We start from the raw sequence: 57,671 nt of genomic DNA, 5'->3' as shown, positions 1-57,671 counted from the left end.
TAGCACTACCAGAGTTATGACATTTTTCATAATAGTCGGGTTTTGAAAGGGGCTGCCCACCCGTAAGCAGGCAGCACCACTAATTCATCGAAAGGAAATTAAAGTTAACGCGCAATCATGATGCGATGGGTAGTCGCCCCCTCGCTGGTCAACACCTGAAGCAGGTACAAGCCTTCCGGTAAATGCTGCAGATTGACCTCAGACTGTCCGCCCTGGATTTGTTGTACGGTACGGCCATCAGTGGCCATCAGGCGGGCGCTTTCCAGTTGCGCACCCTCCACCAGGATGCTGATTTGATCCCTGGCTGGATTAGGGAAAGCCCGAACCTTAAACGCCTGAGCAGCTTCCGGCGCATTCACCAGGCCATCTTTGACTAATCCGGAAGTAGGCAGCCCTTCCAGCTGGAAGTCCATCTCTGCAGCATTGATCAGCCGTATATTCTCAATGCCAAAGTCGAGTGGATAGTCATTGCCTCGCATGAAAATGACGTCCTGAATGGTAATGTGCAGTTGGCCAATGGCACCGCTGCCTTCTGCGTTGAGGCCATCGGTACGGGTCAGGGCTACATCAATGCGGCCGTCGTCGTAGCGGTCTTTGGAAAGCCCGATCAGGTCTTCGTTGGTATTGCCAATCCAGGATTCCAGGAAGGAAGTGGAGGCGCTGCCCGGCGTTACAGCGGAAGTGTCGTATACGATGGTGAACGCCAGCCCATAGACTTCGGGTACGGTCGTGCCAGGCTCTCCAAGCATGATGTTGAAGGTAGCCGGGACGCCGAGGACCACCGTGTCGGGTTCGATATAGATGACTCCTGTCAGGGTGCGGTTTTCATCTTCCGGCAGGAAGTTTACCTCCTCGCCCCAGTTGTTCACCAGCGCCAGGGTATCTGCCGCATCAATGAAGCCGTCGCCATTGGTGTCCAGGTGCTTGTAGTTGACGTTGGAGGTTGGCGTGGCGTTCTGCCAGCCCGGTGCCACCTGCGCTTCCCATACAATCGTCGCATCGGTCCGCTCCGGGCCGACCGTGCCAAAGCCAAGCCCGATATTCAAGAGGTCGAAGTGGGTCACCAGCCCATCCACATCGGTGTCGCCGGGCCAGACTTCGGGCTGCAGCACATCCACGGTGCCGTTTTGGAGGACAACGGGAAGGATGTTTTCAAGGTCTGTCACTTCAATATTGACCGGGGTGGGGGAGAAGGTCACCGGAGTGGGCCCCTGCAGGGTGTCTGCCCGCAGGCAAAGCGTGAATAGCGGTGCGCCATCCGGAAGGGTCACGGTGTTAAGTCCGAGATCGAACCAGGACATGGCAATAATGCCTTCGTCTGTAAGATTAAGGTTGAAGTCTGTTGCCGGATTCAGCCCGGGTAGGTTACCGGCTAATATCAGAGTGTCAAAGCTGAGCCGGTCTTCGTCCCAGTTGATGGACAGCTGTACAGTACCGATATCCGTGAAGTTTTCAACGGTCACGTCGAGGCAAACCACCTCACCAGTGTCCACCATAGCGCTACCGATCTGCAGCATCACATCATCCGGTCCTCCGGAGCCCTGTATGAAAGCCCCGCCGTTGACCGGTGTGAATTCAATGCCTTCCACATTCTCTAATAGGAAGGGATGAGTGGACGCATTGAAGCTAATTCCGGTGGAACTGCCCGGATCCCCAATTGCATCGAAACACAATTCAAAGAGCACATCTCCGTCTTCAACAAAAATAGCATCAGGTGCGGTAGCATTCCAAATCAGGCTCAGTTGCCCAATATCCGAATCGCTGTCATCAATGGTGAAGGTGGTCGCATCGCCAAGAACGCCACCTGCAATCCCGGTATAGCTGAGTATACCTGGCAGCCAAGCCACTCCTGCTTCAAAACCAGTGACTTCAGCTGCACCTGAGACGGTTACGGGTACGCAGAAGTTGGTATTGGTATTCACTACCGCTTCCCCAATCGTTACGGTAGCGGAATTTCCTGTACCGCCGCAATTCGGTGTTATCGGAGCGGGGCTGTAGGTTGTACCTGCTGCATCTGTGATCGTGAGGCTGTAGGCAACATGCTCCGGCACATTCTCCAGGGTGGAAAAGAGCGTGTCCTGCTCTACGAATCCGGTACTCCATTCAAACGTGTAGGGCGGTACCCCGCCACTCCATACCGCACAGGATATGGAGGCTAAAAAAGTACCATCCGGGAATCCGGTACAACTGATGGAATGGCCGGTTAGGAATTCCCCCGTAACAGTACAACTGCCATTCTCAAAAGTAGCAGCTACCTCAGTCCCGCTTTCCAGGTAACTGGTCAGGATGCTGTCGTTAAAGGCAATGTCGGTTTGGCTGCCTTCAGGGCCTACCGCATCGAAGCAGATTTCAAAGAGCGTAGCATCCTCCTGTATCGGCAGACCTTCCGGGATGTCGATATCCCACTGCACGGTCAGTTGCCCATTGCCGGTTTGAGAAAGGTCAAGCCCATCGTCGAGTAAGGCGGTCAGCGCTCCTTCATTGACGCCTGTGAAGGACAGGACATCAGTGGACCAAGCCAGTGCAAAATCCAGCTGGGTAATAGGCGGGACCCCACTTGCTTTGACCGGAATACAGATGGAACCGCCCTCGGTTACCGTTTCATTGGCAACGTAAATAGTGGGGTCACCTCCCGTGCCCGGACACTCGGGCGTAGCCGGCCCCGGGATACTCGTACAGCCGTTCGCATCTGTAATCGTTACAGAATAAGACTGATCAGGGCTCACCCCGGCAAGCGTACTTATGATTTCATCGGTGGTCTCTGTATAGCCGGTGCTCCACTCGAATGTATAAGGGGTTTGCCCGTCTGACCACACAGCGCAGGAGATATCCACGATTGTGCTGCCATCCGGCATTACGGTGCACTCGTAGGCATAGCTGGTTTGCAGCGGTTCATCTTCCAGGCTAATGCCTACAGTAAAGTTGCAGCCCGTTTGAGTGTCCGTAACTGTAAGTGAGTAAGCACCAGCGGCCAGGCCGGAAATGCTGTATGCATCGGTTTGCCCGGTACTCCAGGTAAAGCTATAGTCGCCGGAGCCTCCGGTAACCTGTACTTGTATGCTGCCATCGCTATTGCTACAAGTAGGATGATTGAGTAGAATATTGCTGACCGCAATGCCTTCCTCAGGGGTTACATTAAACAAGCCGGAAATTTGGTCGCCGTTCGCATCGGAAACCTGAAGTTCATACAGGCCCGCAGGCGCATCGTTGAGATTGGCGGCATTGCCAAATTCTGCATTGCCCTGCAGCCACATATAATCGTAGGGAGGCGTCCCGCCAGCAACAACTACGGAGAGGCTGCTGCCTGTGGTACAATCGCCCAAATCCTGGCAGGCGCTGGCAAACCTTACCGGCTCTGCAAAACCATCTTCGATAGAGACTCCGCCCCCGAGCAGGCTGAAACTGGGCAGGATTTCTGAGTTGCCCAGGATGATTTCTGTGTTCGTGATATCACTGGCCGAAACGAATTGAAATCCACCATAGCCATCGTCCCCGATGACTTCGAAGCAAAAATCGAATATTGCGGTGCCGTCCATCAAATCCAGACCGGTAAAGTCTGTATTGAACCAAGCAAAAGTAGCTCGGCCTTCCCCAATATTTCCACCTTCTACGTTGAAATCCTGGATGATAAGCCCAGGCAGGTTGAAATTAGAAATTTCTATAAAGTCAAGTCGGGTGGTGTCCCATTGGAAAGCCGTTTGCAGGCCAAGGATGTTGTCGAAATTATTCACCCGCACCGATAAGCAAATCGTATCACCGGGCGATGCGGTCTGACTGTCTATGAAAAGGTTGAAACAGTTCTGCTGGGCATGCAGGGCAAAGGTGCTGAGCACAAGCGCGACTATGCCTAAGATCATTTTTTTCATGGAGATAATTGTTTTGTCTTTTTTCCGCAGGAGTATCCCGCGGGCGTTCCTGGAATTATTACGATACAAATGTAGCGGTACCCTGTCCCGGAAAAAAGTACATTATTCTTCAATTATAGATTTTTAAAGCTGATCTTTGATGCTGAAGTGCTTGTTTTTAATAGCTTAGCGTTAGGAAAATATAGATTTTTAGATGCAGCAATCTAAGTTAATCGACCTGCTACGGAGTTTTGATGCCAGAGAAACGGCCCGTTTTCGGGAGCTGGCAGCTTCCCCGTTTTTTAATAAGAACCAAAAGATACGGGCTTTGCTGGACTTTTGCCTGGGCTTTGGGCCGGATTACGATGCGGAAGGGCTGGACAAGCGGGCGGCGTACCGGCATATTTACAAGGAGGAAGGGTACGAGGAGCTACGCATTAACAACTTACTGTCGGACACCCTACAGCTAGGCTATCAGCTACTGGCCCAACTGGAACTGGAAGCCCGGCGCCCTTTTCAAAAGCGGCTGGAGCTGGGGGCGTTGCTCGACCGCCGGGCCGAAAAGCATCTGCGGCACAGCACGCAGCGGCTGCAACAGCTTACCGAGCGCCTGCCCCACCGGTCCCATCAGTATCAGCATGAGCGCTACGAGATGGCGCAGTTGCTGGACCGCTTTGCGCTGCAGCGTAACCCCCGCCGCTTTACGCCCCACCTGCAGCACCAAAGCGATGCCCTTGACCGCTACTACTGGTGCAACAAACTCCGCCTGGCTTGCGATATGGCCAGCCGCAACCGGGCGATTAATGCAACCTACACCTGCCATTTTCTGGACGAGCTATTGAGTTTATTCCGGCAACAACCGCCGTTACTGGCAGAATCACCGGCCCTGCAGACCTACTATCAGGCGCTTATGATGCTGAGTTCGGAAGAGGAAGCCCACTATCGGTCGCTGCGGCAACTGCTCAGTCAGCATCATAGCGTTTTTACGCTGGAAGAGCTGCAGGATTTATACGACTACGCCCAGAACTACTGCGTCAAGCGCATCAACTCCGGAGAAGCCGCTTTCTACCGGGATATTTTGGACCTTTACAAGGAAATGCTGGACCGCAGAGTGCTCCTGCGGCAGGGCTACCTCACGCAGTGGAGCTACATCAACATCGTCACTGCCGGTATCCGCCTCAAGGAATTCAAGTGGACCGAAGATTTCATCTACACTTACCGGTCTCAGCTGGCGCCGGAGGTACAGGAAAACGTCTTCACCTACAACCTGGCCGCCCTGCAGTTTGAACGCGCGCAGTACCAGGAAGCCCTGCAAACCCTTCAGGGTGTCGAGTTTTCTGACGCTTTCTACCACATGGCCGCCAAGATGATACAGCTCAAAAGCTATTACGAACTACAGGAGGAGGAAGCGCTCTACGCCCTGTTGGAAGCGTCCCGCAAATACATCAAGCGCAACCGGCAGCTCTCCACCTATCAGAAACAGTCCAACGGTAACTTCCTCAAGATGATCGCCCGCCTGCAAAAACTGCGCAGCCGTCAGGCACAGTACGGCAGCGCCCCGCCGGACAACCTTAATGCCCTGCTGCAGCGCATCGACGCCCAGCCCGAGCTGGCGAACCGGAGCTGGCTGCGGCGGAAGGTGAGCTTGCTGGCTTAGCGCTTGAGCCAAGACCTTGCCCAAGAGTTCTGCCCCAGCTTTTCTTGAGCAACCCCGCCAAATCCCGGTAGAAACCGGGACCCGACAGGAGCCCTTGCCCAGAGGTAGCCTACCTACAAAATGTTAACCAGCCGCTCCCCCCGGGCCGTGCTCAACAGCCCCACACCTTCTGCGCAGCCACAGCAAACCCATTGTAATCCGCGTCCCTGAATCACCAAGCTTTGTGCTTCCTACAATGTTTTTTTGATAAAAAAGCTCAAAAATTTGGAAATATTGCGGGGGGGTAAATTTGATCATCGCTAAAATATAAAAGCACATAATAAAACGGGAATTAGATTTTTCGCAGTATTAGTGTTGCTTGCAGCACGCTCTGTTGTTCGGGCGCTCCGTTCATTTCGATTAATTGCACCAGTTTTTTTATTCATGTTTTTGCACGACTAATCGGCTACAAGTCCGGCATTAAAAGATGGTTATGTATCCTGTGTACAGATTAGTACCTGGTCGTTCTATGCCTAATGGTGATGGCCGCTGTTGTTGTATTGAATACCGTCACCGGTGCGCCGGAAGTGCAAAAAAGTCAGTTTTGAATGAAAACGTTAAGCGTAGCTTTTTCAAACCAAAATATCATGTAGTATGAAAAAATCACTGTTGAATTTGCTCTACCTTCGTTTCGCATGCCAAAAGATTTTGTGCGGATTTTGCATGGTAGGTCTCGTGTTGCTGGCTACTTCCCAAAAAGGTTACACCCAGTGCAGTGTATACCCTAATCTTTTAACCGCCAATTTGAACAGCGCTAATTCGACGCTATCCATATCCGGGATAAGTTGTGAACCTTGCCGGGTTGGAGTTGGCGAGAACCGCAACAGATGCATCTGCCGGGAGGATTGTAAGCGCATGATTCCCCCGGAAACTGTTATTGATGAAATACAAAATGATTGTATCGAAGATTGTGCAGATGAGTTCCCTAATGATCCTAATTCATATCACCATTGTTTAGGTTATTGTGATGAATTGCCTTTTCAGGATTATTATGATTGTTTATCAGACTGTGGTAACTATAGTCAGTTGAGGCGCCCTGTGGCATATGATTATAGGATTAGGGTATGGTATACCACTGGATTTGTACCTTCGTTTACTGGGGATCCTGATGAAGTCTTTGATGTTGAAATAATCAATACGTCTCCTCCATCAGTCTTAAGCTTTAATTTATCTAACGCTCCCTTAAGCAGTTACAGCTATTGTTACAGAACCGATTTGGTAATTTACTACGATGATGGCACCTGCTGTTACTTTATCAATACAGAGTGCGTATCTATCGGTTAATTTACTAATTTAAAACCCACAAAACATGAAAAAGATAACACTTCTGGCAACACTCGCCATACTGATGCTTGCCGCTTGTGAAAAGGACACTGTGAGCACTGCTTGGAACAGTTCCAACGGTGAACTGGCAAACCTGACGATCGGCATCGTGAGAGATTACCTGCCGTTGGATTTGGTCAGGCAAAACAGCACTGTAGTCTTTAAGAATGCCGATGGAGAAGAAAAAAAGCTTCAGATTCACTTGCTGGAAGAAGAAAAGGAAAAGGCATACGGCAACCGTACTTACGAATCAGAGCACATCGCCATCTGGTATTTGGACGAAAGTGACCGGACCTACCAATTGAAAACCATTGCATCAGCAAACTATACGGAAGGAGGGGCACATCAATTTGTTTTGAGTGAAATATTGACAACAGTGAATGACGGCTTTTCCGGTGCTATATCCATATCAGCCGACAAGTCGCCATCAATATGTGATTTATTGCCATCAGCCGATATTCTGGGCAAGACTTTTACAGACGTTTACACTAATTGGGTGATCGATTCGGAGAATGTCACCTCTTTCTCCCGGCTATACTACACGATAGAGCTGGGTGTCGTAGGCTTCGAAGGCTGGGAGGGAGAAATGTGGGTGCTGGACCGTTTTGAGGAATAGAAACGGATGAAAACCCTCAAGGAAGTGGATATCGCCCGGATCAGTCAGGGCAAAGGGTGGCATGAACTGGGCGAAGCAGAGCTGAAAGCCCTGGAAGACATCGCGTACTACGCGAGCACCGGTGCAGGAGTCCGCGCCCAGAACATCCTGAATGCCTTTTACGGGGCGGGGTATTACCACGAGCCCATCCTCCCTACTGGCCTACAAGCCCTATCCACACCCGGTACCAACCGTCCCGAAACCAGAAAAGCGCTCAAAGTGCCGGCTCAGGTACAGGCATTCCCCAACCCGGCCCGGCAGTCGGTCACTTTCCGGTGTACTTTGCCGGAAGGCACAGAACAGGCAGAGCTTAGCATACAAGACGTAAACGGGCAGACTATAGCCGTGCTGCCCATCGTGGAGGGACAGGTGACGGCCTCCTGGGACAGCCGGCCTTACCCCGCCGGGCTGTACTTTTATACGCTCCATCTGCCCAACCGTCGTTTAGCGACCCAAAAATTGGTTATCTTACGGTAGGTTGAAGCAACTAAAGCATTAATACCCTGCCTGCCTGAGACAGGTAGGCAGGGCTATTTTCAATATAACAACGGCTTATCATGCAACTCAGATTTTTGCTATTTCTATTTCTGCTCAGCAGCGCTTCCTTGCTGCCTGCACAGGAGGAGTCTTTCAATAAGCGCTATTACTTTGGTTATGCTGCGGCTATTATCAATGGGGTCTACCCTACAGACAGCTGCATTTACATCACGGGGCTGGCCGCTGATACTATACCGCCCTTTTATCCTTCAGGCTTGTTTTTTGCTAAGCTGGACCTGAATGGGGAAGTCGAACATACGGCTTTTGCCCATCCGGAAGGGCAGATTATTACAAATTGGGGAGGAGGGTTAAAGCCATATGGAGAAGGCTTCCTTACTAGTGCAATGAAGCGGGATACTAGCGCGAGGGCTTCATTGCTTTTCCTGGATTCAATGGGGTATATTGACCATACGATTGAACTTCACAGTTTTTTCCCACCTCACGAACAGTCCTTCCTGACTACTTACGAGCCCATCGTCGGGCCAAATGGCATGATCTTGTTACCCACCCGCGACCGGAACGCTCAGGGTATTAACAATACAGAAACTGTACTGCAGTTATTTAGTGCAAGCGGTGAACTACTGTGGCGGAAAAACTTTGGTATTTTTGATTTTTGGGACGCGCCAGTGAGTGTGCAGTCTGTTGAAAACAAATTCATTATTGGTGGTGCACGGACAAACTCAAGTAGAGTCAGAAAAAATTATACTTACCAACACCACATCTACGCTATCGACACCCTCGGCAACGTCCAATGGAACTACCTCAGCCCGGTTGAGGAGCTGCTGAGCGAACAAATGGCGATCCATGCGGAGCCGGATGGCAGTGTCATTGCCGCCTGCTTCAAAGGCGAAGAGTTCTCCGTGAATGCGGTTTCGGGGGCGATTTGGTGGCACCCAGCTTATATCTATAAACTCAATGAGCAACATCAATTAGAATGGAGTGTCGAATTTCATGAGCCAATACAGACAATGTTTGGAAATGAGCTAAAAAAAATTGTCAAGGCTTCAGATCACAGCGGTTATGTAATTGCGGGCCACGCTCGTATGGCAGTAAGTTATAATCCTCCTGTGGCAGATAACGTAGGCTGGCTGCTTAAAGTATCTTTAGATGGAGATAGTCTTTGGAGCAGAAAACTACGCTTTTTTGACGAGGGGGTGGATGATGAAAGCCAAGAAATATTCGACCTAAAAGAAATGCCCGGCGGCGGCTACGTCATGGGCGGGCAGACCATATACGGCAATGAGCCTTCCGGGCCCATACAGCGCGGCTGGCTGCTGCGGGTGGATGAAGAAGGCTGCCTTGTGCCCGGCTGTCACCTGGTCAGTACGGAGGAGGAGGCTGCTGACCCGGCCTTGTCGCTCCACCTCTATCCCAACCCGGCGCAAGAGTACCTCTATGTGCTGCTCCGGGATGCAGGCATTGCCCGCCGCCGGGGCCCTGCCCTGCAATTGCTGGACCTGCAGGGGCGCATCTTGCAGTCGCACCCCGCCGGCCGCATTGATGAGGTGACCAGCATACTGCCGGTGCAGGGCCTGCCTGCCGGTGCCTACGTGCTGCGCTATATAGCGGACGGTCAGGTTTTGGCAGCTGAGCGGGTGGTGGTGCGGTAGAAAAAATCGTTTTGCAGTTTACCTTACCTACTACCGCAGGGTATATTTAGGAATCCTGCACCGCATGAGCTAAATTGACATTGTCGTTCATCATCAAACCCATTAACTACAAAACATGAAAAAGATAAAATGCGCCTACTCTCTATGGTCCCTGCTTCTTTTTATACTTATCGCCCCTAATCAGATGATGGGGCAGGCATTCGTCAGCCCCTCCAATAAATGGTACATAGACGACTGTTATGTTGCTCCTTTACAGATGACGACTATTTGCGATACAAAAAGCTATTGGTTTGAAGACACTGTGACCATCGATTCAACGGTTTACTATGAGCTGCGAACCAATGATCCCGAACCTGTCTTTGAAGTGGGGGCGTTCTACCGGGAGGAAGGCGGTGTTGTTTTCATGAAAATGGATGACAATTCAGAAGAATTTGCCATCTATGATTTCAATCTGGAAGTAGGCGACCTGTTCCTCATTGACGATTCCAATAACAGCATAGAACTGGAGGTCTTGTCCATAGATTCGGTGACCCTCAGTTCCGGGGAAAGGCGGAAAAGGCTGGAAATGGCAGATGCAATATCTCCCCACCGCACCACCTACTGGATTGAAGGCGTGGGGAGCGCCTTATCTCCCATGAACCCTGTATATACCTTTTTCGTAACTATTTAGGTCAATTTGCAAAATAACGAGAAAATAGCGAACTAGCACAGGTGAACAAGGACGAGATCATAGCGCAACAAGCTGAGCAAATAGCGAAGCTGGAATCACTGCTGGCAGCAGCGCTGGCTCGTATTGCAAAGCTGGAAGCTCAGTTGAAAGCCAACAGCCGGACTTCTTCGCGGCCTCCGAGCAGCGATGGGCTGAAGAAAGCCCCCGCGTTCCCGTGCAAGAAAGGCGGCAAGAAGGGAGGCCAGTCTGGGCATAAGGGGAAGACGCTTGAGATGGTCGCCCCGTCTGCAGCAGACCGCCTTGTTGTCCACCCGGTAGCTGAGCAAAAATGCAGCTGCGGCCAGAACCTGGAAAGCACTGTGCCAAGCATAAGCTTAGAGCGCCGCCAGGTTTTTGACCTCCCCCCGAAGCTTTTGCAAATAGAAGAGCACCGCCTGGAGGTCAAACATTGCCCTTGCTGTGGCGAGCAGCATACAGGCAGCTTCCCATCCGGCGTGCCAGCCCCCGTACAATACGGCGACAGGGTACATGCCTTAGTCAGCCTGCTGAATGTGGAGCAAAGCATGCCCGTAGGGCGCGTGGGGGAGCTCTTTGCCAGCCTGACGGGGTATGAGCTCAATGAGAATACAGTCTCCACTTCTGTACAGCGCATGTACGGGAAGCTGGCCGATGATGAGGCGGTTATCAAAGAGCAGGCATTGTGCAGCCCCGTAGCGCATGCCGACGAAAGCGGTGCCCGGGTGGCAGGCAAACTGCACTGGGCCCATAATTTTGTCTGTGGCCTGTTCACTTACCTGTTTGTGCACGAGAAAAGAGGCGCACAGGCGCTGTACAGCGGCCAAAGCATAGCCCAAAACTATACAGGCACGCTGGTGCACGACTGCTGGGCCAGCTATTTTAGGCTGCCAAACGCCCGCCATGCGCTTTGTGGGGCACACCTGCTGCGCGAGCTCAGAGGCCTAAGCGAAAACCATGGGCGCAAGTGGGCTGAAAAGATGCACAGTTTGTTAATGTACGCATACGAATTTAGCAGTGGCGGGAGCTCAGTGCTGCAGGCTAAAAAATATAAAACGGTCCTGTCCCGCTACCGGCAAATCTTGAAAGAAGCCAACCGTGAAGAGCCGCCGCCTGAGCCCCGCCCGAAAGGCCGGCCGAAGAAAACAAAAGGGAGGAACCTGCTCGAAAGGCTGGAACGATACGAAGAAGAAGTACTGAGGTTCACGCGGGAGCACGAAGTGCCGTTCACTAATAACCTGGCCGAACGTGATATCCGCCCGTTGAAAACGAAGCTAAAAGTCAGCGGCTGCTTCCGTACCCTACAGGGTGCGCGGCACTATGCAAGGATCAAAAGCTTTTGCAGCACGGCAAAAAAGCACGGCTTGTCTGCCTATGAAGAGCTGCTCAACGCCTGGCGGGGCGAGTCGTTCCTTCGAAGCTACGCTGCCGCGGGAAGCCCTACCTAAATAGTTACCCTTTTTCTTAGACACCTGGGTGGAATTGAACTGCTTTCATCAGGACGACATGGTGGAATGGCAGCTGGGGGATTGTATGTTGACGAATACCAAAACGGAAGAGGTGCCTGCGGAGGCGATTACCTGTTATCCCAACCCAGCTACCGATGCGCTTTTTCTTTTTACCACCCGTGATCACCTTATCGACCGGGTGGCCATTTTTAACCTGGGTGGGAGGCCTATTGCAGAAACTATATTGCAGGGTGGCCAACCCCTATCTGTGCGGGAGCTTTCGAAGGGGATATATGCAGTCACTGTTATCTTTGAAGACGGAGCAGTAGGGCGGACGAAGTTTGTGAAGCAATGATACTGCTGGCGTAGCGCTTAATCCAAGGCCTACCCGTGTACTCTGCCCCAGCTTTATATCGGGAAACCTGCCGGATCCCGGTAAAACCCGGGACCCGACAGGAGCCCTTGCCCAGAGGTAGTCTACCTGCAAAATATTAACCAGCCGCTTCTCCAAGCCGTACTCAGTAGCCCCGCACCTTCTGCACGGTCACAGAGAACCCATTGCGCCTTACGTCCCTGAATCACCAAGCTTTGTGCTTCCTACAATGTTTTTTTTGAAAAAGACGCACAAAAATTTGGAAATATCGCTGGGGGGGGGGGTAAATTTACACCTAATTAATAAGATCGACTCCTGAAAAGAATTGATTTTATACATAAACGAGGAGGCATCTAATATTTCTGCCTCCTGTACAAACAAGATATTTTCGCTCAGACAATAGCACAATTTTATTTAGACAGAAAATTTGGAAAAGATACGGCTTCTTTTGTCAGCATAGCATGCTATGTCTGATGAACGCTTGATCCTTCAAATGAAACAGGATTACCTAATCGCAGGTACAGGAATCTCTATTTGGCTAGTGGGGGAGCGGAGGATATTTTACCTTTCAGTTGGGCTGATTCTTAATTGATGATTCGGCGTGGCGAGGGAAAACAATGCATAAAATGTCAAAAAAACAACGTTAGCAGAGGTTGGTCTGTAGCAGTCCCAAATAAAAGCAAGGTTAAGAATTTGGAAAAGGTGAGTAAGTATTAGGAGGTTATTTGCTGCTTTATGTGGCTAAGCTTGGGCGGGTTGTATCTGTACACCACCTATATATTGCATGATTTTATAACATCTTTAAATACTGTTTTATGAAAACACCAATTTTACTTGGCATTGTTGCTACAGCACTATTTCTCTTCAGCTGTAAGAAAGATTCTATTTCCGAAGCGGATTTAAGCGGTCCTCAAACTACGTACATCAACTCAATTTCTAACTATTATGAAAATTGGGATTCTGACTTAGAATCAACAGATGGTATTCTGCAGTTCAAGTCATGGGATCACTTTAGTACAACCAATGAAGAAATCCTCTTGATGTCGTTTGAGGAAGTTAAAGATTTTGAGAATAGATTTGGGTTTTATTCTCAAAGAAGTATTCTCAAAGATATTATTTCAGCAGAAGAAGAATTAACAGAAGAGTTTTACGCGCCTTATTCACATTTGTCGGATGATGAAATTTATGCACTAAATCTTGAAGAACCAAAAAGCCAATTGTATAGAGAGGCAGTCGAAAATAATTTGATCACTGTTGAAGAAGATTCCCGGGAAGCGCACATTTACCACCTTAGTGTAGTAGATGGAACAGCAGCTCCTCTGATCAACGCCGAAGGGTTTGTAATGGTAGCAGATACACTATGGCAGTATACATCTAGTCAAATTAAGTTTTGTGCAAGTTGTACGATTAGTGAAAGGGCTATTTTAAATGAAGCATCGACAACAGACCATGACCTCGGCATTGTTACTTTTACCATCAAAACAATAAATCGTGATAATTGTAGTTGGGATGGAAACCTGAATAAGGGATGGAATTCTACCGGAAACAAAAGGAGAGCTAGGTTTGAAAGGCATGGTTACTCAAGTACATCTGATAATTGTGATAATTGTTTTATGATTGTAAAGTACTACCTGCATAATGAGGCTCAGCGCAAAAGATGGGGAAAGTGGAAATACAGAAACTCTTATAAGCCTTGGTTCCGGTGGGATGGTACTTGGAGTGGAAACGGTAATTTTTGGTACTGTACAAATGACCCTGGAGCACCTCCTTCTTTTCAAAATTTTACGTTCCCGCTAACAGGATTTAGTGTACCTATAGGCGTAACGAACACACCTATGTCGAACCGTCGGTATTCAGGGAATAATGATACTGCAGTGAAACTTCACCCCCATTCTGATGGTCAGTGGCCGCCTCCCCCAAATAGCTACCCGCCTTATAACGCCAGCAAATGTTGGGGGTCATGTTTGGATGTATACAATATATCCATTGATGGCAAGTTAGTTGAAAGCTATTCTAACCCTGTAACGACTTATCAGTTGACGGATGGTTGATCCTGAAAACCTGACTAAAAATTAAAAAAACCGGCGGAAGCAATTTCCTGCGCTTCTGCCGGTTTTCTTTTTACCCGATCGATTAAATTATTTCAAGCAAAAGTACTCTGCTACCTGAGTAACTGAAACACTGTGATAAAATGTCTATACAAAAGGGCGTTTTCCCCATTTTTTTAGCGGGCTCCATACTGATGAGCTGCACCAAACCACTTGATCTGCCCCTTGATGAAGAGAACGCGCAGGAGTTGATTCTGTCTTGTTTCTTCACTTCTGATAATTTTGAAGCATATTTGACCAAATTTCGATCTATTCTGCAACCCGAAGCTATTCCTGAAGAGGATGCTATAATTGAATTATGGCACCAGCATCAACTTATGGATACCTTGTCCTATCAGGGTAGTGGCCGTTATCGGTACACCGGTTCCAACCTGGTTTCCGGCGAGCTATACCAGCTTTTAGTAAAAACGGATTACCATGAAGTTCAGGCTTCTGCCATATTGCCTCCTGCAAAAGTAGAAATTGATCACGCAACGTACTTTTTTGTGGAAAGTGCAGATGGAAACGAATACATAGATATTAATCTGCATTTTTTCGATCCCGATAGCGAGAAGAATTACTACGAATTCGTGATTTTACATCCTTTCTATGATGAATTGAAAGACTCCACTTATCTAAGCTATTTGCATGACATAGCCATTCCTGATGCTGTCTTAAATAGAGAAGGGGATTTAGTATACGCCCCATCTTCCTTTGTATTTAGCGATGAGCTGATAAATGGAGGGCCTTATGAAATGCAATTGAGATTTGAACATAGTTCGGTTAGCGGTAATCGCTGGATTAAAGGCAAATACCGTAATAACCAGTCCGAATACTATCTCATTTTCCGTACGGTCAGCGAAGATTATTACCGCTTTCGAAAATCGTGGTTCAGACATCGGCACAATCAATCGACGGATAATCAGTTTGACAATGAACTGCAATTGTTATTTGGTGCGGAGCCTTTTACTTTATTTTCAAATGTATCTAATGGTTTTGGCATTTTCGCTGGCTACCACGAAGGCATTTTTCCAATACATGAACAATGAAAACAAGTATTTTCCGCTTATTCATTGCACTAATATTTATTTTTGCAGCCTGCTTGGCATTTGCCCAAACGATCCATATATCAGGAATCGTGACAGACTCAGGTAGCGGGGAATCCCTTATTGGCGCACTGGTAAGCAATCAAGATAAAACACTCGTTGAAGTGACCAATTCTAAAGGTTATTTCAACTTTTTCCTGCCTGCCAGGGACACACTCGTTTTGCAAGTCCAGTACGTTGGTTACGAAACAGCATCCCTGGGGTTAGAAGCTACAAAGGATACCGTTTTGAATATAGGCCTCCGTGCAGGAGTGTCCTTACAGACCGTTGAAGTAACGTCCCACTCAACACGGAATCAGCTTGAATTAGGTATGGCCACCCTTAGCCCTTCCGAAATAGAACGTATTCCTACCTTGTTTGGAGAAGCCGATGTACTAAGAGCACTACAGGTTCTGCCTGGAATTTCAGGAGGCAAGGAGGGGACCAGCCTTTTGTATGTAAGAGGGGGCACACCAGACCAAAATATTATTCTCCTTGATGACATTCCTATTTATTTCCCTGCACACCTGGGCGGGTTTTTATCTGTTTTTGAGCCCCGGTCTATCCAACAGCTGAAAGTGTATAAAGGAGGCTTTCCTGCTCGCTACGGAGGGCGTGTTTCCGGGGTGGTTGACATACAAATGAAAGATGGCAACCATAAGGAAGTTAAAAAAGAAATAGGCCTGGGCTTACTCTTTTCAAGGCTCTTTATAGAAGGGCCCCTCAGAAAGGAAAAGACGAGCTTTCACTTTTCTGCACGGCGCAGCTTTTTAGATTTACTTTACAGTAGTGCTCAACTCATCATTAATAGCCAGGATGAAAGGGTGAGTTACGGCATTTTAGATGCTAATCTCAAAATAAAGCATAAACTGGATAATAACAATCAGTTATACTTCTCTTACTACGGCGGTGGAGACAACATTCGGCTCAAATTCAGGGGAAGCAACCCACAGTATACCTCCAGAGAGACCACCAGGATCAGGTGGGGAAACCAACTGGCTGGTTTAAGGTGGCGCCATCTGCGCAAAAGATGGGTATGGAGTAACGCTGTGTCCTTCACGTCATTTGGTTATGGTACCCGATCGGAATTTGAACGTAAAGAAATAGTAACTGGAGACAAGACAAACGAAATCAATCAATTCCAATCGAAAATCGTTGATTTTATTTTTCATTCCAGTGCAGACTTTTCCTTAAGCAACCAAGTAAACGTAGTTTCCGGAATAAGGGCTACCAGGCACAACTTCCAACCCAGCATAGAGCGCTTCAAGGGGAGTATAGAAGGCAATAGTGTTGATACCTCTGTTTCGGTTAGCAATACGGTTAATCACGAGCTGAGTTTTTATACAGAAGCCAATATCCAGTTGCCCCGGAACTGGTCTGCCAATGTTGGGGTGCATGCCAATTGGTTTGTTTCCGACGTCCTCAGGGAAAGCTATCAGTTCCTTTCCGTCCAACCTCGATTGCTGCTAAATTACCAACCATCTCCCACTTGGAAACACAGCCTTTCGATAAGCCAAATGGTACAACCCCTGCACCTGCTTTCTAATAGTGGTGGTGGGTTGCCCGTAGACATTTGGGTGCCCGCATCCTCGGTTGCACCTGTAGAGCAATCATGGCTGTATGCTGCAGGAACAGGGTTTTACCATAAGGGTTGGGAAATACAGCTGGAAGCTTATTACAAAACACTCACCAACTTAATTGCCTTTCAGGAGGGAACTTCTTTCTTTAGAGGGGCTACAGACTGGGAATCCAAAATTGTTGCCGAAGGTAAGGGAGTAAGTTATGGATTGGAGTCTTTCATTAAAAAGCATTGGACTAAATGGGATTTAATGATTTCCTATACGCTATCAAGGCACCAGCGGACATTTCCACAACTCAACAATGGCCTTTCCTTTCCTTATCGTTACGATCGAAGGCATGATTTAGCACTCAGCATTTCCTTCAAGCCCAGAGACAACCAAAGGCTCTCTTTTCTATGGGTCTATCACTCAGGCGATGCCCTTTCGTTGGCCCAGGGGGGCTTTGATATTCTTACGCTGGGTTTTGGGAGTAGTCCCGGCAGCGGTTTTCATTTATCGGAAGATTATCACGAAGCCCATTACTACGGGAGCCGGAATAGCTTTAGAATGCCAGATTACCATCGCCTTGATTTAAGCTGGCAGGTAGAGAAAACAATGAAAAAAGGCATACGGAAATGGATAGTTGGGCTGTATAACTCTTATAACCGGATCAATCCGTACTATATTTATTTTGATGAAAATGAGAGAGGGGAAAGACAGCTTTACCAATTTGGGCTTTTTCCGGTATTGCCTGCAGTCTCGTGGGTGAGGAGCTGGTGATCACTGCATAGCTGCATACCTTGAATGGAACAGTAACCATGCCACTATATATCTGTGGGAAACCAACGGATCATGCTTTCTGTAGCCTAGTCGAGGCTGTTTTTTTTACGCTTGCCGCTTATGCCCCTCGCCCCTTCACCTGTCCAATCATCGTTTGGCGACCCAAAAATTGGTTATCTTACGGTAGGTTGAAGCATCCCCCGGCGCACTACTTTCGCCGGGGGGGCTTTTGCCTGGCAAATGCAATCTGCTAAGCAAGGTGCTCGCTTGGTGCGCTGCCCGAGCTCTTCCAAGCCTTGCTGGTGTAGAGCTTAATCCAGGGCCTTGCCAGGAGCTCTGCCCCAGCTTTACTTTGGGGAACCTATCGGATTCCAGTAAAGACTGGGACCCGACAGGGGGCTTTGGTATACTTTGTCTTCGGGGAAGAATTTTGTACAAATAAAAAGCTATCTGCTCGAAGTATACTCAGGCGGCGATTGTGGAATCGCGGCCTGAGCCTTGGGTAGTCCGGTCGCGGCTCCAAAGCCGCCACCGGACTCCAAAGAATGAAGCCTATCTTCCAGCCCAACTCATTTCCGGTAATCCTCATACCTCTCCGCTTCCAGTTTGGTATACTTCACCTTGACCCCTTCAGCGAGGTCCTGCTTGTAGGCCAAAATACGCCCCAGCACCGTCTCATCCTGCGCACCGATGATCTGAGCCGCGAGTATGCCCGCATTCTTAGCAGCATTGAGGGCTACCGTAGCTACTGGCACGCCATTGGGCATTTGCAGGATGGACAGGACTGAGTCCCAACCGTCAATAGAATTGGAGGATTTCACCGGTACGCCAATCACGGGTAGTGGCGACAGGGAGGCGACCATCCCGGGCAAGTGGGCTGCCCCACCAGCTCCGGCAATAATGACTTTGATGCCCCTGCCGTGGGCCTGTTTGGCAAACTCAAACATCCGCTCCGGCGTCCGGTGGGCCGAAACGATGGTAACTTCAAAGGGGATGTCCAGTTCCTTTAGCACATCGGCGGCCTGCCGCATAACGGGCAAGTCGGAGTCTGATCCCATAATAATGCTAATCATATCTTTGGTTTTGTTTTTTCCTGTCAAAATTATCGTCCCGGTGCCAGCCCCTCGGAGAAATCTCTTACATCCTGAAAGTTGGTGGGGATCGCAATCGCTCCGGTCGTGTCGATGAAGGCCATGCCGTTGCGGGTGGCGACCCGTGCCAGCCCCTCCGAAAAGCCCCAGGCCAGAAAGAACTCAGGGGGGGTAATGACCCGCCCGTCCTGATGCAGGTACCCCCAGCGCCGCCCCATCCGGTAGGGGATGAGCCCTTCGCTAAAGGACATCAGCTGGTCAAACTGTGCCGGCACGATCTCCTCGCCGTTACGATCTAGGAAGCCGTAACGCCCTTCCTGCTCAAAGGCCCAGAAGCTTTCACCTACGTACCAGAGCTGCTGGTAAGCGGTGGCTGTGATGAGCTGCCCGTTGGGGTCAATGAGTTGGTACAGGCTATCCCGGCTGACTACCGCCCGGTCATTCGCAAAGTCCCGGGCATCCAGCCATTCAAAAGGGACGGCTGTGCTGCCATCCGGGCGCAGGAAGCCATAATACCCCTCCTGCCGTGCCCGTATGCGCCGGTTTGACATGGGGTCCGTTTTCGCGTAAGCGGCGGGTATCATCCATTGCCCCAAGGTATCAATAAGTCCGTATTTGCCTCCAGACCTCACTGCGGCTGTGCCATTCTGAAAATCAGAAGCCCGATCAAAGGTCGGTTCAATGATAAGGGCGCCTTGACCATTAAGATAACCATATTGTGCTCCAACGCGCACCCTGGCCCGCCCTTCTTCAAAGTCATTCAGCTGATCGTAGGCCTGATCGATCACCCATTCGCCACTCCGGTTGATGAAGCCCATTTTGCTGTCGGGGTAGGTCAGCACCCGTGCCAGGCCTTCCCGAAAAGGGAAAGCAGCCTGAAACTGCGGTTCAATGGCCATTCGCCCTTCCAGATCAATATAGCCCCAGTATCCGCCGAGGCGTACCGCCGCCAGCCCTTCTGAAAAAGCCCGTACTTCGTCAAAGCGGGGCGGGATGCGGAAACGCCCGTTTCGCCCAATAAAGCCCCAGGGCTGTTCTGCTTTGTCAAAGTCCTCTGCCCGGCCGGGCAAGGTTGCTGTCGAATCCTGAGCGGGCTTTTCCGCAGGTGGCGGGTCCTCCTTGCAACCTGGCAAAAGCAAAAGGCTACTGAGCAAAATCATGGTAGAAGTACCGGTGAAGAAACGTGCGGCAGGCATAGCAGGCAGTTCGGCTGAATCAATTTATATTTCGAAGTCTACTCCCCGGCGGAGTAAGTCGTCGTACCGCTCCCGGAAGAGTTGCTCGTAGGCTTCCTTGTCAAAACTATACAACTTGGCAGGGCGGTGGGCCACGTTTTCCTGTTTGCCCACTTCGCGCAGCACGCCCATTTTGAGAATGCGGGTGCGGAAGTTGCGCTTGTTGAGCTCGTCCACGCCCAGTACCGTCTCATACAATTGCTGCAACTGAGAAAGGGTAAACTGCTCGGGCAGCAGCTCGAAGCCAATGGGCTGATAGCGTACCTTGGCCCGCAGGCGGTTGGTCGCCATCTGCAGGATTTTGTCATGGTCAAACGCCAGTGGCGGGAGCTCCTGCACCGGGAACCACTCTACCCGCCGGGCATCAGAAGCCGCCTCAACGGGGTGCTCGCTCAGGTTGACCAGCGCGTAGTAAGCCACGCTGACCACCCGGCCCCGGGGGTCGCGCTCCGGCGCACCAAAGGTGAAAAGCTGCTCAATGAACACATCCCGGACGCCGGTCTCTTCCTCCAGCTCGCGCAGGGCAGCCGCCTCCAGGCTCTCGTCCATATCCACAAAGCCGCCCGGCAGGGCCCAGCGCCCGGCAAACGGGTCGTTCTTGCGCTGTATCAGCAGCACTTTCAGCTGATGGCTCTCATCCAGTCCGAAAATCACACAGTCCACGGTCAGGGCCGGCCGTGGGTACTCATAAGTATAAGCCATGCCAACGGGTTGTTTACGCTTAACAAAGTGGTTTGCGACATCGGCCACTGACGAAGCATAGCTTGTCAGGACAGAAGCAGGCCACTTTCCGGCGTTAATGCCGACATCAAGTCGGTTTGCTATGGCAAACCACTTTATCGTCGGTATATTACGTTGGGTGAAATTAAGGAAATTAATTTGCCGCTATCAAACTTTACCTTATTTTTGCCCAGCTTTTCAAAAACTGTAAGTTATAATGGCAAGAAGAAAAAGAAATCAGAAGCAGTCAGACGAGACGTTGGTAGATATTGTGGAGGTGCGCGATCAGGCGCAGGGCTTCATGGACGCCAATCAGAATTATATCTTTGGTGGCCTGGTGGCGCTCGTTCTCATCGTGGGCGGCTTCCTCGCCTATAAGAATTTTTATCAGAAGCCGAAGCAGCAGGAAGCGGTGGAGCAGATGTTCCGGGCGCAGCAGCGCTTCGAGCAGGATTCCTTTGCACTGGCACTCACCAATCCTGGTGGTGGCTACATGGGCTTCCTCGATGTAATCGATAACTACGGCGGTACCGATGCCGGTAATATGGCTAAGTACTACGCTGGCGTTTCTTACCTGCACCTGGGCAAGTACGAGGCTGCACTCGACTACCTGAAGGACTACAGCCCGGCGGGTGAAGTGACACCGGTTATGAAGCACGGCGCCCTGGGCGATGCGTACTCCGAACTGGGTGACTTTGACGCAGCAATGAAGCAGTACAAAAAGGCAGTCAGTGCCGGCGACAACGAAGTGCTGACCCCTTATTACCTGAAGAAGATTGGAATGTTGCACGAGCGTAACGGCAACATGGCCGATGCCAAGGCTTCCTACGAGCGCATCAAGGAAGAATACCCCGGGTCTCCGGTAAGCCGCGATATCGAAAAGTATATCGTCCGCGCTTCTCAGGGATAATTTCCTGCTGCATTAAACTACTATCGGAAAGGTAAGGTTCTTCTTTGATGAGAGCCTTACCTTTTCTAATTTGTCCCCTAATTCACATCAATTATGGCAAGTGCATTAAAGAACCTTTCCACCTACGACGAAGCGCAATTGCCCTCCGCAGAGGAGTTTGCCTTTGGCATCGTAGTGGCCGACTGGAACCCCGAAATTACCCACGCGCTCTACGAGGGCTGCTATGACACCCTGATCAAGCACGGCGCGAAGGAAGCCAATATCCATACCGCTCAGGTGCCCGGCTCCTTTGAGCTGCCGGCTGGCGCCAAAATGATGATCGACAAGCACAAACTCGATGCTGTCATCTGCCTTGGCTGCGTCATTAAAGGCGAAACTTCCCACAATGAGTACATCAATCAGGCGGTGGCCAGCGGGCTCACCAACCTAAGCATGGTATACGGCAAGCCTTTCATTTTTGGGGTGCTGACGCCAAATACCGAGGAGCAGGCCCGGGACCGCGCGGGCGGCAAGCATGGCAATAAGGGCGTGGAAGCGGCCGTAACTGCTATCCGTATGGCGGCTTTGAAGGACTCTTTGAAAGCTGGGCAGTCCCGTATTGGTTTTTCTTAGTGCTCTTTTACTGATTACACCCAAAACACCATATAATGACTATCCATATCATAGAAACCGGGTATTTCAAGCTGGACGGCGGCGCCATGTTCGGCGTGGTGCCCAAGACCCTCTGGCAAAAGAAAAACAAGCCCGACGAAAATAACCTTTGCACCTGGTCTATGCGCTGCCTGCTCATTGAGCACGGGGAGCGCCGTATACTGGTAGACACCGGTATTGGCGATAAGCAGGACGAGAAATTTCGCTCCCACTTTGAGCCGCACGGAGAAGCTTCCCTTATGGGCAGCCTTCAGCAGGCAGGCTTCGAGCCCGAGTCCATCACCGATGTATTGCTCACCCACCTGCACTTTGACCATGTGGGCGGAGCGGTGAAGTACGATGCGGATAAGAACCTGGTGCCAACCTTCCCCAATGCCACCTACTGGTCGAATGAGGTGCACTACAACTGGGCGTACTACCCCAATCCGCGGGAAAAGGCTTCCTTCCTGAAAGAAAACTTTGTGCCCCTGAAAAAGGCGGGCGTCCTTAAATTCATCGACGTGCAGAAAGATGACCTGGAGTGGCTGCCCGGTATCGATATCCGCTTCGTCTACGGGCATACGGAAGCGATGATGGTGCCGATTTTCCATCAGGGCGATCATACCCTCGTCTACTGTGCGGATGTGATCCCATCCTCCTTCCATATCGGTATGCCCTACGTGATGAGCTACGACCTGCGCCCCCTCGATACCATGCGGGAAAAGGGGCGTATCCTGGAAGATGGCGTAGACCGGGGGCATTACCTGTTCTTCGAGCATGACCCCGCCACTGCCTGCGTGCAGGTAGAACGCAACGACCGGGGCCGCATCGCCAAAGGGGCGGATGTGGATGTGGAGGCTTTGTTCCAATAGACTTGTTCAGGCCCAGTTGAACAAGTCTAATAATTTTTGATTTTCTGACAACCGGGTGACAGCCGGAATACCGCTTTGGCTGTTCACTCCAAATAAACGCTACAAAAACATCAACCAATGATTCTGAACGGTACTTCAAAGATAGGTTACGCCCTCGCTTTAGCCCTTGTACTGGGGCTTTCGCCAATGACTTCAACCGCGCAGCACGATCCTGCCCTCCAACTGCAGGTCGATGTCGTTTACCTGGCTTCCGACTTGCTGCAGGGCAGGGAGACCGGCAAAAAGGGCGAGCGCATGGCCGCCGATTACATCGCCTATCGCTTCGAAGAAATAGGGCTGGAGCCCAAAGGGTACGGGGGCGAATGGTATCAGGATTTTGAGGTGCAGTACAAAGCGCACCCTCATGCTAAAGAGACCGAAGAACGTACCGCCCGCAACGTTATTGGCTACCTCGGCAACGGCGCAGATTACACCATCGTCATCGGCGCGCACTACGACCACCTGGGGCACGGCATCATGGGGTCCCGCCACACAGGCGACCCGGCCATCCACAATGGGGCAGACGATAACGCAAGTGGCGTGGCGGGGATTTTCCGCCTGGCAGAGGTGCTCTCTGAAGGCAAATCCACCAACAACAACTACCTTTTTATCGCTTTTTCGGGTGAGGAAATGGGCTTATTTGGCTCGAAATATTACGTCCAAAACCCCACCATCAACCTGAAGAAAGTCAACTACATGCTCAATCTCGACATGGTGGGCCGCCTGAATGAAGAAAAGACCCTGTCCGTCAACGGTGCCGGTACTTCACCCGAATGGGATGGATTGCTCGCAGATTTATCCGTCGGAGGTATTTCCACGGTCGTTTCAGAGTCTGGCATTGGGCCAAGCGATCATACTTCCTTCTACCTGGAGGATATTCCCGTGCTGCATTTCTTCACCGGTCAGCATGAAGACTACCACAAGCCGGAAGACGACTCCGAGCTGGTCAACTACAAAGGGCTGCTGCTCACCACGGATTACATCCTGGCACTGATCGAGGAGCTGGACGATGCAGGTAAAATTGCATTCACCAAAACCAAGGACGAGCAGGAAAGCCGCCGCCCGGCAGCATACAAAGTGACGCTTGGTGTCATGCCGGATTATGTCTTTCAGGGCACCGGCATGCGCATCGATGGTGTGATGGAGGGGCGCACAGCGGACAATGCGGGCATGAAGAAAGGAGACATCATTCTGAAAATCGGTGATACAGCAGTCAAAGACATCTACGGCTACATGGAAGGCCTGGGCCAATTTGAGAAAGGCGACAAGACTAATGTGGTCGTCAAGCGGGGCGAAGAGACCCTGGAACTGGAAGTCGAGTTTTAAAAACACCCCAATGACCAACAAAGAAATCGCACAACACTTCCGGCAGCTCGGGCAACTGATGGAACTGCACGGGGAGAATCCGTTCAAAATCCGTTCCTATCAGAGTGCCTACCGCAATCTGCGCGCCTATGAGCAACCCCTCTCGGAGCTCAGTCCCGAGGAGATCGGCAGCATCAAGGGCGTAGGCAAAGCCATCAGCGGCAAAATTCAGGAGCTGCTGGACGCCGGGCAGATGGCTACCCTGGAAAAATACCGGGCCAAGACACCGGAGGGCATTCAGGAAATGCTCAACATCAAAGGCTTCGGCCCCAAGAAAATCATGGCGGTCTGGGAAGGGCTTGGCGTAGAGTCTGTTGGCGAACTCCTTTACGCAGTCAATGAAAACCGCCTGGTGGAACTCAAAGGCTTCGGGGCCAAGACGCAGGAAGAACTCCGCAAAAAGCTGGAATACTACCAAAAGTCTAAAAACCGGTTCCACTACGCCGCCATCGAGGCGGAAGCGGAGCAACTACTCGCAGCCATCCAAAAAGCCCTACCTGATGTGCCGGCAGACTGGTGCGGTGCGATTCGCCGCAGGTCGGTGGTCATCGATGAAATAGAGATCCTGGTAGGGCAGGAGGGAGCCGCTGAAGTACTGGCTGACCTGGGCGTGCTAAAGGAGGTAAGCTCCGAAGCTAACGCACATGCCGCCAAAACCACTACCGAAGCGGAAGTACCCGTTAAGGTTTACACCTGCCCGGCAGCCGAATTTGGCACTCAGCTCTTCACGCTTACCGCCAGTGATACCTTCCTGGAAGCTGTAACTGCAAAAGCCCCCGCCGCAGACTGGGCGGGGCAAGCCGACGAGCCCGCTGTTTTCAATATCCTGAAACTACCCTTCATCGCCCCGGAGCTGCGCGAGCAGGCCTGGGCACTGGAGCGCGCCCGCAGCAACGACCTGCCCGAGCTCATCACCGAGGCGGACATCAAGGGCATCGTACACGCCCACACGACCTACAGCGATGGGGCCCACACCTTACGGGAAATGGCGGAATACGCCAAAGCCCGGGGCTTTCAGTACCTCGGCCTGACCGACCACTCCAAGTCTGCGTTCTACGCCAACGGGCTGAAGCCGGAGCGTGTATTCGAACAAATGGAGGAAGTGGATGCCCTGAATCAGGAGCTCGCGCCCTTCCGCATCTTCAAAGGCATAGAAAGTGATATCCTCAACGATGGCAGCCTGGACTACGAGGAAGATGTGCTTAGAGCCTTCGACTTCATCATTGCCTCCGTCCATAGTAATCTGCGTATGGACGAAGACAAAGCCACGCAGCGCCTCATCACGGCGATTGAAAATCCGTACACCACGATGCTTGGCCACCCCACTGGCCGGCTGCTGTTGTCCCGCCCCGGCTATCCTATCGACCATCAAAAGGTCCTGGATGCCTGTGCGGCCAATGGCGTAAGCGTGGAAATCAATGCCAACCCTTACCGGCTGGACCTGGACTGGACCTGGGTGCCCTATGCGCTGGAGAAAGGCATACGGCTCAGCATCAATCCCGATGCCCATAGCACCAGCGGTATACACGACATCCGCTATGGCGTCTTAGCCGGCAGGAAGGGCGGGCTGACCGCTGCGGAGTGTATGAACGCACTGGACACGGAAGGCTTTGCGGCAGCGATCAGAAAGGGATAAGGCACCAGGGCAAACGCACCAAACTAAGTTTTCATTATCCAAAAATAGGGCCACACCCACCGGCACCGCTCGCTCCTTTTACATTTAACATTAAGTATTTTGCTGTTCTACATTTCCACAGCCAGCACGCCCGGCGAAAGGAGAGCGCCGGGCGTGCCAGCCACACCCACCGGCACCGCTCGCAACCCAAGACCGCTCCTACGGCACCGCTCGCTCCTTTTACATTTAACATTAAGCATTTTGCTGTTCTACATTTCCACAGCCAGCACGCCCGGCGAAAGGACAGCGCCGGGCGTGCCAGCCACACCCACCGGTACCGCTCGCAACCCAAGACCGCTCCTACGGCACCGCTCGCTCCTTTTACATTTAACATTAAGCATTTTACTGTTCTACATTTCCACAGCCAGCACGCCCGGCGAAAGGACCGACTTCGTTTCATACTACGTCGGACAGCGAGAGCGCCGGGCGAGGTTGAGCGCCCAGGTGCCGCCTACCAAGGGCACGGCCGATTTGCGGGACTCCTCCGTCGAACATACAATTTCGGCAGCCGCCACCCGCTCTTACGAGTTTCGCGACATGTTCCAAAATTGCTCCAATTACATTCAAATTGTGGTGCGTTTGCCCTATGAAAATGTAGGCCTTGCTGTTAGATACCGGACATTCCGGTAAACAAGTACGGTAGCCTGGCTATTTGTAAGTAGATTGTTTTGTAACTTACGTGGTGCCGTATTTTTCATTGGCAATTCCATGAATACCTGAAATGACTGCTCATGAAGCCCAGACTTTTACCCATATTTGTCCTCCTGCTGACCGGATGTACCGCCCTGCAGGCGCAAGTCGAATTTCGCGTAATCGGTGCCGCTCAGCGCATCGATAAAGTAATGGAAAGCGATTTTTACATTGCCGAAATCCGGGATGAGCGCAATTTCACCGCCAACCTCGGTATCGTAAACCGGGGAGCCGACTGTGATATCAAGCGCCCGCTGATTGCCGAATCCGAATTTTTCTCCAACCTTAAGGCCCGCATGAATGGTTGGCTCATGCACGATGCCGAAGCCGTACCTGTGGTTTTGCGGGTAAAGCAACTCTACCTTTGGGAGGACTTACGCCGCGAGCTGGAGGATGGTGAGGGTTACATCCGCCTGCACTTGTTGTTTGACGCCCCTGGCAAGCCCACACAGGAAGTGGCGGTGACCCTTTCCGGCGATCAGCTCACCGTAGCCAAAGGGCACTCCCCACGTATGGAGGACGCCTTCTTTCGTTGCCTGCAGCACTATCAGGAGCGTTGGGAGAATCAAGATTTCCGTGAAATGAGCCGAACAGAGGCCTGGGCATCAGATTCCCGGGGCTTGCAAACGGCCAGCAACTTCCTGGACCTCAAGCAGGGGCGGACGAACGCCTTCCCTGGCAAGCTTAAGCGATTGATGGGCAGGCTGGAGCGCTACCGGCTGCGCAACCGCGATCAGCATGAGCGCCATAATTTTTATGCCCTTAAAGATGGCAATGAGCTTTTTATTCGCGGCAATGCCTACCCCGGAGGCGCCCACTACTATACCCGCGTGCTGGAGAAAGGCCGCTACCTTTTTCTGGTCGACCGGGTCCACTTCCCCATTAAGTCTACCTTTGTGGACGCTGGTATCCCCTCTGGCAAGACCGTCGGCATCCTCATCGATATGCAGACCGGCATGCCCCAAATCGTGACTGATGAACTGATCGCAGAAGTACTGAAGCCCTACCCGGACCTCAAAAAGCAGTACCTGTTTCAGAATATCCTGGACTACCCGGTGCAGCTCGACCGGGTGCGCAAGGTGATTGCGGAGGTGAATAGCCGGAGTTAGATTGTAAACCCACCATCCGCCGTATACACCCCGCCGGTACAATAACTACTGGCGGGCGCCGCCAGGAAAAGTGCCAGTCCGGCCACTTCCTCCACCGAGCCCACCCGTGGAATAGGCAGTTGCGCCAGGGCATACTTCAGGATTTTCTCGTTGCTCCACAACGCTTCGCTGAATTTGGTTTTTATCAGCCCGGGGCAGATGACATTCGCCCGGACGCCCTGCGGGCCCCATTCTTTAGCCATTACCTTCGTCAGGGAAATCAGTGCAGCCTTACTTACGCTGTAAATGCCCAGCTGATGCTCCGGGCTCAGTCCGCCCACACTGCTAATATTGATAATGGAGCCCCCGCCAGCTTTCAGGTGTGGCAGTGCCCGCTTGCACAGCTCAAACGGGCCCCTGACGTTGACGTCCATAATCTTGTCGTACGCCCAGGTCTCCGTATTTTCCACCGGCCCGAATACCGGATTGGCAGCAGCGTTATTGACGATGATATCAATCCCGCCAAACGCTTCAAGGGTACGGTCGATCAGGGCTTGGAGCTCTTCGGGCTTACCGGCATTGGCGGCAACGGGCAGGCTTCGTTCCCCCAGCGCCTGAGCCACCTGGTCCACGGCTTCCTGTTTGCGGCTGGAGACGACGACGTTGGCCCCTGCTTCGTGCAGGGCATGGGCAATAGCTTCCCCAATGCCTTTGCTGGCACCGGTGATGATGGCAGTTTTGCCGTTGAGCTGAAATTGGTCCTGGATGGGCATGTTTTTAGGACTCAATGTAGTGAAAATCTTCAATTATCACCCGAGAGCTGTTCCAGCAAACGATTACACTGCTGCAACGCGTAGCCCCGGAAATACCCTTCAGGTGGCAGCAGCAACAGCTGAGCTTTAGCAGTTTCCAAAATGGCCACAGTAGCCTCCGCATCAGCAGACAAAGGATGCCCATCCGGAAGTTGATACCGCCCAATCGCCTGATTGAGCAGCAACTGTGCGTAAAGCTCGCGCTGCCAGGTCTGTGGTTCGCTTAGATCCAGTGCTGTTTCGGCGTTTTCAATGGCTTGCTGCCTGAGCCGGACGATCGTATTGGCACTATCAGGGTAGGGGAGGCCTTCGGTTTGTTCATCAAAAGCCACGGCCTGATCGAATAGCGCAGCCGCCCACTGCTTTTTGGTGTAAGACGTAGTGTTAAATGCATAACTCTGACGGGCAAGGGCAAGCCGGCGCGCGGCAGGAGGCAGGCTAAGGGTGGCGGCAATGGAGTCCATGGCCGACCAGCAGGTATCCTGTTGGGTAACCTGACGATAGAGCATAGTGTGAGATTGAGCAAAATCCTCCACGGAAACCGGGCAGGGCAGCAGTTGCCACATCGGCTGCTCGGGAAGATGCGTGAGTATGAAAACTTCCGGAGGGGTGAAGAAGTAGGACGTGCTGTAAGTCAGATGAGACTCATCCTGCACCTCGCCCCAGGTAACATCGAGCAGATGCCATCGCCCATCTGCCCAAACGGCATTCCAGGCATGATCTGCCTTTTCCGGAACCTGCCGCCCCTCAGCAAGCCTGGGCGCAGCATAGCCATCGACTTTCTCGCACTGCAGGCCTGCATAACGGCAAATGGCCTGATATAATAAAGCGTAGTCCATACACAGGCCCCGCCGCCGGTCAAGGATGTCCCGCAGGTTCTGATTGATGCGCTGCCCCTTGCGCTCAGCCTGATGGTCGTACTGCAAATACCCGGACACCCAGGTGTAGACTGCCCGGGCTTTTTCCGTTTCATTTTGAGCTTCTTGCGTCAGATAGACCGCTAACCGCGGTAAGTCACTGCTAAGACTGTCCGGTGCCTGCCGGGCATGCCGGTCAATAGCCCCATATTGCGCTAGGGCTGGCCAAACGCTAAAAACAAAAAGTACAACCAATAAAAAGAGCCGGTTGAATGGTCTTGAAAAGCCGTTGTGCATTGCAATTCAGGTTCAATTCTGTGAACATAACAACCCTTTCGCTAAAAAGGTCCATAATCCTGCCTGCTGGAAAGCGTACCTCCTTAAATAATTTTTTGCGTTAAAGCCAAAACATTTGTCACCCCTCAGCGTAATTAATGTCATTGGTGCAACAAAGCCAAATGTAATTTATGACCATTTTACTCAGCGTACTGATTAGCTGTTCGCTTTTTGTAGCGGGAGATGCCGTTCCTCCCAAGGTAAAAGATGCATTCAGCCGTCAGTACATGGACGTGCCAACTGCTACAGTGACCTGGGGCGTGGAAGAGGAAGACTTCGTTGCGACTTTCCTCGATGCCCGTGACCGCCTGGCTAAAGCTTTTTTCTCTGCCGAAGGTGAGTGGGAGGAGACCCACACCCGCCTTTATCCGTCCCAGTTGCCCCGCCCCGTGCGCCTGTACTACGAAGCGAATCATGAAGACAAGGACGTTTCCTTCATCGGCAGCGTACAGTATGCCGATGGCTCAGAATCCTACCGTATTGAGTGGGAAACTTACGAAGCCGTACACATTGAAGAAATCAGCCCGGAAGGTGCCCTGCTGGAATCCAAGCGCTTGTCTTTTACAGAAGGGCTTGATATCTGGTAGGTCTATTCCACATATTCCTGCCTGACCACCAGCGTCAGGAAGCCATTATCCTTTTCGATATACCCCTGATCGTAGCAAAAGCGGTAGACCTTGCCTGCTTTGGTGACATATTCGTTCGTGAAATAAGCGAACTTAAATCCCTGCTCCAACAGCTTATCGCGGTGGACGTATGCCTTGCCATTAGGGTTTAAATCTGCCATAATGCGGCGGTTCTTGCGCAGAATGTTGTTGATATTGCGCATGAAGTTGTTGAAGTCGCGGTTGAGCCGGTTGTTATGGCTGCTGCGGCAGTGGGCCGAGCAAAATTTCTTGTCCGCCCGTCCGTGAAAGGATTCTCCACACTCCACACACTTTTTCTTCATATCTCTATTGGCTTTGGCTTTGGGGTCAGTAAATGATTGTAAATTTCGGCAATCCGTGGCATATCATCAAATCGGTAGCCTTTCTGTCCTATCTTTTCTGCCAGTGCTGGCGTTTTCGGTTTAAGTAAACGCCTCAGCTTGCGCCGGAATCCCCAGCGTGAAACCTTCACCATTGTCTCCTCTCCCTGCAGCCGGATCCAGTACGACCGCTGAATACTGGGCAGCGTCTGCAACGTGTAAGCCCAGCTGGCTCCCGAGTCATAAGTGAGTACAAACAGTTCCATCGGCCCATTCTTGTGCAAAATCCGCAAAAACCGGTGTGCATGCTGTAGGTCTTTGCTCTCAAAGGCAAACAGCCTGCCCTCAGCTTCAAAGGCAAACCCCTTGATGCGTTCGGCTTCAATCTCATAAGTATCGCCAAACCCATTGATGAATACGATGGTACTGGTCCTGGACTGATGCTGCATGACCCCGATATGGCCAGTCAGCTTTTTCCCGTTTTTACTCACAATGTAACCTGGCCATGGCATGCCTTGCACCAGGAGCGGACAGCAAATAAGCAGGAAAACGTAGAATTTATGCATAACTCATAAGATTGCCTATGCGAAAATAAGATACAAAAAATCCAACATCTCCGAGTAAAAAACGGGTCACGGCAGGAGTTAAAATAGCAGGATAGTGCAAGCCAGACATATTCTCCCTTAATTCCGTATTTTGAAACCCGCAAAACAGAGCACCTAATGGAACTCACGGACGCCCTTTACGAAAACTACAGCAAAGCCGGGATGGAGCACATCGCCACTCAGGTCACCAAAGGCGCCTGGCCTTTCAAAGCGCTGTGGCACATCATCAAAACCGGTGAACCTCCACTGCCCCAACGGGCCGCCTGGGCCATGGACCACACCCTGGATCGCCAACCGGAGCTGCTGCATACCATCCTGGATGATGCCGTCGCTGCACTCCTGCAGCCACAGCACGATGCAGTGTACCGAATGTTGCTCAAGGGCTTCGACCGTCTGCCTGATATCCCCGAGGACCATCAGGGCGTGCTTTACGACCGGGCCATCCGCTGGATACTCGACCCCAAAGCTGGCGTAGCTGTGCGTGTGTTCTCCATCTCGCTTGCCGCCAAAATAGCAGCGGGTATTCCTGAATTGCAGGAAGAAGTCTGCCTGACCATCGAGAGCCAGCTAGAGTTTGGCTCTGCCGGCTTTCGCAACCGGGGCGGTAAGGTGCTGAGGCGGTTTCGTAAACCCAAGAGCGCAAAATGACTGCCCTTTTCCGATGGAGGGGTAAAGTTCGTCGAAAAAAAACGGTTCTGTTCAGAAAGAAACACGAGCTTAACCCTATGATCCGAAAAGATTACTTCCTCAAAGTCCTGCAACAACTTACGCAGGTCATCGCCCGGGCGCTCAAATTATCGCATAGCGGCGACGCCAAAGCTGCTCTGGAATTACTGGACGGGCAGTACCAAAAGCAGCTTCAGGAGCAAAGTGAAATACTGGTCAAATACCCGGTGGAAGTACTGGCACAGCGCTACGACGAAGGGCAACTCACCCTGCTTGCCGATCTGCTCACGGCGGAAGGGGAAATCCTAATGAGCGCCACTGAAGCAGAAGCCGCCCGGGCAAGGTTAAGCAAAGCCTTGTCGCTATACCAACACCTGAATCAGGTGCAGCAGGTGTATGACTTTGAGCGGGAAGGGAAGATGCAGCAGATCAGAGCATGGCTGGAAGCATAGCAATAACCTAAAACCTCACGATATGAAAATGCAACCCCTCGCTCTCGCAATTATCCTGGCAGGGCTCTTTAACGCCTGCAGCACTCCCGGGCCAATCCATCAGGAACAGCGCCTGGTATCCGCCGATATCGACCGGTTTTGGTCGGCTTATGATCAGATTCTGGCAGAACCCGATACCGCCCGGCACCTCCAAATCCTCAAAGACGTATTCATCAGCCCGGCCAGCGAAGGGCAGCAGCAATTGTTCGCCATACGCAACTATACCCCGGAGGAGTACCTGGCCAACATCCGGGCTTACCCCAAATTTTATGCCTCCCTGCGGCCTTACTGGAACAGCGTGCGCCTATCGAAGCAGACATCCGTGCTGCACTGGACAAATTCCGGCAGTTGTACCCACCCATGCAGCGTGGGAAAATCTATCTCGGCATGGGCAACTTTCGGACCAACGGCACTACCGTCGATTCCATGGTGTTGTTTGGGGCGGAGATGGCCTTCACAGACTCCACTGTCTATACTTCTGAGTTCCCTCCCTCCTACCAATATTTCAAAGACTATATCAGGGATTACGACCCCATTCACAATGTCCGATTTCTGGCGGCGCACGAATTTGTACATACGCAGCAGGTAGAGGCTTACAATACGAGCCTGCTTGCGATCGTCCTGCGGGAAGGCAGCGCCGAGTTTATTGCATCGCTTTGTATGGAGTCGCCATCGGTGGTGCCTGCTATTGCCTACGGGGATGCTAATCGCGATACCGTCTTTCAGCGCTTTCAGCAGGAGCTTTTCAACCAGCATCCGGGATGGTGGGTATGGTCGGGTGCTCCCAATCCCTTCGGGCAGCGGGACATGGGCTACTACATCGGCTATGCATTGTCTGAACACTACTACAATCAAGCCCCTGACAAACAACAAGCCATCGCCGACCTGATTGAACTGGATTACAGCGATGCTGCTGCCGTGGCGTCTTTCGTAGATCAGATGGGGTACTTCAAACAACCCTTAGCAAAGCTCAAAGAAGCCTACGAGGCTGCCCGCCCAACTGTCACGAAGGTGGAACAAAATGACCATCGCTTCACCGTCCATTTTTCAGAGCCTATGGACACCCTGTACCGGGGCTTCGACTATGGTCCTTTGGGAGAAACGCATGTGCTGCGGATCGATCAATATCTGGGTTTCAGTCCGGATGGGCAGCGCTTGTCCTTTACGGCAACGCTAAAGCCGGAAAAGATTCAGCAACTGGAACTTTCCCGCCGCTTTCGCAATCTCAAGGGCATAGAGCTGCGCCCTTATCTGGTTACAACTGAAAGGGACTAAGCGCAGAGCCGGCAGGCATTGGTCTGTATGTAAGCTCCTGCCAATTTTCTCCTTTGCAGAACATGGCTCTCAAAATCCGGTTAAAAAAGAAAAGCAAACCCCGCTTTTCCAGGATCGTAAAATAAATCCATGAAGTATATTTTTCCTATGCTGCTTTTAGCCATGTTATTTACACAATGCCGGGATGACGTACCCACCCTGAACCCCGATGGTAGTATGAAAGCTGTCATTGACGGCAGCTCCTGGCAGGCTGATGTATTGGAGGCAGCTTACGTAGATGGCGAGCTGACCCTCAGTGGCAGCACTCTGGACGAACGCGCCATCGTCATGGGGGCTACCATTGGCGATTTAAAGCCCCTAACCGTAGCTTTCCTCCCCGGCAGCCCGGATGGCCTGACGTACACCTCTGTGGGAGGGGCACGCACTTATGTGTCTAACACAGCGGGTGGCGATGGCTTTCTGCGCATTACTGCAGTAGACACTGCCCGGGAATGGATCAGTGGCCGCTTCGAAGCCCGCTGCTATCGCCTGCAGGAAGGTGGTGGCGTTGAAATTACAGAAGGGGTTTTCACTAAAGTCCCTTACACGGACAGCCTTCCGCCCATTTTCAGTAGTGGTGTGCGGGCAGTTATTGATGGGGCAACCTGGACTTCCGATTCCGTCGCCACGGCGCTTGGCGATGGGCAAATTCGGGTACAATCACTGGGTGAAAATGGCCGGCAGATCCGTTTCCGGATTCCGGAAAATGCAGACCATGGCACCTATGACCTGGACCCCACCGGAGCATTTAGCGCTATTTTCATCACAATGCAGAGTGATACACTGAGTGCCGAATCAGGAACCATTAGTATTGATCTGCTCAATGAAGACCGGCGCAGGCTGGAAGGCACCTTCAACTTCGAAGCTACCGGCAGTCAGCAAGTGGTCTCCCTTGCCGATGGCCGCTTCGAGATCAACTACTGATGTTCGCCCGGATATACCAGCCCAATCTCTGCCCGGATGCGGTCCAGCGTTTCCATAAGTTCCAGGGTACGGCTCAGGGGCCAGAGCGGGCTCTCCGTCAGCCCTTCGTTCAGGCACCGCATCACTTCCTGTGCTTCGTAGGAATAGCCATTGGTGTCATAGTCAAAGTGGAAATTCTGTGGCCGCCTGTCCTCTCCAATCAGGCTGAAGTGCGTAGGCTCGTGCCATCGGGTATGTATGTGAATGGTCCCCTTTTCCCCGTAGATGAAAGCTTCTGTCTTGGTGTGCGCCAGCAGGGTCGCATGCAAATGAGCCATACGTCCGTCTCCCATTTGGAACAGTACGCCCAGCTCTTCGTCTACCCCCGTCTGCCCCATGCGGGCAATGGCATGTACACGTTCCGGCCGCCCCATCATCAGGTAAGCAATGAATACCGGATAAATGCCAATATCCAGCAGTGCGCCACCTGCCAGTTCCGGGTTGAACAGTCGGCTTTGGGGATTATAATCCGCTTTAAATCCAAAGTCAGCTTTCACAGAAACCACCCGCCCGATGGCATCGGACTGAATGAGCTCCAGTATCTTCTGAGTGGTGGGCAAAAACCGGGTCCAGAGGGCTTCCATGAGGAAAACCTCTTTGCGCTGCGCCAGTGCTGCCATTTCCCTTGCTTCGGTGGTATTGAATGCAAAAGCCTTCTCACAAAGCACCGGTATCCCAGCCTCAATACAAGCCATGGTATTGCGATAGTGCTCACTATGAGGAGTAGCAATGTAAACAACGTCTAATTCGGGGCATTTCAGCAAGGCCTCGTAGCTATCGTAAGCGTAGGGGGCACCGTACTGCCGGGCAAATTGGTCGGCCCGGTCCTGAGAGCGGCTGGCCACGGCACTCAGGCGCGCATTGTCCAGTTTGGCAATGTCCTGTGCAAATTTATGGGCGATCTTCCCGGGACCGATGATGCCCCAATTCCAGGTTTTACTCATGGTGTTATCTTTTTTGATAGCGCTTTTTAATTCGGTTCAGTCCCTGCTTCTTGACGATCTTTCCAATTTTCGCCCCCAGGCCGGGAAAGGCGCTCCCGATTTTCGCCAGCCATCCACGGCTCGAGGGCAGGCAGTATTCGCGCGGTTTTTGGCGTAAGACCTGGTAGAAAGCCCGTTCCACATCCTGCACGGTAAGCGGTTGGGCGCCGCCGGAAAAGCTCAAGGCACTTTCCTCCGGGTATTGCAGTTGCACATCCAGCATATTGGTGTGCACCAGGTCCGGCGAAAGCAGGCTGACGTGGACGCCCTTGTCTTCCAGCTCATATCCGGCAGCAAGGCTGAAGCCGCGTACTGCAAATTTCGACCCTGAATATAAGCTCAGCCCCTGCACGGGCGCGATACTCGCCAGAGAAGCCATATTGATGATGTGCCCGTGCCCCTGTCGCGCCATTACCCTGGCCGAAAAGTGGGTGCCGTACATAACCCCAAGCGCATTGACTTCCATATGGTAGCGGATATGCTCCGGCGTGCTGTCCAACAGGAACCCCGGGCGGATGACCCCGGCGTTGTTCACGCAATAGTCAAGCTGCCCGAAAGCCTTCACTGCCGTCTCCACCAATTCCGCCCAGTCTGCCTCCGAGGTGACGTCCATTTGCCGGAGCAACAGGTCATCGCTTTCGCTAAAAGCAGCTCGCAGGGCCTCAATATTCAGGTCCGCCAACAGCAACCGGGCGCCTTGCTGTGCTAATCCGGTAGCCAGCTGCCTGCCAATGCCACTCGCAGCACCGGTGATGATAAAAGACTTTCCGTAAACTTGGGCGGCAGGCATAGGCAAGCGTTTTAAAAAATAGACATTTCGGTCATCGTCGTGAAGAGCTCCAGGGCTTTGATACCCGCCTGTGAGTTGCCGTGCTCGTTTAGCTCAGGGCTCCATACGGCGATGGACAGCTCATTGGGGATTACCGCAACGATACCGCCGCCCACGCCACTTTTGCCCGGCAGGCCCACACAGAACGCAAACTCCCCGGCCTCATCGTAAAAGCCACAGGTCAGCATAATGGCGTTGATGCGTTTGGCCTGGCTTTTGGTCAATATGCGCTGACCATTGCGGGGGTGCACCCCGTGATTGGCAAGCAGTAGGAAGGCACTGGCCAGCTCCCTGCAATTCATCGCCACCGAACACTGATGGAAGTAGACATCAAGTACCTGCTCCACCGGCGCTTTGATGTTGTAATGGCTTTTCATGAAATTGACCAGCGCGGCATTCGTAAACCCAAACTCCCGCTCCGACCGGGTCACCTCATAATCATAGTACACATCATCAGACCCGGAAAGCTCCCGGATGAAGTCCAGCATGCGTGTTTTGGGCTTTGGGAAATGCTCGATCAGCATATCCGTAATGACCAGCGCCCCGGCATTGATGAAAGGGTTGCGGGGAATGCCCTTCTCATACTCCAGCTGTACAAGGGAGTTGAACGGATTGCCGGAAGGCTCCATGCCCACACGTTCCCACAGCGCTTCCCCGTAGATCGGGTAGGCTTGCGCCAACGCAAAAACTTTGGAAATACTCTGTATGGAAAAAGCCTCCTCTGCATCTCCCACCTGAAAGGTGTCTCCGCTGAGTGTCCGTACCGCTATGCCAAACTTACTGGCGGGCACTTTCGCCAAAGCCGGGATATAATCCGCCACCTTGCCTTTGCCAAATTCTGGCCGGACGAGCGCTGCAATCTCCTCAATAATCCCCTGATAGTCCATACTTAGTCCGCTACGATCACCACCTGGAAGTCCGGGCTGACGACGACTTTGGTGATATTCCGGATTTCGTAAAAGCGCAAATCCGCCACTTCCGTCCAGTTATCGTCAGTAAATTTATTGTACTGGTACAGCTTACTGCCTTTGCCCATAATCAGAGAACCATTGGGCAGTACGGCAAAATGATCTGCATTAGGCAGGGTTTCAATGAGGGTACGGGCCGGCTCCCGGCGACGGTAGAGGTTCTTTTCCATGATCTTCCAGTCGTCGTACCGGCTTTTCTGAACATAAGCGAGGTTGCCATTGGGCAGGCGCAACATGCAGGGGCCTACGTTGGTGGCCAGGGTCTGAATGTCGTCATTCGCGGTATTGACGATGGAAATTGTCGTGGGGTCTTCTTCCTTGTAGATGGCGATTTCCCGGCTGTTGAGCCAGAGGTAATCTTTTATGCCGCTGAGGTATTTAAAGACGGGCTTCCCGTTCGTCAGCTGATCAATAGGGAATTGCCAAAGGCGGTAGACATCATCCTGTCCGTCTTTTTCCGTACGCACAGCCGAGAAGGTGTAGTACTCCGGCATACGGGCAGGTACAAATTCCGGCTCCGGTGTTTCCGTCACACGCAGCTTGGTTTGGTTTTCCAGGTCAAGCTTGTAAAGATCGGACTGGGTTGCACCCGGCTCCTTTACAGAAATGTAAAGCTCGGTATTGCTAAAAAAGAAAGGGTCGTTGTTGAAGCCCTCGGAGTTAAAAGCGGTCAGGTAGCGGGGCTCGGTAAAGCTGATGCTGCCATCGTCCTCCTGATTGACTTTAAAGAGGTAAAGGTTAGACTTAGGGTACTCCGGCTGAGCCTGCAGGCCAATAGCTACAGCGAGTAAAAACAGAATGATCGTAAATTGCTTGAGCATTGCTTATCGGTATTATTGCTGGTAAAGTTAGGACTAAAGGCTGGCATGGCAAAGTTTACCGTACAGGTAGCGTCATCAAAATCAATTGCCGGGGCACAGACAAAGCCGAAGTTTTCAAAACAACCTGCTGCACTGGCAGTTGTATTTTCGTACCTTCAAAATCAAAACATCCATGCGTACCCTACTCCTTTTATTGCTGGCTGCCATCAGCTTCAGCTTGCAAGCTCAGCCCATCTTCAATCTGGAATTGATCAATGACGACTTGTCACAGCCCGCAGACATTACGAATGCCGGAGATGACCGCCTGTTTGTAGTAGAACGTACTGGCCGTATCCGGATATTGGACACGGACGGGCAATTATTGCCCGAACCTTTCCTGGATATCAACGACCGGGTTGGCCCTGCTAACGGCGAACGGGGGCTGTTGGGGCTGGCTTTCCACCCCAATTATGCGGACAACGGCTACTTTTTTGTGAACTACACTGCCAATGACGGCGATACACGCATTGCCAGATTCCAGGTAAATGCAGGCAATCCGAACACCGCTGACCCCAACAGCGAAGTCATCCTGTTGGACATTGGGCAACCCTATGGCAATCACAATGCAGGCGACCTGGCCTTCGGCCCCGATGGCTATCTGTACATCCCCATGGGCGATGGTGGCTCCGGCGGCGACCCTCAAAACTTTAGCCAGAACCGGCAGTCGCTCCTTGGAAAAATGCTCCGCATTGATGTAGATAATGGTGACCCCTACGCCATTCCCCCCGATAACCCCTACGCCGAAGACGACTTCACTCTGGACGAAATCTGGGCGATCGGGCTGCGCAACCCCTGGCGCTTTAGCTTCGACCGGGAAACCGGCGACATCTGGATTGGCGATGTAGGCCAGAATGAATGGGAGGAAATTACCTTTCAGCCTGCTGACAGCGAAGGCGGTGAGAACTACGGCTGGCGCTGTTATGAAGGATTTGAGGCTTACAATACCGGGGGCTGTGAGCCCGAAAGTGCCTATACGCCCCCCATTCACACCTACAATACCGGCAGCAGTGATGGTTGCTCCGTTACCGGCGGCTTTGTCTACCGGGGGAGCGCGTTTCCGGCCTTGTACGGAAAGTATGTCTATGCAGATTTTTGCTCCGGTAAAATTTGGACCCTGGAGCAGGACTTCGCCGGCAACTGGGTAAACACCGAAGTCTTTGACGGCCCCGGAGGAGAGTACGCCACCTTTGGGGAGGACAGTGATGGGGAGCTTTATCTGGCAGAGCTGATCAACGGCCGTTTGTACAGGGTGGAGGCCACTTGCAATCAATCGCCGCCTGCTCCCGCTATTTCCGGAGACGCGATCGTCTGTGGCCCAAACGACCCCGCTGTGCTGAATGCAGGAGATACGCCCGACGGCTACCTGTACCGCTGGTACCGCGACAGTACCTACCTTCAGGAAACGCTGAACGGGACGCTGTCGGCTACTGAGCCGGGCATCTACCATGTCGTGTTAGCCGGATTCGAAGCGGGCAACTGCAACTCCTCCGTATCCGCTGCTTTCGAAGTGTCTGCAGCCGACTTTCCGGATGACCTCATTTCCACACAGGGCGACGATCTGTCTGCCGCACCCGGTTTTGAGAGTTATCAGTGGTACCTTGATGGGGAGCCCATAGCAGGCGCAACATCAGCTACCTACACGCCACAGTCCAGCGGCACCTACACCGTGCAGATTACCGATGCCAATGGCTGTACCCGCGAATCGGAAGCGCTAACCATCGTCAGTACCACGCTCGACCTGGGACTGGCGGAGGTCCGCGCCACGCCTAACCCTTTCCGCACCACCCTCGATCTCTACCTGGAAGCCAACGTAGCCGACACCTATCAGCTACGTATTTTCACCCTGGACGGTAAGCTGGTCTGGGAAACCGCAGCCATGGTACAAAATGACTGGCAGCAGCAAGTCGACCTGAGCCGCACCGCAAGCGGGGTTTACCTGCTTCAGATTAGCCGGGACGGGCAGCAGTACACCCGGAAGTTGGTGAAAGGAGAGTAAACAAAACAGGCTGTACTTTCGGGGGTAGGATTTGGGAAGTACAGCCTGATCTTTTCCTGTGGGAAGGTCAGAATTTCAAAATTGTTTAATTTATTCAAAATTGATTTATTTAAAATAATTTGTGTATTTTAGAGCTGAAGCAATCTCTGTACCATGCCCCAAAATCTAAATATACTGACGATTAAGTGGTTTGCCACAGCAAACCTACTCAATGTCAGCATTTACGCTGGGAAGTGGCTTGCTCCGATGTCGCAAACCACTTCGTATTGCGTATATCCATCAGCCGGACGACCGCTTTTTCAAGTCAGCAATGAGCAACCCGGAGGTGGTCAAGGCCTATCTTGAGCATTTCTATCCTAAAATTGCAGCTATTGCAGATCTTGCAAGCCTGAAGCTGCAAAACGGTGTCAGTCTGCGCCCTAACCTGAAACGGTTCGAAGCAGATGTTATTTACCGCTGCCGGTTTCAGGGAGAGGCAGATGACCACTTCTATTTCTGTTTGCTATTTGAGCACAAGTCCAAGCCCGATAAGTACGTTGCCGTGCAGGTTGGGCTGTACATCATGGAACTCTTATCCAGCATGGTGAAAAAACAGGGCAGGGAACTGGAGCCTGTGCTGCCCCTCATTTTTTATAACGGCAAGGAGAAATGGATGCCGCAAACGCTGGGCGAGCTGTTTCAGGGGCATCCGCATTACGCTGCTTTGGAACCCTACATCCCTGATTTCTGTTTTCTATTTCAGGACGCTACACGCCTTAGCCCGGCAGCGCTGTTGCAGCTTGACCTGAGCTACTTCCGCAGTGTACTGATGTCAATGGCTTTCCGGCACCGGCAGCACTTGATATTCAAATACCTTCAGCTTATCTTTGAAGGAACGGACGGGAAAGAAAAGATTATCGCAGTGACGACCTACATCCTGGGGGTGGCAGAGCGTTCGGAAGCAGAATTCCTGAAGCAAATTAAAGACACAACATTCACGATAAAGCCAGAAGTTATGAGTACGTTAGAGCAAATTTTGGAGAGAGGTCGCAGAGAAGGCCTGGACAAAGGTATCTACAAAAAGAGTATCTTCAATCTGTTCAAAACTGTTATCCGTTTCCCGGATTGGCCTGCTAGTGAACTATCCGACTTTACAGAACTGGATTTGGAGACCGTCCAGACTTTCCTGTCCGTCCAATCACAAGGTGATGCTGCGTTGAGAAAGTACGTCCTTGAGGACTTGCTGGCTGATATCCCGCTAAACAATGAAGATGAAGAAAAGCTGGACCGGTTGATTGAGCAGCTGGTTGTGGCTTAGCTTTTATGCTAAAGCAAGAAGCTTGGCACAGCATCTCTTATTGTACGTAATCTCTCTTTCGCGCAATTTATTTGAGGAGTCTCTGTTTTTTTAATTCGCAATCTCTGTACCATGCCCCAAAATCTAAATATCCATCAGCCAGACGACCGCTTTTTCAAGTCGGCTATGAGCGACCCGGAGGTGGTAAAAGCCTATCTTGAGTATTTCTATCCTAAAATTGCAGCTATTGCGGACCTCAGTACGCTGCAGCAGAAGAAAGTACAGTCCCTGCGCCCAAATTTGAAGCTGTTCAGCGCTGATGTCGTGTACCGGTGTCAGTTGGAAGGCGGAAGTGGGGAGCATTTTTATTTCTGCCTGCTATTCGAGCACAAATCAGAGCCGGACGAGCATGTAGCGGTACAAATAGGGCTGTACATTTTCCTACTGCTGCGCGAGCAAGTGAAGGCTAAAAAGCAGCCATTGGAACCCGTGCTGCCTCTGCTGTTTTACAATGGGAAAACTAAGTGGCAACCCAAACGCATCCGGGAAATCTTTAAGGGGCACCCCGGTTATGAAGTCCTTAAACCCTATCTGCCGGATTTTCGTTTTTTGTTTGAAGATGCGCACCGCCTGCCACCGGAGGAGCTGCTAAAGCTAGACCTGAGCTATTTCCGCTCCACTGTACTATCAATGGCGCTGCGGCACAAGCCAGACTTGATCTTTGAGTATATTGAAGTTATCTTTGAAGGGGCAGACAGCAAGGCCAGCATCAGCGCACTGACCCATTACATCCTCGGGGTGGCAGAGCGCTCCGAACAAGAATTCAAAGCAATTATTGAAAATACGGACCTCGATATAATACCAGATGTCATGAGCACACTAGAGCAAATCCTGATCCGCGGCCGCAAAGAAGGCATGGAAAAAGGCCTTGACCAGGGCGCTTACAAAAAAAGCATTTTCAACCTCCTCAAATTGACCGTCCGCTTCCCGGAGCTGCCTGCTGAGGAATTATCCGATCTGGCCGAGTTAAAGCTAAATATCGTAGAGGGCATCCTTGAAGTCGCTGCAGGCGGAGACAAAGACATGCTATTGAAATACCTAAAGGAGGAGCTGTTAACCGAGGTTCCTCTCGCCGCAGCAGAGGAGGAAAAACTAGCGCAATTGTCGGAAGAGCTGGTGAGAAAAAAGGAATAAAGGTTGCTGTTGGCAGTAGTGCCATTGCAGAGTTTTCCTGGCGCCACCGTCAATGCCAATGCGCAGGTGGATACGGCAGCGCTTCCTGCAGAGTCTGGCTCCGACACCTTCAGCTACGCAAAGAGCGAGTAGCATACCTACTAACCCGAAAAAAACGGCCAAAAGACTTCGTAGAAGTCACATCCTAATCTCTCAGGCCTCCCTATGGTAGCCCGACTTCGTAGAACCTGTCTACCCGGCGCAGACAGGTAGAGCCGCATCCTAATCTCTCAGCCCCCCTATGACAGCCCGACTTCGTAGAAGTCACATCCTAATCTCTCAGGCACTCAAGGCAGCTCGACTTCGTAGAAGTCGCATGTAGAACCCAGCCAGAACCAACGCTCCACCTACCCCCATCCAAGCCCCCAAAAAAAAACAACAATGTTTTCACGCCGCAACCTTGACATTACCACAGCCAAGTCGTATATTACCAACCAATTGCACGAATCACTGCGCGCAGCAACAAAAACCGGCGCTCCCTGTGTGACCGCCACACTTACTTGAACAAAAAACATAACCGCACCACTAAAGCCTTGCGCTATAGGGGTATGATAATACTGGCATTAAACAGTCATGCCCGAACAGCCGCCCAGCCAGCAGCTGAAGGTACTGTCTGTGCTATGCCCCGCTGGGCGCTTCCGGCAGCGCAACTGGCTACAGCGCCGTGACACGGGGTGCCCGAAAGGCGGGGGTGGATCCAAGTCAATTTCTATTTTTTAACACATAAAAACCTTCACCTATGAAAAACAAATTCCTATTGCTCACCTGGCTGCTCGCCGTGCCTCTGCTGTGGGGCGGGTGCGATAAGCCACTCTTTAAAACCGATGAAGCCTCCATCGCACAGCCCGATGAGCTGCCGCCCATCACCACCACCGGCGAGGGCACCTTCGCCTGCAAAATCAATGGGGTGAACTGGCAGCGCTGTGGGGGCGGGTTCCTTCAGAGTAGTATCATTGGAGAGTGGCACCCGGTTTATAAGATTTTTTCTTTACAAGGACTTCGAAGTTGTGAAGGCTTTGACGATGCAGTATACATAAACGCGTTCATCGATTCAATAGGGTTGTACCCTCTAGAAGCAGGTCAATATGATGATTTCAACTTGGAGTGCCAAGACGTTTTGGACCAATATTTTCTTTTAGAAACTGCCGATAACTGGGTAGAAATCCTCAACCTGAACACCGACGAATTTATTGTCTCCGGCACCTTTCAATGCACCCTGGTGCATGAGGGGTGCGGCGACACGCTCTTTATCACCGATGGCCGATTCGACTATGACTGGGCCAATTAATTAACCTATTTCAACCAATATCACATGCGACTATACTCGGAACGGAGAGGTTTGGGCCTAAGGCACAAACCCGACGCACGCGTATATGCCGACACGAAGTCATGTTTGGAACCAAATTACTTCGTCGTCGGTATAACCGCTATTTTCAGAAACCTGCTGCTTGGAGTATTCATCCTGGCAGCGCCTGCGCTCTGCGCGCAACAGACCATAGATACGTCCCCCCCCCCCCGGATATTACACGCCGGACTGGGTCTTTGCTAACCTCGATTTAAGTGGGTTGTCTACCGGCTTGCTGCAAGAGCACGGTACGCCCTTCACGCGCCTCAGCGCCTTCAACGGCGACCCGGACAGCACCACCATCTCCACGCCCCTCCGCTGCCGCCTCGTGCAGGCTACTTTGCTCAGCGCCACCGTCAATGCCAATGCGCAGGTGGATACTACAGCGCTTCCTGCGGAGTCTGGCGCAGACACCTTCAGCTACTCAAAGGAAGTGTAGCCTGCCTAATAACCCGGACAAAACGGACAAACGACTTCGTAGAAGTCACATCCTAGTCTCTCAGGGCCCTTATGGCAGCCCGACTTCGTAGAAGTCGCATGTACAACCCAGTCAGAACCAACGCTCCACCTACCCCCACCCAAGCCCCAAAAAAAACAACAATGTTTTCACGCCGCAACCTTGACATTACCACGGCCAAGTCGTATATTACCAATCTATTGCACGAATCACTGCGCGCAGCAACAAAAACCGGCGCTCCCTGTGTGACCGCCACACTTATACCGACGATTAAGTGGTTTGCCGAGGCAAACCCACTCAATGCTTGCCCGTGTCTCATCGCCTTTAGGCTTTGACCACCTTAAAGGCAGGAGGGTCGGCATATACGCCTTGAAGCGGTATGCCTTGGAATAGCATACCACTTCGTCATGCGTATACTTGAACAAAAAACATAACCGCCCTGCTAAAGCCTTGAGCTATAGCAGTACCATTTGGTATTGGCATTAAACAGATATGCCTGGGACAGCCGGTAGCTGAATCCCCTGTCTGTGCTATACTCCGCTGGGCGCTTCCGGCAGCGCAACTGGCTATAGCGCCGTGACACGGGGTGCCCGTAGGGCGGGGGTGGATCCAAGTCAATTCCTATTTTTTAACACATAAAAACCTTCACCTATGAAAAACAAATTCCTACTCCTCACCTGGCTGCTCGCCGTGCCCCTGCTATGGGCCGGGTGCAACTGGTTCGGCAACGATGACGATGAAATTACTATCAAGCCTATAGATTGGGACGCAGAAGAAACTCTCCCCGAAATGACCACCACAGGAGAAAACACCTTTGGCTGCTTGGTCAATGGTGAGGTGTGGAGGCCTAAAGGTGGGCCTTACTTTGGTTTGGATGCTCAGCTTTCTTTTTCTTATCATGAGCCTACTGGAGGTCTGTTTATCAGTGCAAGTAGAAGGCTAGGTCCAAATGATAATGGCTATGATACTTATCAACGGATAGGGATTAACGCAACATTCAAGGGTATTTCACCTAGTGATAGTGTTCGACAATGCATGTTCGCTGATATAAATAGGTGTTCCTCTTGGAACGGGAACCCCATGATTCTAGATAGTATGCATACAAACGTCATTGATATCACTTTCTTGGATACAGATCAAAATATCATTTCAGGCACTTTTAACTTTCTCTTTATCAAAGAAGACTGCCATGACACCATCCGTGTCACCGATGGCCGGTTCGACATCAAATACGCCAATTAATCTTTAACGCTTAAAAACCACACATTATGTTTAGCTTTTCTCTACGCGGGGTTCTACCCCCCCCAATTTCAAACTAACTGTTTTAGGCTTGCTTTTAAGCCTCTCTCTGAGTGCGCAGCAAGTACAAATTATTGACACGCCACCGGCGGGCACCGTAACGCCGGACCATGCCTTTGGCGCCCTCGACTTCACAGCCGTCACTTCCGGCTTTTTGGCAGAAAAGGGCATACCGCTCGCCAGGCTTTCCAGATACAACGGATCAGATTCCGTTTTCGTAAACAAGCATAGCCTTGACCGGATATGCGCGACACTCGCAGGTGCTACAGTTAGCGGCAGCGCTCCCAATGTAGTAGGCATCGTAGAACCTGCATCTATTTCGGATACCATCCCTTTCAATTTACTGCTATTTGACTACCATAGCCTTGACCCCAACGCAGTCAACAATGGCTTGCTGAGTATTAACAATGGGCAGTTGCAGCACGTAAGCGGCGCCGGGAGCCCCTATCTGCCCAACCGGCTTTTTGCAGCCGCTCCTTCGGTCAGCCGGGAACTGCCCGCTGGCACTTATCATTTCCGGATTGACCTGCATGCAGGTGCTTCATTGCCGGTACTGTCCACAAAAGTTGACTTTGGCGATGGTGGTGGCTTGCAGGCTGTGCAAGACGGCGATTGGGTGAGTGTGCAGTACAGCTCAGGGGGCGCTGTAGAAATCACAGCTGAACTGACTCTTTGGAACAGGACTAAATTAATCAGTAAAAGTCGCATAAACATTGCCGCTCCCGCAGGCAGTGCCTCGCCTGCAGGCCCGGAAACGTACTGTACGAACAGCGATTTTACCTTTACGGTAAACACCACAGAAAATGGAACGGTGCATACGGCAACGGTCACTGGCCGCTCAGCATGCTGCGATACTGAAATCCGAAAACCCTTCATTGTCATCAATGGTTTTGAAACGCCGGCTTTGGAGGATTTTTTTGGCTTTACGTTTAACGGTTTAATAAATAACCTTCAATTTTTTGCTGGCTCTCCAACTGGAAATTCTATATATAACGACCTAGAATCCTCCAACTACGACATCCTGTTCATTGACTTTGCCGACGAAACAGAGGCGCTTGAAATCAATGCCCGGCTGGTGGAAGAAGCCATACGTGAGATCAACGCCCGCAAACATCAGGCAGGGAGCAGTGAACAAAACGTGGTAGTAGGCATCAGCATGGGAGGTGTAGTCGGCAAGTTGGCGCTGCTTGATATGGAAGCGGCTGGCGAGCAGCACGAAAGCGCTGTGTTCTTCAGTATGGACTCTCCACTGCGCGGGGCGAATATCCCGCTCGGCGCGCAATTTGCAGTCGACCACCTGGCTAATGAAACCGTTTTTGGAGTAGGCCTTGGCGATATGGTAGAACTTTTAGGCACTGCGGTTGAGGTCCTCGAACGCCCCTCTCCAAAACAGATGCTCATCTATCATAAAGACGGCTACATCGAAGGCTCAGGCACTATCGGGCTGACTGTGGAGCATACTGATTTCTACGAGATGCTGCGCAACAAGGGGGCTTTAACTCAGTGTGAGCACGTAGCAGTAAGCAATGGTTCGCAGATTGGGATAGGGCAGGGCTTCAATGCAGGGGCTAAATTCCTTGATATAGAAGGTTCAGGTGCAGAGCTTGCTGCATTTGCGGGTCAGGACTTACCTATAATCGATGGGTTCTGGGGCGCTGTTCTAGGGCCATTCGTGGCTATTGAATTAGCAATAGGGGCCCAAGTAGACTTTGAGTTTTCCGCTATGCCAGCCCCCAATACGGGACAGCACCGCATTTACAAGGGAGAAATAAGCCAGGAGTTGTTATTTGGGCTTCTGACGGTCAACTATTTCTCAAGAGAAGTGAAAGTAGGCGGCGGCAATATTTTACCTTTAGACAATGCCCCGGGCGGTTTTGCAGATATTCCCCAGCCAGAGGATTTGGGCTTACCCGCATTTGATGCCCCTCCTGCTGAATTGTTCTTAGACCGTTTTTGTTTCATCCCCACCATCAGTGCACTTGAAATCGGCCCATTCAGAGGTTTTTCATCAACATTGGCTGATTTATATACCGATGTGTCAGATAATGATGCTGTGATTGCGAGTGGCCAAACCTTAGTCACCCGTTACGTCGCAGTAGACGATGACCCAGACCCTACTTCCGACTTGGAGAACAATCAAGCGCACCCTGGCTTTAGTTTCGATAATACAGGCGTAATCCTTACAGAAATACTTAATAGTTCAGGGTTCAGTTCGCCTCTACTTGCTCGCACTTACAACTTCGGGAAAGCCAATATCGAATATGATTACCGGGCTGTCCCCGCTCCGGGCTTCACAATTAGTCAAACCCCAATAGCCATAGATGAAGACAAGGTTATTGGCTCAGGCGGAGAAGTATGGGTTAATAGAACTGGGACAATAGGTTATACTGATGTAAGCTCCAACCCCTCGAATGAAGTGAGCCAGTTCGAGTTATTTATCAGAAAAGGCTGTGAACCTCAAACTTTTTTAACAATTTCCAATAATGCCCGCATGGAGCTCGGCCAATGGGACGCCGCCGCCGGCATCACCAACACCGCCCAGGTCTACGTGCAGGCAGACGCGACGGTCTCCATCCAAGCCCAGGGCGAGCTGTACATCAATAAAGATTCCAAGTTCATCGTACAAAATGGCGGCTATACCGAGGTGCTCTCCGATGGGCTGCTCAGCGCAGGCTTTGGCGGGCAGGTCCGCATCGAAAAAGGGGGCGAAGCCCGCATTGGCAGTGGCGGCATTTTGCGCGTCAGCCAGGATTCCAAATGCGTAGTGGAAGACGGTGGCAAGCTGGTACTGGAGCCGGGCGCTATCGTGCAGCTTTGGGACGGGGACGACCCCTTCGGACGTGCTGTGCTCGAAGTGCAGGGCGAGCTGGAGGTACAGGGCAGCATCGACTTCAGCGGCAATGGCTTCTTTGACTTTTTCCAGAGCCATATTCTCAGCCTTACGGGCGGTATTTTCCGCATCGAAGGGCGGGGCATCGGCAAGCGCTTCCTGCGCCTCCGCAACAATACGACCCTTGATATTGGAGACAATACCGTAGAGCTGCTGGAAGGCCTGGCGGAATACGGGAATTATGCCAAAATCTCCGTAGGTCAGGGCGAAGCCTTTATCTCCAACATAGAGCTGAAGACCGGCGGGCAGACGGCGGTGGGACTGCTGGCTGACGGGGCGACTAAAATCCGTTTTGTATACAACGAAGCCTACGGGTTTGCCAATGCCGTGGAAGCCTACAACATTTACCCGGCCAGTACGCTGGATTTCCTGTTTTTCCAGAGCGGCTTTTCCGATAACCAGAATTCCATCTGGCTCTCCCACGGCGGTAATGCCCGTATTTGGGACTGTAATTTCAATGGCACAGGCACCGGTGTGAATGCGATGCTGCTCGACGAGCTGCAGTCTGTGCGGGTAGACGCAAGTGTCATTGAAAACTACAACGTGCCAACGGAGCCTGAGTATCTGACCTGGGGCGCCGTCCACGTCTCCAACGTAGGCGAGTACATCATGAGCGGAGGCGAGCTGTCCAATAATGACGTGGGCTTGTACTGCCCGCCAGGCAAGTATGTTAATGTCACCCTGCGCGGGCAGGCTGAAGTGGCGGATAATGACTTCTATGGGCTCCATATCGTAGAGGGCAACCGGGAAGGCAGCAACTATGGGCTGGTCACGATGGACTGCGCCAGGCTGCTCAACAACGGGCTGGCCGGCATCAAGGGGCAAAACCTCATCCTGAACATTGATGCATTCATCAATTCCCAAACGGACAATCTGGCTTACGCCCGGGCCAACCATTTCCAGCGCGGGCCCAATGATGCGCTTTGGTTCGATATTTGTTACGATGGCACCCTTGCTGAAACGATCAATACCATCCCCGCCGAAGGCAATTACTGGGGCACCGACAATGCCAACCCGGAGCCGGGCGGTGGGCTGTACTACTACGCCCTGGACAAAACCAACTTTGGCGGCTGCGGCGGTTTCCCGGAAATCAGCCTGGGATTTGGCACCAAAGCCACCGGTGCGCCCACGAGCTGCCCATCGGGCCCGCCTACCGGCCCGCACGTGCCGCCGTCCAAAGATTGCAGCGGGCTGATGGCTACGCCAACCGAGCAGCTTGGCGGCAGCTTCTTTGATGCCTTTTTCGCCTATCAGGACAGGCTGGAACAGGAGGAGCTGACGGAAACCACGTACAGCTTGTTTGCAGCTGTCGCCCAGAAGTCCAACACAGAGCGGGGCACCGCATCCGATCAATGCAAGCACTACATCGACGTGGCGCGGGTATTTGTGCCCCATACCGGTGGCCAAAACCTTCAATCGGCAGGCGGCAGCCCGCAGGGCATGCAGCAGCGTCAGGGCCTTAGCTTATCAGGGCAGCCCTCCGCCTTCCCCAACCCGGCACAGGACGAAGTGGCGGTAGAGTGGAACCCGGGCGCCCAATTCTCTCTGCGCGCCATTAATGCAGCCGGGCAGGAGGTATGGTCAGGCCTGCTGCCGTCCGGCACCCACCGGTTGCCGGTGGACAGCTGGGCAGAAGGCTGGTACTTCCTGCACTTCACTACCGCAGACGGGCAGCGCGCCCATCAGCTCAAAGTGATGGTGCAGCGGTAAGGCTGGAAGAGGAATAAGGCTTTATGGACAAGCTCCGGCGGTGTTGGCTGCCGGGGCTTGTCTGTTTTACAACAACAAGGCTGCGTGCTTCCTCTGACATAAATCATTGCCAATTTCCCACCACCAGCTTACCTTAATCTTTCACGAAACCGAATCACAATGAAAGCCTTAGTCTGGTACGATTCTTTCTTTGGTAATACCCAGCAAATTGCAGAAGCGGTAGCCGAAGCCATCCGCCCCTATGTGCGAGTGGTAGAACTTCAGCGTATCCAAAATGCTTCCCCGGAAGACGTGGAGCAGGCGGATGTGCTGATCATCGGGTCGCCTACCCGGGGATTCCAGCCCTCTGAGGATACCAAAGCCCTCCTGCGTCAACTGCCGCGCCACGCGCTAAGAGGGATGTGGGTAGCTGCCTTTGACACCCGGATTGCCCTGCATACCATCGAGAATGGCTTGTTCCGGTGGATTGTCAAAACCGGGGGCTATGCCGCAAGCACCATTCATAAAAGCCTGCTGCGCCATGACGGACAAGCGGTTATCGCGCCGGATGGCTTTTGCGTGACAGACAAAGAAGGCCCACTGATGGAAGGCGAGCTGCAGCGTGCCCGGGCCTGGGGCAATAGCATCGGACAGATCGTGGGAGAAGAAATGGTGGTGGTGTAAAATTATTTTTTCCTCATCCGGAACTCAACCGGGCCGCCATTTAGGGTAAACTTTTGGCTTAGGGGTTGGTAGCCTGCTCTTTGAGCGGAGATGGAATGGTTCAGCCGCTGCATGGCCAATGGGATGGTGACTTCAAATTTCCCAAATTCGTCGGTAGTGTCCCTTTGGTTCAGAATAAGCAGGCTGACGCCGGGTAATGGCTCTGTCCCATCCTCATTCAGGATTTGCCCGGATACCTTTTCCAGGCTTCCATCCGGTAGCACTTCAAGGGTCGTGCTTTTACCGTTGAGGGTCAACGAATTTTCTTCAAGCTTCCAGTAATCTGCATTCAGCCGTACCCGGACGGTGTTACCTCTCAGGGTGCCGGGCAGGGATTTGAAATCTGCCAGCCCGTCTGCATCAATATCAGCACTTTCCCATTTATTTTCTACAAATAATTGTACCGAACCCTCTTTGAGTTTTGGATAAAGTCCGGCTCCGGTCACCTTGGTTTTCAGGCTAATGGTAAATTCAAAGGGGCCGCAACCATCCGTGGCCACTACGCTGGCCGGGTTGATGAGGTATACGAGGGCAAAGACTGCCGCAGCACTGCCTGCTTTAACACCCTGCATCTCAAATTGCAATAGCCCCGGTAGCTTGATGGCTGCAAGGCCGCCTCCCAGCGCCATTAGCAATCGGAATACCATTGCCTGGGCGGCGGTAGGGCAGGGGATAAATGCGCCAACCACTATCGCCGTGCCCACTAGCAGGACCAGCCCGGCTATCCAGGGTATATTTTGGGAAAAGTCCGTAGTGTCGGATGGAGCGCCTGATATTGCTGCCGGGGTAGCTCCGGCCAGGCTCGCTGCTTCCTCTGCGGTTTGTTGGAGCTTCGTTTCATCAGTGGATTTTGGTATTTTTTCAATCAGGCTTTGCAGGGACTGCTGTATTTGGTTGAGTTGCAGTTGGTAGCTATCCACATCCAGCGTACCGCTGTAGTAGCGTTTCTTAATGCCGTTGTAGCGCCCGGCCTGATGAATGACATCCCGTTGGAAATAGGAATCGTCCGATGCTTCAGCAATTTGGGTCAGCGCATCAACGACACGCTCCAGTTCGCCCTCGATCAGCCATTTGCGGAGTTCTTTAGGTGTTGCCATAGGGGTTCGGTATTTATGCCAAGATAGCGAAGATTTCCGAACTGCCTGCTTTGCTTTACCATTCCCCACCTGCCCCGCCGCCACCGGTGAGGCCGCCTCCAAAGCCACCGAAGTCGCCCCAGTCGCCACCGCCACCGCCGGACCAGCCACCGCCACCACCTCCAGACCAGCCGCCACCGCCGCCAATCCAGGGGAAGGGGAAGATCATCCAGCCACCACCGCGCCGGCCTCGCCGCCTGCGGTCCATATCGTAGCGCCCGCCGCGGTAATAGCCGCCATCGTCATCATCGTCTCCACCACCGCCCATACGGCTGAGCACTACGATGAGGATAATGACAAAGAGGATGACCAGAATGGCAGGAATACCGCCTTTGGCCTCTTGTTTGCCATCAGCCTGCTGTGGGGTGTCATTGGTGTATTCGCCCTGCGCCAGTTCCATAATGGCACTTGTCGCCCGGTCGAGCCCGCGGTAGTAGCGGCCCTCCCGGAAATTGGGCGTGATGATTTCGTCAATAATCCGTTTGGCAAGGGCATCCGGCAGAAAGCCTTCAGCGCCGTAGCCCGTCATGATGCGAACCTTGCGGTCATCACGGGCTACGTAAATGAGTGCGCCATTGCTCTTTTCCCGGCTGCCGCCAATGCCCCAGGCTTCGTAGTATTCGAGTGCCCGGTTGAACGGGTCACCGCCCTCAAGTGAAGGCTCCGTTACGATAACGATCTGCGTGGAAGTCTGCCGGGCATACGCTGCCAGCTTTCGGGTCAGCTGTTCATCCTCCTGCCGGGACAACAACCCTGCATAATCGTTGACCACCTCATTGGTGGGCGCAGGTACCGGTTGCTGAGCGCTAAGCGGTAGGGCAATTAGTGTGAAAAGGGCAAAAATCCAGGTCTGTAATCTCAACGTCTTAGTTTTAACTATACGAAATATCATCGGGCAGCTCGTTTTCATCATCAGACTGATAGGGGAAGAAGGCCTTCAATTTAGCACCGACCTGCTGTACCGCTGCACAAACCCCATCAGCGTAGTTGCCGCTTTTGAAGTGGGCAAGCATGATGTCCCGTTCTTCCGACCAGAAATCTTTGGGCACCTTTTCATTAATGCCTTTATCGCCCAGGATCGCCAGCTTGCGCTGTTCCGGAGCGATGAAGATGAGTACGCCGTTGCGGGCCTCCGTTTTATGCATTTCCAGTTTCAGGAAAGTCTTCTGGGCCGCTTGAAGCACATCGCCTTTCAGGTTGTCCTCCAGGTGTACCCTGATCTCGCCTGAGGTACTAAGCTCAGCTTCCTGAATGGCATCAATAATACGGTCTTCTTCTTCGGGTTGGAAAAAGCGGATCATATAGTGGAATTGGGCCGGGCAGTTCAATTTAGCAGTTTGTTACCGTCTCTTTGAACCGCCCGGTTTAAAGAAATGCTAGAATTCTACTTTTGGCGCATTTTGCGCGCTGGCCTCTGCTTCAAACTGGGCTCTCTGATCGAAGCCAAACAGGCCGGCAAAGAGGCTGCCCGGGAAGCGCCGTACCTTTTTGTTGTATTCCGTTACCACATCATTGAAACGGTCGCGCTCCACTTTAATGCGGTTTTCGGTGCCCTCCAGCTGTGCCTGCAGCTCGCGGAAGTTCTGATTAGCCTGCAGTTGCGGGTAGCGCTCAGAGACAACAAGCAGACGGCCCAGCGACTGTGACAGTGCGCCCTGCGCCTGCTGGAACTCCTGTAGCTTCTCTGCACTCAGGTTGGAAGGATCGATATTGACACTCGTTGCCCGGGAGCGTGCCTGCGTCACTTCGGTCAGTGTACTTTTCTCAAACTCTGCCACTCCTTTTACAGTATTGACGAGGTTCGGGATCAGGTCAGCGCGGCGCTGATAGGCACTCTGTACTTTTGACCAGGCATTTTCCACATCCTCATCCATTTCGACGAAGCCGTTGTAGCTGTTACAACCACTTACAAAAAGTACCAGCCCCAGGCCGATCAGGATAATTGGAAGAAGTAATGATCTCATTGGTGTTTTGAATTTTAGAGTCTAAAGTTGATTGAAAAGCAGTTAAGGTTCCATTCGGTTCGCCAGGACTGCCAAATTGTTAGACGAACGCATGCCGGGAAGTCATTTTTGTTCCCGGAAAGCCTGAAGCAGGGCCTCAGCGGCATGAAAGGAGGACTGCTGCCCGTTCATCACCTGCCGTTCCACTTCTTCAAGCTGACTGCGTACAGTTTCATGATTAAAAAACAACTGTCTCAGCTCCCGGTTTATGGTTTCGTGCAGCCAATAACGGGCCTGGGCGCGGCGGTTGTGCTCAAAGTAGCCATTGGCGCGGGTTTGTTCCTGATAAGCCTGAATGTCTTTCCAGACTTCCGGGATGCCCATTCCGGTAGTGGCAGAGCAGATTTCCACCCGGGCCACCCATTCACTTTCCTTGGGCGGGAATAAATGCATAGCATTGCGGTACTCCTGTTTGGCTTGTTTGGCAAGCGGCAGACGTTCACCATCTGCTTTGTTGACTACGGCGAGGTCCGCCATTTCCACAATGCCCCGCTTGATGCCCTGTAGTTCATCACCCGCGCCGGGTAATAGGAGTAAAAGAAAGAAGTCCGTCATGGAATGCACCGCTGTTTCGGACTGCCCCACGCCCACGGTTTCAATTAGGATCGTATCGTAGCCCGCCGCCTCACATAGTATAATCGCCTCCCGTGTTTTCCGGGCCACCCCGCCCAGGGATTCTCCTGCCGGTGAGGGGCGTATGAAGGCATTCTCCTGATGCGCCAGCTGCTCCATACGGGTTTTGTCTCCCAAAATACTGCCCTGTGTCACCTGGCTTGTAGGGTCTACAGCGAGCACAGCGAGTTTTCGACCCTCCTTCAGCACATGCAGTCCAAAAGCTTCAATAAAGGTACTTTTTCCCACGCCCGGCGTTCCCGTAATGCCAATCCGGACAGACTGTCCGCTCATCGGCAGGCAGGCTTCAATGATCTGTTGCGCCAGCGCCTGATGCTCTCGCCGCGTGCTCTCTATCAGTGTGATGGCTTTAGCCAGTGTTACCCGGTCTCCCCTTTGGATGCCGGAGGTATAATCCTCCAGCCTCCACGGCTTTTTCCGGATACGCCTGAGATTAGGGTTGAGGCTGCCGGGGGAGACAACGCCTTTTTGGGTATGCCGGCCAGTGGGACTTTGATCATCAGGCATATTGGGTTCGGATATTTGGTACAGCAGCTAACTTAAGGAATCCATTCGGTAATTAATAGCCTGGCCTATTGCCGCTCTTTCCACTTGTCCATCACCTTATCAAAGCGGCTGTCCATACAAGCGCTAAGGTCAGTCGTTACAAACTGACCATCCAGAAAAAGACTGAAAATGCTTGCAGGGCTGGGAGCGGATTGAGCCTGCTCCGGGGTTTCCAGCTTAATAAGTGTTAGTGGCAGCCCCCGCTTTTCTGCCGTTTCCGAAAGGGATTGTTCTGCATGAAAAGGCGCAAATGGGCAACGGTTGGAATAATAGGCGGTCAAGCCTATAGGATTCGGGCACGTACCCGACCGCACGGAATCTTTAAAACCCGGGTTTTGCTCATCGGGGGTTAACTTTTTAACCAGCAGGCTAAACCCGCTGCTGATGCGGTCTGCTTCTTCAAAGCCCTGCCGCAGCAGCCATTTGGTATCCGACATGAAATGAAACTTCCGGGTGCCCACTACAGTGACAAGCCCTTTTTTGCCCTGTGCCAGAGCGTCTTCCCATGCAGATTGCAATAGAAGCTTGCCGTAGCCTTGTTTCTTGTGTTTTCCTGAGACCCAAAAGCAGTTGATGTTTAAATATCCTGGTGCAGAAATGGGTATCCATGCGGTCTCAGCAGGCCCATACTCTATGAATACCTTTGCCCGGGCATCAAGCCTGCGAAAGACGTAGCCATGCTCCATCTCCCCTCGCAGCCATGCTTTTTTGTCGTTGTACCCTTTGATGCACTTTTTGTCAGATATCGCACAGCAAATATGCTCCTCTGCCAGGGTTTCAGGAGTGAGATTTATGAGTTCAGTCATGTTGGAATTATATCTGGTCAGATCACAAACAAAATAGATACCTCCAACTCTGCCTGTCAATGTGAATAGTCACCCTTTGGAATATTTTTGAATACAAGGCAAAACAAACAAACAGCTACAGAAATAACCGGAAAGAGCGCCGAATAGCCTGCACAACATTTCCATCACACCTGTTAAAGTTCTTAATGCCTTGATATTAAGAAATTAACAATTCGTGTATTGGTCTGGGGATCAGTATGTTGAGGTGTGCCCTGTATTTAACGCTTACAGTAAGAGCCTGGTATTTCCGTTAAACTCTCCTAAGAAGGGGAGAGGGCCGTTTCAGGCTATTGACCCGCCCGTTTATTCTGTGCTTCTTTGTGATGTACCGATTAAAACAATCTACACACCTAAAAACCCTGAACCCTGTTTTGGTAACTATTTAGGTCAATTTGCAAAATAGCGAAAAAATAGCGAACTAGCACAGGTGAACAAGGACGAGATCATAGCGCAACAAGCTGAGCAAATAGCAAAGCTGGAATCACTGCTGGAAGCAGCGCTGGCTCGTATTGCAGAGCTGGAAGCACAGCTGAAAGCCAACAGCCGGACTTCGTCGCGGCCTCCGAGCAGCGATGGGCTGAAGAAGGCCCCTGCTTTCCCGCGCAAGAAAGGCGGCAAGAAGGGAGGCCAGTCTGGGCATAAGGGGAAGACGCTTGAGATGGTCGCCCCGTCTGCAGCAGACCGCCTTGTTGTCCACCCGGTAGCTGAGCAAAAATGCAGCTGCGGCCAGAACCTGGAAAGCACTGTGCCAAGCATAAGCTTAGAGCGCCGCCAGGTTTTTGACCTCCCCCCGAAGCTTTTGCAAATAGAAGAGCACCGCCTGGAGGTCAAACATTGCCCTTGCTGTGGCGAGCAGCATACAGGCAGACGAGGGCAAAGACTGCCGCAGCACTGCCTGCTTTAACACCCTGCATCTCAAATTGCAATAGCCCCGGTAGCTTGATGGCTGCA

General features: G+C 52.0%; 51 protein-coding genes (1 of these 51 running past the window's edge). 32 read left to right on the top strand and 19 right to left on the bottom strand.

The features are described from left to right. Both IX84_RS01015 and IX84_RS01010 read right to left on the bottom strand, forming a co-directional pair. Positions 1 to 30, bottom strand: the start of a protein-coding gene (locus IX84_RS01015) for a carboxypeptidase regulatory-like domain-containing protein (protein ID WP_044215818.1). The gene continues 561 nt to the left of window position 1, outside the view; the window shows 30 of its 591 coding nt (coding positions 1-30); its start codon is at positions 28 to 30; its stop codon lies beyond the left edge, outside the window. Positions 31 to 104: 74 nt separating this feature from the next. Next, positions 105 to 3,866, bottom strand: a complete 3,762-nt coding sequence (locus IX84_RS01010) for a T9SS type A sorting domain-containing protein (protein WP_044215816.1) — start codon at positions 3,864 to 3,866, stop codon at positions 105 to 107. 193 nt (positions 3,867 to 4,059) lie between these two features. Here IX84_RS01010 and IX84_RS01005 point away from each other — a divergent pair, with 193 nt between their 5' ends. The 11 genes from IX84_RS01005 to IX84_RS00955 all read left to right on the top strand — a co-directional run bounded on the left by IX84_RS01005 (position 4,060) and on the right by IX84_RS00955 (position 17,683). Further along, a complete protein-coding gene (locus tag IX84_RS01005) occupies positions 4,060 to 5,502 on the top strand; it encodes a hypothetical protein (protein WP_044215814.1) in 1,443 nt (480 codons plus the stop codon). 633 nt (positions 5,503 to 6,135) lie between these two features. Continuing rightward, positions 6,136 to 6,825 carry a hypothetical protein gene (locus IX84_RS32715; RefSeq protein WP_152604874.1) on the top strand — a complete coding sequence of 230 codons (690 nt, stop codon included), beginning with the start codon at positions 6,136 to 6,138 and terminating at the stop codon, positions 6,823 to 6,825. Between the two features lie 25 nt (positions 6,826 to 6,850). After that, positions 6,851 to 7,480, top strand: coding sequence for a hypothetical protein (locus IX84_RS00995; RefSeq protein WP_044215811.1), 630 nt, complete (start codon positions 6,851 to 6,853; stop codon positions 7,478 to 7,480). A gap of 6 nt (positions 7,481 to 7,486) precedes the next feature. Next, positions 7,487 to 7,996 carry a T9SS type A sorting domain-containing protein gene (locus IX84_RS00990; protein WP_044215809.1) on the top strand — a complete coding sequence of 170 codons (510 nt, stop codon included), beginning with the start codon at positions 7,487 to 7,489 and terminating at the stop codon, positions 7,994 to 7,996. Between the two features lie 80 nt (positions 7,997 to 8,076). Then, on the top strand, positions 8,077 to 9,666 hold the full coding sequence (locus IX84_RS00985) for a T9SS type A sorting domain-containing protein (RefSeq protein WP_044215806.1): 1,590 nt from the start codon (positions 8,077 to 8,079) through the stop codon (positions 9,664 to 9,666). 115 nt (positions 9,667 to 9,781) lie between these two features. Then, positions 9,782 to 10,336, top strand: coding sequence for a hypothetical protein (locus IX84_RS00980; protein ID WP_044215803.1), 555 nt, complete (start codon positions 9,782 to 9,784; stop codon positions 10,334 to 10,336). Positions 10,337 to 10,377: 41 nt separating this feature from the next. Further along, the gene (tnpC, locus tag IX84_RS00975) at positions 10,378 to 11,799 is read left to right on the top strand and encodes an IS66 family transposase (protein WP_052515676.1); all 1,422 of its coding nucleotides are present in this window, start codon (positions 10,378 to 10,380) and stop codon (positions 11,797 to 11,799) included. A gap of 28 nt (positions 11,800 to 11,827) precedes the next feature. Then, positions 11,828 to 12,154, top strand: a complete 327-nt coding sequence (locus tag IX84_RS00970) for a T9SS type A sorting domain-containing protein (RefSeq protein WP_152604873.1) — start codon at positions 11,828 to 11,830, stop codon at positions 12,152 to 12,154. 833 nt (positions 12,155 to 12,987) lie between these two features. Next, positions 12,988 to 14,223, top strand: coding sequence for a hypothetical protein (locus tag IX84_RS00965; RefSeq protein ID WP_044215800.1), 1,236 nt, complete (start codon positions 12,988 to 12,990; stop codon positions 14,221 to 14,223). A gap of 140 nt (positions 14,224 to 14,363) precedes the next feature. Then, on the top strand, positions 14,364 to 15,308 hold the full coding sequence (locus IX84_RS00960) for a DUF4249 family protein (RefSeq protein ID WP_044215798.1): 945 nt from the start codon (positions 14,364 to 14,366) through the stop codon (positions 15,306 to 15,308). After that, complete coding sequence (locus IX84_RS00955) at positions 15,305 to 17,683, top strand: TonB-dependent receptor (protein ID WP_044215796.1); 2,379 nt, start codon at positions 15,305 to 15,307, stop codon at positions 17,681 to 17,683. Before IX84_RS00960 ends, IX84_RS00955 begins: the two co-directional genes overlap by 4 nt. A 569-nt stretch (positions 17,684 to 18,252) precedes the next feature. On the opposite strand, the gene purE is transcribed toward IX84_RS00955, so the two are convergent. Genes purE through IX84_RS00940 form a run of 3 tightly spaced genes read right to left on the bottom strand, consistent with a single transcriptional unit; the run spans position 18,253 to position 20,711 of the window. After that, on the bottom strand, positions 18,253 to 18,756 hold the full coding sequence (gene purE, locus IX84_RS00950) for a 5-(carboxyamino)imidazole ribonucleotide mutase (protein WP_044215794.1): 504 nt from the start codon (positions 18,754 to 18,756) through the stop codon (positions 18,253 to 18,255). A 29-nt stretch (positions 18,757 to 18,785) separates the two neighbouring features. Continuing rightward, positions 18,786 to 19,970, bottom strand: coding sequence for a WG repeat-containing protein (locus tag IX84_RS00945; RefSeq protein ID WP_044215792.1), 1,185 nt, complete (start codon positions 19,968 to 19,970; stop codon positions 18,786 to 18,788). A gap of 24 nt (positions 19,971 to 19,994) precedes the next feature. Next, positions 19,995 to 20,711 (bottom strand): NUDIX hydrolase, encoded by a 717-nt coding sequence (locus tag IX84_RS00940; RefSeq protein ID WP_044148276.1) that lies wholly within the window; start codon positions 20,709 to 20,711, stop codon positions 19,995 to 19,997. A gap of 235 nt (positions 20,712 to 20,946) precedes the next feature. Here IX84_RS00940 and IX84_RS00935 point away from each other — a divergent pair, with 235 nt between their 5' ends. The 6 genes from IX84_RS00935 to IX84_RS00910 all read left to right on the top strand — a co-directional run bounded on the left by IX84_RS00935 (position 20,947) and on the right by IX84_RS00910 (position 28,019). Continuing rightward, positions 20,947 to 21,639, top strand: coding sequence for a tetratricopeptide repeat protein (locus IX84_RS00935; RefSeq protein ID WP_044215790.1), 693 nt, complete (start codon positions 20,947 to 20,949; stop codon positions 21,637 to 21,639). Between the two features lie 93 nt (positions 21,640 to 21,732). Then, on the top strand, positions 21,733 to 22,251 hold the full coding sequence (gene ribH / locus IX84_RS00930) for a 6,7-dimethyl-8-ribityllumazine synthase (RefSeq protein ID WP_044215788.1): 519 nt from the start codon (positions 21,733 to 21,735) through the stop codon (positions 22,249 to 22,251). 35 nt (positions 22,252 to 22,286) lie between these two features. Then, the gene (locus tag IX84_RS00925) at positions 22,287 to 23,141 is read left to right on the top strand and encodes an MBL fold metallo-hydrolase (RefSeq protein ID WP_044215786.1); all 855 of its coding nucleotides are present in this window, start codon (positions 22,287 to 22,289) and stop codon (positions 23,139 to 23,141) included. A gap of 117 nt (positions 23,142 to 23,258) precedes the next feature. After that, positions 23,259 to 24,506, top strand: coding sequence for a M28 family peptidase (locus IX84_RS00920; protein WP_052515675.1), 1,248 nt, complete (start codon positions 23,259 to 23,261; stop codon positions 24,504 to 24,506). 10 nt (positions 24,507 to 24,516) lie between these two features. Further along, entirely contained in the window at positions 24,517 to 26,181 is a 1,665-nt protein-coding gene (locus IX84_RS00915; RefSeq protein ID WP_044215784.1) for a DNA polymerase/3'-5' exonuclease PolX, read from the top strand. A gap of 770 nt (positions 26,182 to 26,951) precedes the next feature. After that, positions 26,952 to 28,019, top strand: a complete 1,068-nt coding sequence (locus tag IX84_RS00910; RefSeq protein WP_044215782.1) for a hypothetical protein — start codon at positions 26,952 to 26,954, stop codon at positions 28,017 to 28,019. Here IX84_RS00910 and IX84_RS00905 read toward each other — a convergent pair. Both IX84_RS00905 and IX84_RS00900 read right to left on the bottom strand, forming a co-directional pair. Next, a complete protein-coding gene (locus tag IX84_RS00905) occupies positions 28,016 to 28,771 on the bottom strand; it encodes a glucose 1-dehydrogenase (protein WP_044215780.1) in 756 nt (251 codons plus the stop codon). The two genes, IX84_RS00910 and IX84_RS00905, sit on opposite strands and share 4 nt — an antisense overlap. Positions 28,772 to 28,800: 29 nt before the next feature. Further along, positions 28,801 to 29,964 (bottom strand): transglutaminase domain-containing protein, encoded by a 1,164-nt coding sequence (locus IX84_RS00900; protein ID WP_044215778.1) that lies wholly within the window; start codon positions 29,962 to 29,964, stop codon positions 28,801 to 28,803. A 170-nt stretch (positions 29,965 to 30,134) separates the two neighbouring features. Here IX84_RS00900 and IX84_RS00895 point away from each other — a divergent pair, with 170 nt between their 5' ends. Further along, entirely contained in the window at positions 30,135 to 30,590 is a 456-nt protein-coding gene (locus tag IX84_RS00895) for a PepSY-like domain-containing protein (protein WP_044215777.1), read from the top strand. 2 nt (positions 30,591 to 30,592) lie between these two features. Here the strand turns inward: IX84_RS00895 and IX84_RS00890 are convergent, their stop codons facing one another. Together IX84_RS00890 and IX84_RS00885 are read right to left on the bottom strand one after the other, a co-directional pair. Further along, positions 30,593 to 30,952, bottom strand: coding sequence for a hypothetical protein (locus IX84_RS00890; RefSeq protein ID WP_044215775.1), 360 nt, complete (start codon positions 30,950 to 30,952; stop codon positions 30,593 to 30,595). Further along, the gene (locus tag IX84_RS00885; RefSeq protein ID WP_044215773.1) at positions 30,949 to 31,536 is read right to left on the bottom strand and encodes a hypothetical protein; all 588 of its coding nucleotides are present in this window, start codon (positions 31,534 to 31,536) and stop codon (positions 30,949 to 30,951) included. Before IX84_RS00885 ends, IX84_RS00890 begins: the two co-directional genes overlap by 4 nt. 156 nt (positions 31,537 to 31,692) lie before the next feature. Between IX84_RS00885 and IX84_RS00880 the strand changes: the two genes are divergently transcribed. The 4 genes from IX84_RS00880 to IX84_RS00860 all read left to right on the top strand — a co-directional run bounded on the left by IX84_RS00880 (position 31,693) and on the right by IX84_RS00860 (position 34,970). After that, positions 31,693 to 32,223: a hypothetical protein gene (locus tag IX84_RS00880; RefSeq protein WP_044215772.1), complete on the top strand. Its 531-nt coding sequence runs from the start codon at positions 31,693 to 31,695 to the stop codon at positions 32,221 to 32,223. A gap of 77 nt (positions 32,224 to 32,300) precedes the next feature. Further along, complete coding sequence (locus IX84_RS00875) at positions 32,301 to 32,693, top strand: hypothetical protein (protein ID WP_044215770.1); 393 nt, start codon at positions 32,301 to 32,303, stop codon at positions 32,691 to 32,693. 426 nt (positions 32,694 to 33,119) lie between these two features. Further along, positions 33,120 to 34,007 (top strand): hypothetical protein, encoded by an 888-nt coding sequence (locus tag IX84_RS00865; protein WP_044215766.1) that lies wholly within the window; start codon positions 33,120 to 33,122, stop codon positions 34,005 to 34,007. Positions 34,008 to 34,136: 129 nt separating this feature from the next. Then, on the top strand, positions 34,137 to 34,970 hold the full coding sequence (locus IX84_RS00860; RefSeq protein WP_044215764.1) for a DUF6252 family protein: 834 nt from the start codon (positions 34,137 to 34,139) through the stop codon (positions 34,968 to 34,970). Here IX84_RS00860 and IX84_RS00855 read toward each other — a convergent pair. From IX84_RS00855 to IX84_RS00840, 4 genes are read right to left on the bottom strand one after another with little or no spacing between them, the layout of a single operon-like run. Continuing rightward, positions 34,964 to 35,953 (bottom strand): Gfo/Idh/MocA family protein, encoded by a 990-nt coding sequence (locus tag IX84_RS00855; RefSeq protein WP_044215762.1) that lies wholly within the window; start codon positions 35,951 to 35,953, stop codon positions 34,964 to 34,966. The two genes, IX84_RS00860 and IX84_RS00855, sit on opposite strands and share 7 nt — an antisense overlap. Before the next feature lie 4 nt (positions 35,954 to 35,957). Beyond that, the gene (locus tag IX84_RS00850) at positions 35,958 to 36,782 is read right to left on the bottom strand and encodes an SDR family oxidoreductase (RefSeq protein ID WP_044215760.1); all 825 of its coding nucleotides are present in this window, start codon (positions 36,780 to 36,782) and stop codon (positions 35,958 to 35,960) included. A gap of 11 nt (positions 36,783 to 36,793) precedes the next feature. Next, a complete protein-coding gene (locus tag IX84_RS00845) occupies positions 36,794 to 37,708 on the bottom strand; it encodes a glutaminase (RefSeq protein ID WP_044215758.1) in 915 nt (304 codons plus the stop codon). Between the two features lie 2 nt (positions 37,709 to 37,710). Further along, on the bottom strand, positions 37,711 to 38,610 hold the full coding sequence (locus IX84_RS00840) for a hypothetical protein (RefSeq protein WP_044215756.1): 900 nt from the start codon (positions 38,608 to 38,610) through the stop codon (positions 37,711 to 37,713). Positions 38,611 to 38,782: 172 nt separating this feature from the next. Between IX84_RS00840 and IX84_RS31790 the strand changes: the two genes are divergently transcribed. The 9 genes from IX84_RS31790 to IX84_RS00795 all read left to right on the top strand — a co-directional run bounded on the left by IX84_RS31790 (position 38,783) and on the right by IX84_RS00795 (position 51,518). Next, positions 38,783 to 40,645 (top strand): PQQ-dependent sugar dehydrogenase, encoded by a 1,863-nt coding sequence (locus tag IX84_RS31790; RefSeq protein ID WP_152604872.1) that lies wholly within the window; start codon positions 38,783 to 38,785, stop codon positions 40,643 to 40,645. A gap of 211 nt (positions 40,646 to 40,856) precedes the next feature. Continuing rightward, complete coding sequence (locus IX84_RS00830) at positions 40,857 to 41,942, top strand: Rpn family recombination-promoting nuclease/putative transposase (protein WP_044215753.1); 1,086 nt, start codon at positions 40,857 to 40,859, stop codon at positions 41,940 to 41,942. Positions 41,943 to 42,053: 111 nt separating this feature from the next. Further along, a complete protein-coding gene (locus IX84_RS00825) occupies positions 42,054 to 43,115 on the top strand; it encodes an Rpn family recombination-promoting nuclease/putative transposase (RefSeq protein WP_044215751.1) in 1,062 nt (353 codons plus the stop codon). Positions 43,116 to 43,118: 3 nt separating this feature from the next. After that, the gene (locus tag IX84_RS34280) at positions 43,119 to 43,247 is read left to right on the top strand and encodes a hypothetical protein (protein WP_262501584.1); all 129 of its coding nucleotides are present in this window, start codon (positions 43,119 to 43,121) and stop codon (positions 43,245 to 43,247) included. A 646-nt stretch (positions 43,248 to 43,893) separates the two neighbouring features. Beyond that, positions 43,894 to 44,442, top strand: coding sequence for a hypothetical protein (locus IX84_RS00820; protein WP_044215749.1), 549 nt, complete (start codon positions 43,894 to 43,896; stop codon positions 44,440 to 44,442). Between the two features lie 277 nt (positions 44,443 to 44,719). Beyond that, a complete protein-coding gene (locus tag IX84_RS00815) occupies positions 44,720 to 44,938 on the top strand; it encodes a hypothetical protein (RefSeq protein WP_044215747.1) in 219 nt (72 codons plus the stop codon). A 669-nt stretch (positions 44,939 to 45,607) separates the two neighbouring features. Then, positions 45,608 to 46,198, top strand: coding sequence for a hypothetical protein (locus tag IX84_RS00805; RefSeq protein ID WP_052515674.1), 591 nt, complete (start codon positions 45,608 to 45,610; stop codon positions 46,196 to 46,198). 88 nt (positions 46,199 to 46,286) lie between these two features. Next, positions 46,287 to 50,855: a hypothetical protein gene (locus tag IX84_RS00800; protein WP_044215743.1), complete on the top strand. Its 4,569-nt coding sequence runs from the start codon at positions 46,287 to 46,289 to the stop codon at positions 50,853 to 50,855. 159 nt (positions 50,856 to 51,014) lie between these two features. Further along, the gene (locus IX84_RS00795; protein ID WP_044215742.1) at positions 51,015 to 51,518 is read left to right on the top strand and encodes a flavodoxin family protein; all 504 of its coding nucleotides are present in this window, start codon (positions 51,015 to 51,017) and stop codon (positions 51,516 to 51,518) included. A gap of 2 nt (positions 51,519 to 51,520) precedes the next feature. Here the strand turns inward: IX84_RS00795 and IX84_RS00790 are convergent, their stop codons facing one another. From IX84_RS00790 to IX84_RS00765, 6 genes are all read right to left on the bottom strand, one after another. Next, a complete protein-coding gene (locus tag IX84_RS00790) occupies positions 51,521 to 52,654 on the bottom strand; it encodes a hypothetical protein (protein ID WP_044215740.1) in 1,134 nt (377 codons plus the stop codon). 55 nt (positions 52,655 to 52,709) lie between these two features. Continuing rightward, positions 52,710 to 53,555 (bottom strand): TPM domain-containing protein, encoded by an 846-nt coding sequence (locus IX84_RS00785; protein ID WP_052515673.1) that lies wholly within the window; start codon positions 53,553 to 53,555, stop codon positions 52,710 to 52,712. A 10-nt stretch (positions 53,556 to 53,565) separates the two neighbouring features. Beyond that, positions 53,566 to 53,994, bottom strand: a complete 429-nt coding sequence (locus IX84_RS00780; protein WP_044215736.1) for a TPM domain-containing protein — start codon at positions 53,992 to 53,994, stop codon at positions 53,566 to 53,568. A gap of 75 nt (positions 53,995 to 54,069) precedes the next feature. Next, positions 54,070 to 54,657 (bottom strand): LemA family protein, encoded by a 588-nt coding sequence (locus IX84_RS00775; RefSeq protein ID WP_039723333.1) that lies wholly within the window; start codon positions 54,655 to 54,657, stop codon positions 54,070 to 54,072. Positions 54,658 to 54,759: 102 nt separating this feature from the next. Beyond that, entirely contained in the window at positions 54,760 to 55,836 is a 1,077-nt protein-coding gene (meaB, locus tag IX84_RS00770) for a methylmalonyl Co-A mutase-associated GTPase MeaB (protein ID WP_044215732.1), read from the bottom strand. Between the two features lie 65 nt (positions 55,837 to 55,901). Beyond that, positions 55,902 to 56,681 (bottom strand): N-acetyltransferase, encoded by a 780-nt coding sequence (locus IX84_RS00765; RefSeq protein ID WP_044215973.1) that lies wholly within the window; start codon positions 56,679 to 56,681, stop codon positions 55,902 to 55,904. 466 nt (positions 56,682 to 57,147) lie between these two features. On the opposite strand from IX84_RS00765, the gene IX84_RS00760 reads away from it, so the two are divergent. Next, positions 57,148 to 57,624: a DUF6444 domain-containing protein gene (locus IX84_RS00760; RefSeq protein WP_052515672.1), complete on the top strand. Its 477-nt coding sequence runs from the start codon at positions 57,148 to 57,150 to the stop codon at positions 57,622 to 57,624. The last annotated feature ends 47 nt before the right edge of the window (positions 57,625 to 57,671 follow it).

It is taken from the genome of Phaeodactylibacter xiamenensis, from assembly GCF_000759025.1.
Classification (GTDB): Bacteria; Bacteroidota; Bacteroidia; order Chitinophagales; family Saprospiraceae; genus Phaeodactylibacter; species Phaeodactylibacter xiamenensis.
This window is presented reverse-complemented; position numbering and strand designations above follow the sequence as displayed.

Bases quoted from the DNA above. Each gene is read 5' to 3' on its own strand.
- IX84_RS01010 (WP_044215816.1), bottom strand. From the start codon at position 3,866: ATGAAAAAAATGATCTTAGGCATAGTCGCGCTTGTGCTCAGCACCTTT.
- IX84_RS01005 (WP_044215814.1), top strand. From the start codon at position 4,060: ATGCAGCAATCTAAGTTAATCGACCTGCTACGGAGTTTTGATGCCAGA.
- IX84_RS32715 (WP_152604874.1), top strand. From the start codon at position 6,136: ATGAAAAAATCACTGTTGAATTTGCTCTACCTTCGTTTCGCATGCCAA.
- IX84_RS00995 (WP_044215811.1), top strand. From the start codon at position 6,851: ATGAAAAAGATAACACTTCTGGCAACACTCGCCATACTGATGCTTGCC.
- IX84_RS00990 (WP_044215809.1), top strand. From the start codon at position 7,487: ATGAAAACCCTCAAGGAAGTGGATATCGCCCGGATCAGTCAGGGCAAA.
- IX84_RS00985 (WP_044215806.1), top strand. From the start codon at position 8,077: ATGCAACTCAGATTTTTGCTATTTCTATTTCTGCTCAGCAGCGCTTCC.
- IX84_RS00980 (WP_044215803.1), top strand. From the start codon at position 9,782: ATGAAAAAGATAAAATGCGCCTACTCTCTATGGTCCCTGCTTCTTTTT.
- IX84_RS00965 (WP_044215800.1), top strand. From the start codon at position 12,988: ATGAAAACACCAATTTTACTTGGCATTGTTGCTACAGCACTATTTCTC.
- IX84_RS00960 (WP_044215798.1), top strand. From the start codon at position 14,364: ATGTCTATACAAAAGGGCGTTTTCCCCATTTTTTTAGCGGGCTCCATA.
- IX84_RS00955 (WP_044215796.1), top strand. From the start codon at position 15,305: ATGAAAACAAGTATTTTCCGCTTATTCATTGCACTAATATTTATTTTT.
- purE (WP_044215794.1), bottom strand. From the start codon at position 18,756: ATGATTAGCATTATTATGGGATCAGACTCCGACTTGCCCGTTATGCGG.
- IX84_RS00945 (WP_044215792.1), bottom strand. From the start codon at position 19,970: ATGCCTGCCGCACGTTTCTTCACCGGTACTTCTACCATGATTTTGCTC.
- IX84_RS00940 (WP_044148276.1), bottom strand. From the start codon at position 20,711: ATGGCTTATACTTATGAGTACCCACGGCCGGCCCTGACCGTGGACTGT.
- IX84_RS00935 (WP_044215790.1), top strand. From the start codon at position 20,947: ATGGCAAGAAGAAAAAGAAATCAGAAGCAGTCAGACGAGACGTTGGTA.
- ribH (WP_044215788.1), top strand. From the start codon at position 21,733: ATGGCAAGTGCATTAAAGAACCTTTCCACCTACGACGAAGCGCAATTG.
- IX84_RS00925 (WP_044215786.1), top strand. From the start codon at position 22,287: ATGACTATCCATATCATAGAAACCGGGTATTTCAAGCTGGACGGCGGC.
- IX84_RS00920 (WP_052515675.1), top strand. From the start codon at position 23,259: ATGATTCTGAACGGTACTTCAAAGATAGGTTACGCCCTCGCTTTAGCC.
- IX84_RS00915 (WP_044215784.1), top strand. From the start codon at position 24,517: ATGACCAACAAAGAAATCGCACAACACTTCCGGCAGCTCGGGCAACTG.
- IX84_RS00910 (WP_044215782.1), top strand. From the start codon at position 26,952: ATGAAGCCCAGACTTTTACCCATATTTGTCCTCCTGCTGACCGGATGT.
- IX84_RS00905 (WP_044215780.1), bottom strand. From the start codon at position 28,771: ATGCCCATCCAGGACCAATTTCAGCTCAACGGCAAAACTGCCATCATC.
- IX84_RS00900 (WP_044215778.1), bottom strand. From the start codon at position 29,964: ATGCACAACGGCTTTTCAAGACCATTCAACCGGCTCTTTTTATTGGTT.
- IX84_RS00895 (WP_044215777.1), top strand. From the start codon at position 30,135: ATGACCATTTTACTCAGCGTACTGATTAGCTGTTCGCTTTTTGTAGCG.
- IX84_RS00890 (WP_044215775.1), bottom strand. From the start codon at position 30,952: ATGAAGAAAAAGTGTGTGGAGTGTGGAGAATCCTTTCACGGACGGGCG.
- IX84_RS00885 (WP_044215773.1), bottom strand. From the start codon at position 31,536: ATGCATAAATTCTACGTTTTCCTGCTTATTTGCTGTCCGCTCCTGGTG.
- IX84_RS00880 (WP_044215772.1), top strand. From the start codon at position 31,693: ATGGAACTCACGGACGCCCTTTACGAAAACTACAGCAAAGCCGGGATG.
- IX84_RS00875 (WP_044215770.1), top strand. From the start codon at position 32,301: ATGATCCGAAAAGATTACTTCCTCAAAGTCCTGCAACAACTTACGCAG.
- IX84_RS00865 (WP_044215766.1), top strand. From the start codon at position 33,120: ATGGGCAACTTTCGGACCAACGGCACTACCGTCGATTCCATGGTGTTG.
- IX84_RS00860 (WP_044215764.1), top strand. From the start codon at position 34,137: ATGAAGTATATTTTTCCTATGCTGCTTTTAGCCATGTTATTTACACAA.
- IX84_RS00855 (WP_044215762.1), bottom strand. From the start codon at position 35,953: ATGAGTAAAACCTGGAATTGGGGCATCATCGGTCCCGGGAAGATCGCC.
- IX84_RS00850 (WP_044215760.1), bottom strand. From the start codon at position 36,782: ATGCCTGCCGCCCAAGTTTACGGAAAGTCTTTTATCATCACCGGTGCT.
- IX84_RS00845 (WP_044215758.1), bottom strand. From the start codon at position 37,708: ATGGACTATCAGGGGATTATTGAGGAGATTGCAGCGCTCGTCCGGCCA.
- IX84_RS00840 (WP_044215756.1), bottom strand. From the start codon at position 38,610: ATGCTCAAGCAATTTACGATCATTCTGTTTTTACTCGCTGTAGCTATT.
- IX84_RS31790 (WP_152604872.1), top strand. From the start codon at position 38,783: ATGCGTACCCTACTCCTTTTATTGCTGGCTGCCATCAGCTTCAGCTTG.
- IX84_RS00830 (WP_044215753.1), top strand. From the start codon at position 40,857: ATGTCAGCATTTACGCTGGGAAGTGGCTTGCTCCGATGTCGCAAACCA.
- IX84_RS00825 (WP_044215751.1), top strand. From the start codon at position 42,054: ATGCCCCAAAATCTAAATATCCATCAGCCAGACGACCGCTTTTTCAAG.
- IX84_RS00820 (WP_044215749.1), top strand. From the start codon at position 43,894: ATGAAAAACAAATTCCTATTGCTCACCTGGCTGCTCGCCGTGCCTCTG.
- IX84_RS00805 (WP_052515674.1), top strand. From the start codon at position 45,608: ATGAAAAACAAATTCCTACTCCTCACCTGGCTGCTCGCCGTGCCCCTG.
- IX84_RS00795 (WP_044215742.1), top strand. From the start codon at position 51,015: ATGAAAGCCTTAGTCTGGTACGATTCTTTCTTTGGTAATACCCAGCAA.
- IX84_RS00790 (WP_044215740.1), bottom strand. From the start codon at position 52,654: ATGGCAACACCTAAAGAACTCCGCAAATGGCTGATCGAGGGCGAACTG.
- IX84_RS00780 (WP_044215736.1), bottom strand. From the start codon at position 53,994: ATGATCCGCTTTTTCCAACCCGAAGAAGAAGACCGTATTATTGATGCC.
- IX84_RS00775 (WP_039723333.1), bottom strand. From the start codon at position 54,657: ATGAGATCATTACTTCTTCCAATTATCCTGATCGGCCTGGGGCTGGTA.
- meaB (WP_044215732.1), bottom strand. From the start codon at position 55,836: ATGCCTGATGATCAAAGTCCCACTGGCCGGCATACCCAAAAAGGCGTT.
- IX84_RS00765 (WP_044215973.1), bottom strand. From the start codon at position 56,681: ATGACTGAACTCATAAATCTCACTCCTGAAACCCTGGCAGAGGAGCAT.